The organism is Roseovarius sp. PS-C2 (genome assembly GCF_018862045.1).
Classification (GTDB): domain Bacteria; phylum Pseudomonadota; class Alphaproteobacteria; order Rhodobacterales; family Rhodobacteraceae; genus Roseovarius.
The window spans coordinates 1-41,482 of the sequence record NZ_JAHKSQ010000014.1 but is presented as its reverse complement, the minus strand read 5'-3'; the positions used below and the strand labels follow the sequence as shown (position 1 = coordinate 41,482).

General features: G+C 62.7%; 37 protein-coding genes, 1 tRNA gene and 1 pseudogene. 14 read left to right on the top strand and 25 right to left on the bottom strand.

Translation table 11 applies throughout. The features are described 5' to 3' along the window. Positions 1-399 precede the first annotated feature (399 nt). Together KPG71_RS18395 and KPG71_RS18390 are read left to right on the top strand one after the other, a co-directional pair. Complete coding sequence (locus tag KPG71_RS18395) at positions 400-1,107, top strand: Crp/Fnr family transcriptional regulator (RefSeq protein WP_367397391.1); 708 nt, start codon at positions 400-402, stop codon at positions 1,105-1,107. Continuing rightward, positions 1,104-1,664 carry a DUF4202 domain-containing protein gene (locus KPG71_RS18390; protein ID WP_216340049.1) on the top strand — a complete coding sequence of 187 codons (561 nt, stop codon included), beginning with the start codon at positions 1,104-1,106 and terminating at the stop codon, positions 1,662-1,664. Before KPG71_RS18395 ends, KPG71_RS18390 begins: the two co-directional genes overlap by 4 nt. Before the next feature lie 203 nt (positions 1,665-1,867). Here KPG71_RS18390 and KPG71_RS18385 read toward each other — a convergent pair whose 3' ends face one another. The 8 genes from KPG71_RS18385 to KPG71_RS18350 all read right to left on the bottom strand — a co-directional run bounded on the left by KPG71_RS18385 (position 1,868) and on the right by KPG71_RS18350 (position 10,634). Further along, complete coding sequence (locus KPG71_RS18385) at positions 1,868-2,137, bottom strand: nitric oxide reductase F protein (RefSeq protein WP_253196370.1); 270 nt, start codon at positions 2,135-2,137, stop codon at positions 1,868-1,870. 5 nt (positions 2,138-2,142) lie between these two features. Further along, on the bottom strand, positions 2,143-2,691 hold the full coding sequence (locus KPG71_RS18380) for a cytochrome c oxidase subunit 3 (protein WP_216340039.1): 549 nt from the start codon (positions 2,689-2,691) through the stop codon (positions 2,143-2,145). Continuing rightward, positions 2,688-4,625 carry a nitric oxide reductase activation protein NorD gene (locus tag KPG71_RS18375; protein ID WP_216340037.1) on the bottom strand — a complete coding sequence of 646 codons (1,938 nt, stop codon included), beginning with the start codon at positions 4,623-4,625 and terminating at the stop codon, positions 2,688-2,690. The genes KPG71_RS18380 and KPG71_RS18375 overlap by 4 nt, the downstream gene beginning before the upstream one ends. 9 nt (positions 4,626-4,634) lie before the next feature. Beyond that, entirely contained in the window at positions 4,635-5,447 is an 813-nt protein-coding gene (locus KPG71_RS18370; protein ID WP_216340035.1) for a CbbQ/NirQ/NorQ/GpvN family protein, read from the bottom strand. Between the two features lie 5 nt (positions 5,448-5,452). Further along, positions 5,453-6,817, bottom strand: coding sequence for a cbb3-type cytochrome c oxidase subunit I (locus KPG71_RS18365; protein ID WP_216340033.1), 1,365 nt, complete (start codon positions 6,815-6,817; stop codon positions 5,453-5,455). Positions 6,818-6,832: 15 nt separating this feature from the next. After that, positions 6,833-7,285: a cytochrome c gene (locus KPG71_RS18360; RefSeq protein WP_216340032.1), complete on the bottom strand. Its 453-nt coding sequence runs from the start codon at positions 7,283-7,285 to the stop codon at positions 6,833-6,835. A 93-nt stretch (positions 7,286-7,378) separates the two neighbouring features. Next, entirely contained in the window at positions 7,379-8,578 is a 1,200-nt protein-coding gene (locus KPG71_RS18355; protein WP_216340030.1) for an NnrS family protein, read from the bottom strand. Positions 8,579-8,582: 4 nt separating this feature from the next. Further along, on the bottom strand, positions 8,583-10,634 hold the full coding sequence (locus KPG71_RS18350; RefSeq protein WP_253196369.1) for a NosR/NirI family protein: 2,052 nt from the start codon (positions 10,632-10,634) through the stop codon (positions 8,583-8,585). Between the two features lie 124 nt (positions 10,635-10,758). Between KPG71_RS18350 and KPG71_RS18345 the strand changes: the two genes are divergently transcribed. From KPG71_RS18345 to KPG71_RS18295, 11 genes are all read left to right on the top strand, one after another. Further along, positions 10,759-12,516, top strand: a complete 1,758-nt coding sequence (locus KPG71_RS18345; protein ID WP_216340026.1) for a nitrite reductase — start codon at positions 10,759-10,761, stop codon at positions 12,514-12,516. 84 nt (positions 12,517-12,600) lie between these two features. Continuing rightward, entirely contained in the window at positions 12,601-13,386 is a 786-nt protein-coding gene (gene cobA, locus KPG71_RS18340) for a uroporphyrinogen-III C-methyltransferase (protein ID WP_216340024.1), read from the top strand. Continuing rightward, positions 13,379-13,681: a cytochrome c gene (locus KPG71_RS18335; RefSeq protein ID WP_367397390.1), complete on the top strand. Its 303-nt coding sequence runs from the start codon at positions 13,379-13,381 to the stop codon at positions 13,679-13,681. The genes cobA and KPG71_RS18335 overlap by 8 nt, the downstream gene beginning before the upstream one ends. 128 nt (positions 13,682-13,809) lie before the next feature. Then, positions 13,810-14,925, top strand: coding sequence for a cytochrome D1 domain-containing protein (locus KPG71_RS18330; protein ID WP_253196371.1), 1,116 nt, complete (start codon positions 13,810-13,812; stop codon positions 14,923-14,925). A 3-nt stretch (positions 14,926-14,928) separates the two neighbouring features. After that, entirely contained in the window at positions 14,929-15,918 is a 990-nt protein-coding gene (locus KPG71_RS18325) for an Lrp/AsnC family transcriptional regulator (protein ID WP_216340021.1), read from the top strand. Then, positions 15,915-16,364 (top strand): Lrp/AsnC family transcriptional regulator, encoded by a 450-nt coding sequence (locus tag KPG71_RS18320; protein ID WP_216340018.1) that lies wholly within the window; start codon positions 15,915-15,917, stop codon positions 16,362-16,364. The genes KPG71_RS18325 and KPG71_RS18320 overlap by 4 nt, the downstream gene beginning before the upstream one ends. Next, positions 16,361-16,849 (top strand): Lrp/AsnC family transcriptional regulator, encoded by a 489-nt coding sequence (locus KPG71_RS18315; RefSeq protein ID WP_216340016.1) that lies wholly within the window; start codon positions 16,361-16,363, stop codon positions 16,847-16,849. The genes KPG71_RS18320 and KPG71_RS18315 overlap by 4 nt, the downstream gene beginning before the upstream one ends. A 1-nt stretch (position 16,850) precedes the next feature. Continuing rightward, positions 16,851-18,068, top strand: coding sequence for a heme d1 biosynthesis radical SAM protein NirJ (nirJ, locus tag KPG71_RS18310; RefSeq protein WP_216340015.1), 1,218 nt, complete (start codon positions 16,851-16,853; stop codon positions 18,066-18,068). After that, a complete protein-coding gene (locus tag KPG71_RS18305; protein WP_216340013.1) occupies positions 18,043-19,590 on the top strand; it encodes a nitrite reductase in 1,548 nt (515 codons plus the stop codon). The genes nirJ and KPG71_RS18305 overlap by 26 nt, the downstream gene beginning before the upstream one ends. Beyond that, complete coding sequence (locus tag KPG71_RS18300; RefSeq protein ID WP_216340011.1) at positions 19,547-20,287, top strand: CbiX/SirB N-terminal domain-containing protein; 741 nt, start codon at positions 19,547-19,549, stop codon at positions 20,285-20,287. The genes KPG71_RS18305 and KPG71_RS18300 overlap by 44 nt, the downstream gene beginning before the upstream one ends. Next, positions 20,284-20,517, top strand: a complete 234-nt coding sequence (locus tag KPG71_RS18295; RefSeq protein ID WP_216340009.1) for a hypothetical protein — start codon at positions 20,284-20,286, stop codon at positions 20,515-20,517. The genes KPG71_RS18300 and KPG71_RS18295 overlap by 4 nt, the downstream gene beginning before the upstream one ends. 19 nt (positions 20,518-20,536) lie before the next feature. Here the strand turns inward: KPG71_RS18295 and KPG71_RS18290 are convergent, their stop codons facing one another. Then, positions 20,537-21,433, bottom strand: coding sequence for an FAD:protein FMN transferase (locus KPG71_RS18290; RefSeq protein ID WP_216340006.1), 897 nt, complete (start codon positions 21,431-21,433; stop codon positions 20,537-20,539). 158 nt (positions 21,434-21,591) lie between these two features. Between KPG71_RS18290 and KPG71_RS18285 the strand changes: the two genes are divergently transcribed. After that, positions 21,592-22,260, top strand: coding sequence for an NnrU family protein (locus tag KPG71_RS18285; RefSeq protein ID WP_216340004.1), 669 nt, complete (start codon positions 21,592-21,594; stop codon positions 22,258-22,260). Positions 22,261-22,265: 5 nt separating this feature from the next. Here the strand turns inward: KPG71_RS18285 and KPG71_RS18280 are convergent, their stop codons facing one another. From KPG71_RS18280 to tuf, 16 genes and pseudogenes are all read right to left on the bottom strand, one after another. Further along, positions 22,266-23,666 (bottom strand): TRAP transporter large permease, encoded by a 1,401-nt coding sequence (locus tag KPG71_RS18280; RefSeq protein WP_216340002.1) that lies wholly within the window; start codon positions 23,664-23,666, stop codon positions 22,266-22,268. Continuing rightward, positions 23,666-24,313, bottom strand: a complete 648-nt coding sequence (locus tag KPG71_RS18275) for a TRAP transporter small permease subunit (protein ID WP_216340000.1) — start codon at positions 24,311-24,313, stop codon at positions 23,666-23,668. Before KPG71_RS18275 ends, KPG71_RS18280 begins: the two co-directional genes overlap by 1 nt. An 89-nt stretch (positions 24,314-24,402) precedes the next feature. Next, entirely contained in the window at positions 24,403-25,419 is a 1,017-nt protein-coding gene (locus KPG71_RS18270) for a C4-dicarboxylate TRAP transporter substrate-binding protein (protein WP_216339998.1), read from the bottom strand. 155 nt (positions 25,420-25,574) lie between these two features. Beyond that, positions 25,575-29,819 (bottom strand): DNA-directed RNA polymerase subunit beta', encoded by a 4,245-nt coding sequence (gene rpoC, locus KPG71_RS18265; RefSeq protein WP_216339996.1) that lies wholly within the window; start codon positions 29,817-29,819, stop codon positions 25,575-25,577. 80 nt (positions 29,820-29,899) lie between these two features. Beyond that, positions 29,900-34,042 carry a DNA-directed RNA polymerase subunit beta gene (gene rpoB, locus KPG71_RS18260; protein ID WP_216339995.1) on the bottom strand — a complete coding sequence of 1,381 codons (4,143 nt, stop codon included), beginning with the start codon at positions 34,040-34,042 and terminating at the stop codon, positions 29,900-29,902. Between the two features lie 240 nt (positions 34,043-34,282). After that, positions 34,283-34,663, bottom strand: a complete 381-nt coding sequence (gene rplL / locus KPG71_RS18255; protein ID WP_073037737.1) for a 50S ribosomal protein L7/L12 — start codon at positions 34,661-34,663, stop codon at positions 34,283-34,285. 75 nt (positions 34,664-34,738) lie between these two features. Next, entirely contained in the window at positions 34,739-35,257 is a 519-nt protein-coding gene (gene rplJ / locus KPG71_RS18250; RefSeq protein ID WP_073037734.1) for a 50S ribosomal protein L10, read from the bottom strand. A 245-nt stretch (positions 35,258-35,502) separates the two neighbouring features. Continuing rightward, on the bottom strand, positions 35,503-36,201 hold the full coding sequence (gene rplA / locus KPG71_RS18245) for a 50S ribosomal protein L1 (RefSeq protein ID WP_216339993.1): 699 nt from the start codon (positions 36,199-36,201) through the stop codon (positions 35,503-35,505). Position 36,202: 1 nt separating this feature from the next. Continuing rightward, complete coding sequence (gene rplK, locus KPG71_RS18240; protein ID WP_216339991.1) at positions 36,203-36,628, bottom strand: 50S ribosomal protein L11; 426 nt, start codon at positions 36,626-36,628, stop codon at positions 36,203-36,205. 106 nt (positions 36,629-36,734) lie between these two features. Continuing rightward, positions 36,735-37,268 carry a transcription termination/antitermination protein NusG gene (gene nusG, locus KPG71_RS18235; RefSeq protein ID WP_073037728.1) on the bottom strand — a complete coding sequence of 178 codons (534 nt, stop codon included), beginning with the start codon at positions 37,266-37,268 and terminating at the stop codon, positions 36,735-36,737. A gap of 193 nt (positions 37,269-37,461) precedes the next feature. Then, positions 37,462-37,659, bottom strand: coding sequence for a preprotein translocase subunit SecE (gene secE / locus KPG71_RS18230; protein ID WP_073037726.1), 198 nt, complete (start codon positions 37,657-37,659; stop codon positions 37,462-37,464). A gap of 117 nt (positions 37,660-37,776) precedes the next feature. After that, complete coding sequence (locus KPG71_RS18225) at positions 37,777-38,514, bottom strand: hypothetical protein (RefSeq protein WP_216339989.1); 738 nt, start codon at positions 38,512-38,514, stop codon at positions 37,777-37,779. 225 nt (positions 38,515-38,739) lie between these two features. Next, positions 38,740-38,815, bottom strand: a tRNA-Trp gene (locus KPG71_RS18220). A 97-nt stretch (positions 38,816-38,912) separates the two neighbouring features. Further along, positions 38,913-40,151, bottom strand: a complete 1,239-nt coding sequence (locus KPG71_RS18215; RefSeq protein ID WP_216339987.1) for a CoA transferase — start codon at positions 40,149-40,151, stop codon at positions 38,913-38,915. After that, positions 40,148-41,008, bottom strand: a complete 861-nt coding sequence (locus KPG71_RS18210; protein WP_253196368.1) for a MaoC family dehydratase N-terminal domain-containing protein — start codon at positions 41,006-41,008, stop codon at positions 40,148-40,150. The genes KPG71_RS18215 and KPG71_RS18210 overlap by 4 nt, the downstream gene beginning before the upstream one ends. Before the next feature lie 343 nt (positions 41,009-41,351). Then, positions 41,352-41,482: pseudogene (tuf, locus tag KPG71_RS18205) on the bottom strand (elongation factor Tu); the annotation flags it as partial.

Below are 41,482 nucleotides of genomic sequence, written 5' to 3'. Positions count from 1 at the left end.
GCGTCTGGCGGTTGTTCCCCCCCGCCACACCCGGCCCGATCTGCGCCATCTCCATCAGGCTGTCCCACAGCCTGTCTCCGTTCACTCGAAGATTCTCACCCGCTGACGACATCTCATTCTCTCCCTGATGAAAGTTTATTGCATTACGTCATAGCATGCGCATATCCGAGGAAAGGACAACAGATTGCGACGATACTGATCATTCCCGACATTCCGGCAGATGCTTTGCCCTGCATTTCATGCTGTTGACGGGCAAAGCCGGACGCAAGGCACGTTGCCCGAACGCCTTCACGCTTCCGAAAATCCGAACCAGCCATTGAGAAGATGCGCGTTTGCAGGTATTCGAATGCTATTGGATCGAGGTCATTTCCGCCTACCAAAGCACGCAGGAGGCATGCCGTGGCGCATCTTCAGAATATCGACGCGGCCCACGACTCCCTGTTGCTGCGCAACCTGCCAGCGCCGATCGTCGAAACCCTTCTGTCCGACGCGATCAAGCGCAATTACGGACGCGGCGAAACGCTTTTTCTTCAGGGGGAAACCGCCCAATCGATTCATGTGGTTCTGAACGGCTGGGTAAAGCTGTACCGCGTGGGGCCGAACGGAAACGAGGCCGTGGTCAACGTATTTACCCGCGGTCACAGCTTTGGCGAGGCGATTGCCTTTCGCGGCGGGGATTACCCGGTGTCGGCCGAGGCGGTGACGGATTGCACCATGCTGCTGATCTCGGCCCGCAGCTTCATTTCGACCATGCGAAAAGAGCCAGACGTGGCGCTTGCGGTTCTGGCGTCGACCTTTCAGCACCTGCACGAACTGGTCAGCCAGGTCGAGCAGATCAAGGCGCAGACGGGGGCGCAGCGGGTGGCGGAATTTCTGTTGAAACTCTGCGAGTGCACCGAAGGGGAATGCATCGTCACGCTGCCGTATGACAAGGTTCTGATCGCCGGGCGGCTGGGGATGAAACCCGAGAGCCTGTCGCGGGCCTTTGCCAAGCTCAAACCGGTCGGGGTCACGATTTCGCGCAACCACGCCGCGATCAAGGATATCGGGGCGCTGCGCGACTATGCCGAGGAAGATCCCGCAGCCGCATGGAACAAGGCGACATGAACCGGCTGGAACAGGCCTTTGCCATGATCGACGCGGCCAATGCCGCCGATCCGACGCAGGAAGACGGGCAGCCTGCCGCGCAGCTATACGGGCAGCGCATGAGTGCCGAGATGGAGCGGCTGTTTCCCAATGCCTCAGCCCCCCTGAAAATCGCGGCACGGGGCCAACATATCGAGCGTTGGACATTGAAAAGAAAGGATTTTCCAGAAGGCCGCGCCGGATACCTGACATGGCGCAGCGAGCTGGCAAAGCACCATGCCCGGCGGGTGGGCGGGATCATGCAAGAGGCGGGATATTCAGAGGATGACGCCGCTGCCGCGGGCAGGATGATCCGCAAGGAAGGGATCAAACGCGATGCGGATGTGCAGGCGTTGGAGGACGTGATCTGTTTCGTCTTCCTGAAATGGTATTTCTCCCCGTTCGCAGGCACTCAAGACCCCGACAAGCTGGACAGGATCGTCGCCAAGACGGCACGCAAGATGTCGGCAGAGGGTCGGGCGCGGGTGCTGGACGAGTTCGACTTGCCCGAGGCGTTCGCCGAGAAATTCCGCGTCTGACGGGTGCCCTGGCCGAATCACGGTTAACAGGCTGAAATACCGAAACAATCCAGATCGGCATTGCATCGGTATCACGTCGGTATTGCGTCGGTGGGAAGATCGGTTTCGGCCCCGGGTAACAAGGCGTGCGGTGGCTTTCATGCGGGTTGGGCAAAGGTTTCGTTAAGATTCGCCCGGACACGCAAACACGACATTCACGCGCCTTACACGGCCAGCGGTGCAAGGTAGAGGCCCAAAAGCAGCAGGCAGAACAACGCCAGAGAAATCTCGAACCCGCGCCGCCAGAACGGCGCGGCGGACAGGCCGAGATAGCGGGCAAGGATCACCCGCGCCTTGAGCCATGCCAGAACGAGGATCACCGCCCCTGCCAGCGCCGCGAAGGATTGCGGCCAGTGCCAGAGCGATACGGCGGTCGAGCCGAGGCTGAGGCCGATCAGCCACAGCCACGCGCGCAACAGGGGATCGGCCGGCATCGCGATTACCTCAGCAAATAGATGACGGGGAAGAGCAGCACCCAGACCAGATCGACCATGTGCCAGAAGGCGGCTCCGGCCTCGATATTGCGCGGCGCATCCTTCCACGCGACCAGCAACAGCACCAGAACACCGGCCACCACATGCGCGGCGTGAAACCCCGTGAGAAGGTAGTAGAAGGTATAGAACGGGTGCGTATCCCAGCCAATGCCATGCGCGGTCTTGGCGGCGTATTCCGCGCCCTTGACCCACAGGAACACAACCCCCAACAGGGCCGCCGCGATCAGTGCCAAACGGGCCGCGCCCCGGCGCGCGCCTTCGCGCAGGCGCAAGGCCCATGCGGCCAGCGCCCCGCTGGTGACCAGCACAACGGTATTGATCCCGGCCCCGGTGCGATGCAATGCGTCCTGCGCTTCGGCGAAGCCTGACGGATCGGTGATGCGCACCGCCAGAAACGCCGCCAGCCCCGCCCCGAACACCAGCAGTTCACTGACGATCAGAACCCAGATCATCAGATCGCCGGGCAGCTCGTCCAGAACACTGTCGTCCGTCATGCCCCCACCAGTTCGCGGTAGATCATCGGCAAGGCTTCGGTCAGGCGTTCGGGATGCGGGATGACGTGAAAACCGCCGCGCCCGAACATGCGGGCGAACCAGCTTTTGGCCTGTTTGTCCACGGTCACGCCGAACACCGAATGCCCCGCGCGGCGGGCCTCGCGCACGGCCATGACGGTGTCTTCGATGCCGTGGCGGCCTTCGTAATGGTCGAGGTCGTTGGGCTTGCCATCGGTGATCACCAGCAACAGCCGCCGTTTGCGCGCCTGCGCGGACAGGTCCGCCGAACAATGCCGCACCGCCGCGCCAAGCCGGGTGTAGAAACCGGGGCGCAGCGCGCCGATCCGGCGTTCCACACTGGCGTTCATCGGCTGACCGAAGCCTTTGCATTCCTGCATGTAGACGCGGTCGCGCTTGAGCGAGGAAAAGGCATGGATCGCGAAATCGTCGCCGCAAGCGTCGAGACCCCAGGCGAGTGCGGCCAGGGCCTCGCGTTCGATGTCAATCACGGCGCGGTCACCCACGGCGCTTTCGGTCGAGCGCGAAACGTCCAGCAGGATCGACACGGCCAGATCGCGGGCGACCGGGCGCGATTGGCGCCAGATGCGGTTGGAGCCCGCACCGTTGGCCAGAATATCAACCCGCGCACGCACCGCCGCTTCCATATCCAGCTCATCGCCGTCCAACTGGCCGGGAATGGAGATGCGGCCGGGACGGAGGGCTTCGAACTGGCGCTTGACCTGATGGATGCGGCGCGCGGCGCGCGGGTCTTCGCGGAACGACGGGAGGCTATCGTCGTCGTCCGCTAAACTGGTCAGGACGCGCACATGATCGGGCAGGTATTGCCCGCTGCGTACGTCCCATTCGGGATAGGTCAGGACGCCGGACAGGCGTTCACGGTCGACGTCCTCGGGGGCGAGATCGAGATGCAGTTTCAGGCGCGTTGCCGGGGCTTTGGAAATCTGGCCCAGGCCGATCTCGTCCTGATCGTCAGCGGCCTTTTTCGCGCTGTCGGGATCGTCGTCGTCGACACGGCGGTTGAGGTTGAGGAACTCCGCCCAACTGAGGATCGCCTCGAACTTGTGCAGGATCAGGCTGTCGCTGCGCTCGGCCTGATCGGCGTTGCGGCGGCGGGCGCGATGCGTGCCCTGCCCGGCCTCTTCGGGAGGGCCGTCGGTGTCGCGGCTTTCCACTTCGGTTCCGGCGCTGAAGGCCAGTTCGCGCAGGTCGGGCCAGAGCGGCACCGGCAGGAAGGGGCGATAGCCGCGCGGGGCAGCGGATGCCCCCGGATCGCCCGAAATCACGGTGTCGAACAGGGTTTGCGCCTGTGGCGACAGAGGCGCCGGATCGCCCAGAAGTTGGCGGATCGTGTCCTCGACCGCCTGTTCGGTGCGCGGCAGGGGTTGGCGGCTGCGCTGTGCAAGGGTGGCGGCACAAAGCGATGCATAAAGATCGCGCAGCCCCGGTGCGGCGTCGAGCGCATCTGCGGCCATGATATGCGCCGCGGCAAGGGCGCGCAGATCGGCGCGCAACGGATCGGTTTCGGGCTGGAACGCCGGCGCATGGGCGACGGCGGCCACCAGCCACAGGTAGAGTGCGCCATTGGCCTCGCGGTCGGGGAAAACGGCCAGCGTGTCGGGCAGGCGCAGCGCCTCGCCGTCGAAACTGGCGCGCGGCGTGATCTCGGCCTCGGTGCCGAGGCGGCGCAGGAGGCCCAGACGGTGGCGCGAAACCTCGGGCGAGACCGGCCTGATCTCGACCGAATGCGCCCCGCCGAGGCCCCGGAATAGGACTGCCAGCCGCCCGCTGACCTCGGAGAGGTCAACCGCGGCTCCGTGATGCACCTGGGGCGCATCGAGACGGCTGGCAAAAGCGTGCCACAGTTTCCCGACGGTTTCTTCGGGTTCCCATGGCTCGATTTCAATCCTGGTCATGACCATACCTCACCCAAAGATGGCCGTCACAAGATCGAGGAGCCCGCGTTTGGTATCCGCGTCATCTGTCAGCGGTTCGATCATCGCCGCCTCGACCGCTCGTTCCACGGGCATGCCGCGGGCGATCAGGGTGGCCGCATAGATGACGAGGCGGGTCGAAACCCCTTCTTCCAGATCCTGCCCCTTGAGCGCGCGCAGCTTGCCGGCAAGGCGCACCAGTGCGGCGGCGCGGTCTTCGGACAGGCCGCTTTCCTGCGTGACGATCCGGGTTTCCAGATCGGGGGCGGGGAAGTCGAACTCCATCGCGACGAAGCGCTGCCGGGTGGAGGGTTTCAGGGTCTTGAGGATATTCTGGTAGCCGGGGTTGTAGGAGGCCACCAGCATGAAGCCGGGGGCGGCTTCGATTTCCTCGCCGGTGCGGTCGATCGGCAGGATGCGGCGATCGTCGGTCAGCGGGTGCAGAACGACGGTGACGTCCTTGCGCGCCTCGACCACCTCGTCGAGGTAACAGATCGCGCCCTCGCGCACCGCGCGGGTCAGGGGGCCGTCGACCCACACGGTTTCCCCGCCCTTGAGCAGGTAGCGCCCGATCAGGTCCGCCGCCGACAGGTCGTCATGGCAGGCCACGGTATAGAGCGGGCGGCCAAGTTGCGCGGCCATATGCGCCACGAACCGGGTCTTGCCGCAGCCTGTCGGCCCTTTCAGGAGGACCGGCAGATCGTTTTCGCTGGCCGCGTGAAACAGCGCGCATTCGTCGCCCTGGGCCAGGTAGAAGGGGGCGTCGGCCGCCCCCTTCTGTTGGAGGTCGATATGTCCGTCCATGGGGTTCACTCCGCTGCGACCGATGCGTCGGTGGTGATGACTTCCTTACGGGGCAGGGCCAGCGAGTAGATCAGCAGGAGAACCCCGATGAACACCACCACGCCCGAACCGAAGCGCATCCAGTAGAACAGGCCGAGCTGGTCCTGAACGTCCATGTAATAGTCGCCCATCACCCGTTGCAGGTGGGTCTGGATCGTGCCCGCGAAGGTCAGGGTGAAGGTCATGAAGACCATCCCGCCCGACATCAGCCAGAACGCGGCCATGTTCAGCACCTGGTTATAGGGATCGCGGTTGCGCAGGATCGGCAGCGCATAGGTGAAGATCGCGATGTTCAGGCAGACATAGGCGCCGTAGAAGGCAAGGTGCCCGTGCGCGGCGGTGATCTGCGTGCCGTGGGTATAGTAGTTGACCCCGTGCAGCGTGTGCAGGAAGCCCCATACGCCCGCGCCGAAGAAGGCCAGCGTGGCACAGCCGAGCGACCACAGGAGCGCCGCCTTGTTCGGGTGATCGCGGCGGCCCTTCCAGACCATCACGAAGGCAAAGGCCATCATCGCGAAGAACGGGATCACTTCGAGGCTGGAGAAGATCGAGCCGATCCACTGCCAGTAACCCGGCGTCCCGATCCAGTAATAGTGGTGTCCGGTCCCGAGGATGCCCGAGAACAGCGCGGCGGCGACGATGACATAAAGCCACTTTTCCACCACCTCGCGGTCCACGCCCGTCAGCTTGAGCATCAGGAAGGCCAGGATCGACGCCATGATCAGTTCCCACACGCCTTCGACCCAGAGGTGAACGATGTACCACCAATACTGTTTGTCCACGGCAAGGTTATGCGGATTGTAGAAGGCAAAAAGGAACAACAGCGCCAGCCCCCACAGCCCGAGGATCAGGATGTTGGAGATCGCGGTTTTCCGCCCCTGCAGGATGGTCATGGTGACGTTGTAGAGGAAGATCAGGGCCGCCACGACGATGCCGATCTTGACCCAGACGGGTTGCTCGATGAACTCGCGCCCTTCCTTGCCCAGAAGCCAGTGCCCCTCGAACAGGTTGAACAGGTAGGTCACGACCACGCCAAGCGTGCCCAGCACCAGAATGCCAAGCTGGATATAGGCCAGTTTGGTCGAATGGATCTCACGCTCGGCCTCTTCCGGGATCAGGAAATAGGCCGCACCGAAGAAGCCCAGCAACAGCCAGACGATCAGCGAGTTGGTATGCAGCATCCGAAGCGTGCTGAAGGGCACGAGTTCGGACAGGAAGTTGGGGCTGACATAGACCCAGCCGACCAGAAGGCCGCCAATGATCTGGATGGCGAACAGCCCGAGCGCCACACCGAAATAGGCAAGCGCGATTTTTTGTGATTCGTATTTCATGGGTCCGGTCCTTTCTCAGCCCGCGTCGTTCGGGGGCCAGTCCTGCGCGTCGATATCGTCGACCCAGAGCAGGAAATCGGCCAGTGCGCGTGTTTCCTCTTCGCTCAGGTCGAAGAACGGCATCTGGCGGCGGCCTTCGATGCCGCTGGGTTGCGATTTCATCCAACCGTCAAGCATCTCATAAGCGGCTTCGGGATCGTCCGTGGCGCCCCAACGGGTCATCACATTGGCCAGTTCCGGCGCGAAATACGCACCTTCACCGAGGATCGAGTGGCAGTTGATGCAGGTTTTGTCCTCCCAGACCTTTTTGCCCAGCACGACACTTTCGGTCAGCGTTTCGGCATTGGTCGAGGTGGTCACGATATAGCGGTGCGAATGCACCGACAGTCCGATGAAGATGATGATGAAGAACAGTGACCCGCCATAAAATATGTTCCGGGCCATGCTCTTGGTCATGACTTCGCGCATGATGCTCTCCTTTGCGCGTGAGTTCCGATGGGGACAGCATCGGCGCGCGCGGTGTCCATCTCCTTGACCAAAGTCAACGGTGCGACCACCGGGTCATTTTTCCTCGCGCAGGCGGGGGCCGGTGAAGGCGGGCCAGAGTGCCACGAGATAGAGCGTGAAGGCCGCGATCCACATTGCACCGGCGACCAGCATCATCGGGAAATACAGATCCATCGACAGGCTGGATGCAGTCCAGCGCAGCCCGGCGGCCACCGCGACAAGGCCATAGGCCAGCGCCACCGCCCCCGGCGCAACCAGCGCGCGGCCCGTGTGGCCAAGGATTGCCCGGCTCATCACCGCCAGCGTCATACCGCCCACCGCGCCGATCCCCAGAACGTGCAGCGCGGCAACCTCGCTGCCTTGGCCGAACGCACTGAGGCCCCAGAGGACAAGACCCGCGCCAAGCATCCCCATCCCCAGATGCAGCGCCCAGAGGATGGGCTGCCGCAATGTCCAAAGCGATCCCCAGAATGCGATTCGCAGAATTTGCGCGACCCCGCCCGCGATGGCGAACGACGCGGTCAGGACATCCGGCGCACCGACAAGCAACGCCAGCGTTGTCAGCGAGATCAGGGCGATGGCGGCGATATCCAGGGGCTTGCGGCTGCGCGGCAGGTCGGAGTCGGCCACACCGGCGCGTTTCATGGCGTTGCGGGTAAAGCCCGGCGTCACCCGCCCGCCCAGCACGGCGATCATCAGGCACAATGAAAACAGCCCCACGCGCAGCCCGGTATACAGCGTATCGTCCGTAAGGCCGATCCATTCCAGATGCACCAAAAGGTTGCCCAGCCAGATAAGCGAGAGAAACGCCAGGAACGCGACATTCTGCGGTTTGGGCCGTTTGACCAGCATCAGCGCGATCTTGACCCCCAGCATCGGCAGGAAGGCCAGGTCGACCACAGCCACCAACACGGGCGGCAAGCCCCCCGACACCCAGACTGCGGCGCGCCCGGCCAGCCAGACCAGCGCCGCCAGTGTGACGAATATCTGCGCCGCCGCGCGCGATCCTGTCCAGTTGGGCACCGCCGTCAGGAAAAAGCCGCCCAATACGGCGCCAGCGTAGCCAAAGATCATTTCATGGGCATGCCACAGATGCGGCGCGGCGGCGAACGGCATGTCGTTGACCATCCCTCCGGCGGTATGCACCCCCAGCCAGATTTCCCAGACCAGAAGGGCACAGACGGCATAAAGACCGGCCGCCATGAAGAACACGCGATAGGGCTCGCCCAGGACTCGTTTCAGTGTCGCGATCATCGGATCAGTCTCCGGCAGGGGCGGCTTTGCGCGCGCGGCGCTTGAGAACAGGGCAGGTGGCGGGATCGTTCATCACCACCTGGCAGCGCAGGCAAAGTACGCATTCATTGGGATTGATGCGCCCGATCGGGTCGATCGCCCCGACGGTGCATTTGGTCTCACACAAACGGCATTCGCGCCCGCATTGCGGACGGCGGTGCAACCAGTCGAAAATCCTGAGCTTGGCCGGAATCGCCAGTGCGGCCCCCAGCGGGCACAGGTAGCGGCAATAGAATCGCTCGATGAACAGACCCGCCACCAGAAGCACCAGCACGAAGGCCACGAAGGGCCATGCGCGCAGCATCCGCATGGAAATGGCGGTTTTGAACGGTTCGGCCTCGGCCAGGATCAGGGCATGTTTCATCGAATAGAAGGACAGCGCGAGGATCGCCACGAAAAGCGTGTACTTGATGATCCAGAGCCGTTCATGCAGGGCGTGCGGCACGGCGATTTGCGCAATGCCAAGGCGGCGCGCGGCGGCGTTCATCAGCTCCTGCAACGCGCCGAAGGGGCACAACCAGCCGCAGAACACCCCCCGCCCCCAGAACAGCAGGCCCAGCGCCACACCGGCCCAGAGGGTGAAGATCACCGGCTCGATCAGGAAGGTTTCCCAGTTGAACCCCGACAGCAGGGATTGCACGAAGGCCACCACCTGCACGACCGACAACTGCCCGTTTAGCCCCCAGCCCAGCCAGAACAGCGTCAGCGCGAGGAAGCTCAGGCGGAGGCGCAGCCACAGTTTCGGGCGGCGCACCAGCGTTTCCTGAAACAGCATGATCAGGGTCAGCGCCCCCATCATCGCCGCGACGCTGGCCACCTGGAACCGCTTGTTCTGCCATTGCGCCTGCCAAAGCGGGGCGGGGCCTGCGGGCGGTTCGGTGATATAGGCACCGGGCAACTGGTAGGGGATCGAAAGGGTGAATTGCACCTCGCCGCCATCTGTGGCGGGGCGGGTGGCCGTCAGCTCCACGGTAAAAGGCTGCGTGGCGTCGAACCCTTCGCCCGGCAGACGGAACAGGCTGCGTTCTTTCATATCCGGGGCATCCGGCGCGGCAAGCGCGTCGATCCGGGTATAGCCCGGTTTGACCACGGCGATACGCGCCTCGCCCTGAATGACGGTAATGCGGTCGAACACCCCGCTGCGCCGCCAGTCCACACCACGATGCGAATAGACCCCGCGCGAGGCCACGAACAACACGGTCTCACCGGGGGCCAGCGCCCCCACGGCGCGCGTATATTGCTGCTGGCCCAGAATGTTGCGTCCGATCGAAGGCGGATCGGCCAGTGCAACGTACAGGTCGATGAACGGTGCGTCGCCCTCGGGGATCGCCACCTTGGCCCCTTCGAGGCGTGCACGGGCCTCGCTCAGTGTCACCATACCGCTCGCAATGGCCCCCTGCCCCATCAGGTCCGCCCAGCTGCGCGAGACAAACCCGACGCGGTCGATTCCACCGCCCGGCAGAATACCGCGTGCGATGGCCAGCGTGCGGGCGGTGCGCAGGATCGAATCGCGGATCACGCCCGTTGACACCGTCGCGCGCGAGATGATGTCGGGCATGTCCGGCCCGTCCCCCGCGCCTTCGGGCGCGGCCAGATCGGTGCCAGCGAAGCCGCCGACGAAACTGGAAATGTCCTCGTCGGACAGGCCCAGCGTCAGAATCGGCTCGGAATGGCGCATCAGTCGCGCCCCGGCGATACGAGCGCTGTTGTCCACGGCGACCAACACATCCAGAGGCCGCCCCGAATACCCGACCGAGCGCGCGATTTCCCATGTCGAGGCGATATAGCCGACCGGTCCGTCAAGATCGCTGACCTGCCAGCCCGCAACCGGCCCCTCCTGTCGCAGGATCGTGGGCAAGGTGGCCAACCCGAACAGGGTTTGCGCCAGAGCGCGATCAGGCGCGGCGGCGCGCGCAGCCTCTTCCGAGGAAGGGCGTGCCACGCCCTGTGCCATCGCCGCACGCGGGCCTGACGCGATGCTCGCACCAAGCAGCAGAATAGCCAGGCAAAGGGTCATGATCCGGGTCATGACGCAACAGTCGCGCCGGAGCGCCCAACAAGCGTTGACTTTAGTCAAGGAGCATTCCGCCCACGAGGCGCACCATTGGCGGGCCTCACCAGCGGAATTGGAGACGACCCAAATGAAACCGAAGATTTCCAAATGGCGCACGACGCTCCTGTCGAGTGCTGCCATAGCCATGGGGCTTGCCGTATCGGCTGCCAATGCGCAGGAAGAAAAGCCAAAGGACCATGCCGACGGCCCCGCCGCCGCGTATGAGCCCAGCATGACGACACTGGGCCAGCTCCAGGTCGAGATTCCCGGTCGCAAGCCGGGTGACCCGGTGATGACGCCCAGCGAATACCAAAAGGCCAACACGATCTATTTCGAGCGTTGCGCCGGTTGCCACGGTGTGCTGCGCAAAGGTGCGACGGGTAAGGCCCTGACCACCGATATCACGCGTGAAAACGGATTCGAGTACCTGCGCGACTTCATCACCTACGGTTCGCCTGCAGGTATGCCGAACTGGGGCACCTCGGGCGACCTGACCGAAGAAGAAGTCGACATGATGGCCCGCTACATCCTGCTGGACCCGGCCGAGCCGCCGGAATTCGGCATGCCCGAGATGAAGGCCACATGGAAAGTCCATATTGCGCCTGAAGACCGGCCCACCGAGAAGATGAACGATATCGACATCGACAACCTGTTCTCGGTCACGCTGCGCGATGCGGGCCAGATCGCCCTGATCGACGGCTCCAGCTATGAGATCAAGTCGATCATCAACACCGGGTATGCCGTTCACATCAGCCGTATCTCGGCCTCGGGCCGGTATCTGTTCGTGATTGGCCGCGACGCCAAGGTGAACATGATCGACCTGTGGATGGAAGAGCCCGCCACCGTGGCCGAAATCAAGATCGGTTCCGAGGCGCGGTCGATCGAAACGTCGAAGATGGAAGGCTGGGAAGACAAATACGCCATCGGCGGGTCCTACTGGCCACCGCAATACGTGATCATGGACGGCGACACGCTGGAGCCGCTCAAGATCAAGTCGACCCGCGGCATGATCTATGACGAGCAGACCTATCACCCCGAACCGCGTGTGGCGGCGATCCTGAGCTCGCACTACAACCCCGAGTTCATCGTCAACATCAAGGAAACCGGCAAGATTCACCTCGTGGATTATTCGGACATCAAGAGCCTGAAGATCACCGAGGTCGAGGCCGAACGCTTCCTGCATGACGGCGGTCTGGACAGTTCCAAGCGCTACTTCCTGACGGCGGCCAACGCCCGCAACAAGGTGGTGGTGATGGACACCAAGGAAGGTGACGTCGAAGCGGTGATCGACACCGAAGGCCTGACTCCGCACCCCGGTCGCGGCGCCAACATCAACCACCCGACCTACGGCCCCGTATGGGTGACCTCGCACCTCGGCGACGACACCGTGGCCATGATCGGCACCGACCCGGAAGGTCATCCCGACCATGCCTGGAAAATGGTGCAGCAGGTGTATGCAATGGGCGGCGGGTCTCTGTTCGTCAAGACGCACCCGAAATCGGAGCACCTCTATGTCGATGCGCCGCTGAACCCGGATGCCGAAGTCTCCGGCTCGGTGGCGGTCTTCAAGATTGCCGACCTCGCGCAGGAAGAGCCCGAGTTCACCGTTCTGCCGCTGGTGGAATGGGCCGGTATCGCCGATGGCCAACCCCGCGTCGTGCAGGGCGAGTTCAACAAGGCCGGCAACGAGATCTGGTTCTCGCTGTGGAACGCCAAGGACAAGGAATCGGCCATTGTCGTGGTCGATGACAAGACGCTGGAGCTCAAGACGGTGATCAAGGACGAACGCCTGATCACACCGACGGGCAAGTTCAACGTCTACAACACACGCGCCGACGTTTACTGACGCGCTCCGCCGGGGGCTGTCACGGCCCCCGGCACACTCCAACCAAGTTTATTCATGAAAGCCCGCGCAACAGGAGCCAGCAACATGACAGGGACAGGCAAAGTATATCTTATCGGGGCCGGACCCGGCGCTGTCGATCTGATGACCCTGCGTGCGGTCAGGATGCTGAAAGAGGCCGAAGCGGTTGTGTACGACCGGCTGGTTTCATCCGAAATTCTCGATCTTGCCCCGGCCGCCGCGCAAATGGTGCCGGTGGGCAAGGCCCCGAAATGCCATACCGTTCCACAGGAACGGATCAACGAAATTCTTGTCGAACTGGCCGAAAGCGGCCTGACCGTCGCGCGGCTGAAGGGGGGCGATCCGCTGATCTTCGGGCGCGGCTCGGAAGAGGCCGCGCATCTGGAGGCCTGCGGCATCGCGGTGGAATACGCACCGGGGATCACCGCCGCGCAGGGCATGGCCGCCTGGACCGGCGTGCCGCTGACCCATCGCGGACTGGCCACCGGGGTGCGCTATGTCACCGGGCACAGGGCCAGGGATGCGCGTCTGGATCTGGACTGGAAAAGCCTTGCCAGCGAGGACACGACGCTGGTCGTCTACATGGGCGCGGCCAATATCGCCGAAATCGCCCTGCGCCTGATGGGCGAGGGAATGCCCGGCGCGCTGCCGGTGCTGGCGATCTCGAATGCCACGACCCCGCGCGAGGCGCGGCTTGTATCGCGACTGGACCGGATCGGTCTGGACATCGCCGAGACGCCGATGCGCGCGCCGGTCCTGTTTGTCATCGGGCATGTGGTGTCTCTTTACCGTGATCTGCCCATCCCGGCGGCGGAACCTGTCGCCGAAGCGACGGTCATGGCCGGTGAGTAGGCTTGCGATCATACTGGCGCTGATCGCAACGCCCGCTCTGGCCGAAGGGCCGGACGCGCAGGCGCTGGAGCGTCTGGTGCGGCAGGATTGCGGATCGTGCCACGGGCTGACGCTCAGGGGCGGGCTGGGCCCGGACATTCGCCCCGAGGCCCTGTCGCATTATGAACCCGAGGTGCTGCAAGGCGTGATCATGGATGGCATCCCCGGCACCCCGATGCCCCCCTGGCGTCCACTTCTGACCGAGGCCGAGGCCGCCTGGATCGCGGATTACCTTCTGAACGGAGCAACGCAATGACTGCACTGCAACGTATATTCGGGGGCGCTGCCCCCGTCGCCCGTCGGGCGACTCCCCCGGAGTATTTCCAGAACGGTGAAAGACGCGGTTTGGCGATGCGCGGCGCGATAACGGCGGTGGCGCTGGCGATGTGCGCGACCGGTCTTGCCGCCCAGGATATCCGGGCGACCGGCGATCTGGGGCTGGTGGTGGAACGCGCCACCGGATCTCTGGTGGTGGTGGATCAGTCCGAGCGGGCCCGGATCGGGCGGATCGAAGGGCTTGGCGATCTGTCGCATGCGTCGCTGGTCTATTCGCCGGATGAACGGTTTGCCTATGTCTTTGGCCGCGACGGCGGTCTGACCAAGGTCGATATCGTCGAACAATCCGTCGTGGGGCGCGTCATGCAGGCGGGGAATTCCATCGGCGGCGCGATTTCGGACGACGGACAATACGTTGCCGTATCGAACTACGAACCGGGCGGTGTGCGTATCTTTGACGCCGACACGCTGGACCTGGTCGCCGACATCCCGACCGGGGGCAAAACCATCGGGCTGGTGGACATCCCCGGAGGACGCTTCGTGTTTTCGCTGTGGGATCAGGGCGAGACATGGATCGCCGACCTGTCCTCGGGCGAGACCCGGATCACGAAAATCGAGGGCATGGGGACCAACCCCTATGACGCCCTAGTCACCGGCGACGGGCGCACCTATATCGCCGGGCTGTTCGGAGAAGACCACCTGACGGCGCTGGACCTCTGGCAAGACATCCCCCGGCCACAGAAGATCCTTCCCGGCTATGCCGAGGGCCGCGAGGGTCTGCCCGTCTACAAGATGCCGCATCTGGAGGGCTGGGCGCTGGCGGGGCATGAATTCGTGCTGCCCGCCATGGGCCAGCATGAAGTGCTGTGGGTGGACGCCCGCAGCCTGCAGGAAACCGGACGCACCGCCACTCACGGACAGCCGGTATTTGCCATGGCCCGCCCGGACGGGCGGCAGGTCTGGGTGAACTTCGCACATCCGAAGAACGACACGATCCAGGTGATCGACACGATCACGAAGGACGTCATCCATCAGTTCAAACCCGGCCCCGGTGTATTGCACATGGAATTCACGCCGCGCGGGCATGAGGTATGGCTGTCGGTGCGCGATGCCGGGAAGATCATGGTTTACGACACGCAGACATTCGAGAAACTGCGCGAGATCGACGCCGAAAGCCCGTCGGGCATCTTTTTCACCGCCCGCGCGCACCGCACGGGACTGTGACAGATGGAGGGCGTGCATCATCCCATCGACCGGGCGCTGCTGGATGACTGGCAGCGCGATTTCCCGGTGACCACGCGGCCCTTTCTGACCCTGGCCGAACATCTGGGCACCAGCGAAAGCGATGTCATCACCCGGCTGCGCACCAAGATCGAGCACGGACAGATCACCCGTGTCGGCGCCACCTGCGCCCCCAACACGATCTCGGCCAGCACGCTGGCCGCCGTGGCCGCCCCCGAAGACCGGATCGAAGAGGTCGCCCGCATTATCGGCGCTGAACAGGGCGTCAACCATTCGTACCTGCGCGAACATGACTGGAACCTCTGGTTCGTGGCGACCGGCCCGGACAGGGCGCATGTCGATGCGGCCCTTGAACGCATTGGCAAGAACAGCGGGCTGCGTGTACTCGATTTGCGTCTCGTCCGGCCATTCAAACTGGATCTCGGCTTCAGTTTGCGGCGTGGAGAACGGCGCGACCACGTCACAACCAGCCCGGACATCTCGGCCCTGCAACCCGGAGACCGGGATATCGTGCAGTCCCTGATGCGCGGACTGCCGATCGTTCCGCATCCCTACCAAGAAATCGCGAACCGCCTGAACCGCAGCGAAACCGAGGTCATGACCCGGATCAAAGCACTGAGCGATGCGCGTATCATCTCGCGGCTCGGGGTAATCGTGCGGCATCGTGCATTGGGCTGGCGTTCGAACGCGATGGTCGTCTGGCATTTGCCGCATGAAGCGATCACAACCGCCGGGCCGGCATTGGCCGCGCAGCCGGGCGTGACACTGTGCTATGAACGAACCCCGGTCGAGGGCGTCTGGCCCTATCGCCTGTATTCCATGTTCCATGCGCGCAGCCGGGCCGAGGCGCTGGAACGACTGACCGCCGCCGCATCTCTGCCCGAATTGCGCGACGTGCCGCACAGGGCATTGTTTTCCAGCCGGTGTTTCAAACAGACCGGCGCGATGGTCGGCCCCGAAAGGACGCCCGCATGACACCCGACGACACAGACCGTGCGATTCTCAATCGCCTGCAGGACGGGATGCCGATTGCCCCGGCCCCGTTCGATGCGATCGCCAAAGAACTGGGGATCACCACAGAGAACCTCTTGGAACGGCTGGAACGGATGAAAGAGGCACGCATTATCACGCGTTTCGGCCCGTTTTACGACGCCGCCGCCATGGGCGGGGCCTTTTGCCTGTGCGCGATGGAAGTGCCCGAAGATCAATTCGAGACCGTCGTGACAAAAGTCAATTCCTTCGCCGAGGTGGCGCATAATTATGAGCGCAGTCACCGGCTCAACATGTGGTTCGTTCTGGCCACAGAAACCGAAGAGGATATCGAGACGGTGGCTATGTCCCTGGAACGGGAAACGGGGCTGCGCGTGCTCCGTTTCCCGAAACTCAGGGAGTTCTTCATCGGCTTCAGGGTAGCGGCATGAGCATCGATTCGACAGACAGGGCCATCATCGCGGCGACACAGGCGGGCCTTCCGCTTGTCCCGCATCCCTATGCCAGTGTCGCCGCCGATCTGAGCCTGTCCGAAGCCGCCCTGATCGAGCGCATGCAAGACATGCAGGAGCGCGGGATCATCCGGCGCATTGCGGTCGCACCCAATCACTATGCCCTCGGCATGACTGCGAATGGCATGTCGGTGTGGGATGTCGAAGATCCCCGCATTGCCGATCTGGGCCCGCAAGTGGGCGCGTTGGAGTTCGTCAGCCATTGCTATGAACGCCCCCGGTCTCTGCCCGACTGGCCCTACAACCTGTTCGCCATGATCCACGGCGTGTCCCGTGACGAGGTGGAGGAGAAACGCATCGCAATCGCCGCCCTTCTGGGACAGGCCTGCCGGAGCAGCGACATTCTTTATTCTTCGCGCATTTTGAAAAAGACCGGGCTGCGGCTGCGGTCGAAGGAGGGCTGAGATGTTTCGCCTCTCGGAATACATGCACCAATTGGTCACCCCCACCCCCGTTCGCCAAAGACGCGGCAGCGGGCCGGTCAAACCGGTGGTGATCTGGAATCTGACACGGCGCTGCAACCTGCGCTGCCGGCATTGCTATACCGTCTCGGCAAATGTGGATTTTCCCGGCGAGTTGACCCACGAGCAAGCGATGGACACGCTGGACGATCTGGGGCATTTCGGCATCCCCGCGCTGATCCTGTCGGGTGGGGAACCTCTGGATCGCTTCGATTTCTTCGATATCGCCAAAGCGGCGCGCCCCAAGGTGCGAATGCTGGCGCTGTCGACCAACGGGACCAAGATTCACGGTGAAAATGCCGACCGCGTGGCCGAGATCGGGTTCGACTATGTCGGCATCTCGATTGACGGAATCGGCAAGACGAATGACTGGTTTCGCGGTGTCGACGGGGCGTTCGACGAGGCTTTGCGCGGCGTGCGCGAATGCAAGAAACGGGGCATCAAGGTCGGGCTGCGGTTCACCCTGACGCGTGACAATGCCGGGCAATTGTCTGACCTGTTGCAGCTTTGCGATGACGAAGGCGTGGACAAGTTTTACCTGTCGCATCTGGTCTATGCGGGCCGGGGCGACAAGAACCGGGGCGAAGACGCCGTACACGACCATACCCGCGCTGCGCTCGATCAGTTGATCGACCGGGCCTGGGTGGCGGCAGCCGAAGACATGCCCCTGGACATCGTGACCGGCAACAACGATGCCGACGCGGTCTATCTGATGCGATGGGCCGAGCGCCATTTCGACGATGCCCGCCTTGCCAACCTGCGCGACCATCTCGAAGCCTGGGGCGGCAATTCCTCGGGGCTGGGGGTGGCCAATATCGACACTCTGGGGCGTGTCCATCCCGATACCTACTGGTCGGATTACACCATCGGCAATGTCAAGACACAGGCCTTTTCCGATCTCTGGACGGGCGACGATCCGATGCTGGCGCAGTTGCGCCGCCGCCCACGCCCGCTCAAGGGGCGCTGTGGAGCCTGCGCCTTCAAATCGGTTTGCGGCGGCAACACCCGTATCCGCGCCTTGCAACTGACCGGCGACCCGTGGGCCGAAGACCCGGCCTGCTACCTGAGCAACGACGAGATCGGCGTCGAAACCCACGCCGAGCGCCTGACCGTCACCCCCTTCCGAGGCAAGAGACATGACCCGGCTCATCGCTTTAACTAGTGTGCTCGCCCTTGCGGCGATGGCAGCCCATGCCGATCCGGCACAAACCTATGCGGACGAATGCGCAGTCTGTCATGGCGATCACCGCCTTGGCGGCACCGGCCCTGCCCTGATCCCGCAGACATTGGGGCGGATGCGTGGGCCAAACCTTGAAAAGGTGATTGCCCATGGCCGCGCCGCCACCCAGATGCCCGCCTTTGAAGATATCCTTGAGCCACAGGACATCGCGGCGCTGGCCGAATACCTGCAAACCCCGCTCGACACCGATCCGGAATGGCAGACCGAGGATATCGCGGAAACCCTGTGGCTCGATCCCGACTATACGCCGGCGAATGCTCCGGTGTTCGATGCCGATCCGCTGAACATCACGCTGGTCGTGGAAACGGGCGATCATCATGTCAGCGTCCTGGATGGGGACACGTTCGAGGTGCTGGACCGTTTCGAGACCCCCTTTGCCGTGCATGGCGGGCCCAAGTTCAGCCCCGAGGGCCGGTATGTGTTCATCATGTCGCGCGATGGCTGGGTGCAGAAATACGACATATGGTCATTGCATCAGGTGGGCCGAGTCCGGGCGGGCCTGAACAGCCGCAACATCGCCATCAGTTCCGATGGCAAGCATCTGGCGGTGGCGAACTATCTGCCGATGACACTGACGATCCTGTCCACCGAAGACCTCGGTGTTGAAATGGTCATGCCGGTGGTGGGCAAGGACGGGCGCAAGAGCCGCGTGTCGGCTGTGTATCAGGCCCCGCAGCGGCGCAGCTTCATACTGGCGCTCAAGGACACGCCGGAAATCTGGGAGGTCGCGACCGATCCGGATGCCGACGCCGTCTATGAAGGCTTCGTTCACTCGCGCGAGAAAGGCATGATCGAGGGGCTGCCCTCCTCCGAAGGATTGTTCGCCCGCCGCCGGATCATGTTGAGCGCGCCGCTGGACGATTTCTTTTTCACCGACGATTACCGCAACCTGATCGGCGCGGCGCGCACCACCGGCAAGGGCGTCGTCGTCAACCTGAATGTCGGGCGCGAGATCGCCGAACTGCCCCTGCCCGGCATGCCGCATCTGGGCTCGGGCATTTCATGGGACAAGGATGGCCGCCGGGTGATGGCCACCCCACACCTGGAAGAGGGAGTGCTTTCGATCATCGACACCCAGGACTGGAGCGTTACCGACACCATCGAAACCGCCGGGCCGGGGTTCTTCCTGCGCAGTCACGAAAACAGCCCCTATTTCTGGGCCGACGTGTTCTTCGGGCCCAACCGCGATCTGATGCACGTGATCGACAAGCAGACGCTGGACATCGTCAAGACGCTGCAACCCGTGCCGGGGGCCACTGTGGCCCATGTGGAATTCACCCGCGACGGACAATACGCGCTCGTCTCGGTTTGGGAGGATGACGGCGAGGTGCTGGTCTATGACGCGGAAACCCTGGAGATCGTGAAACGCCTGCCCATGCGCAAACCATCGGGAAAATACAATGTGTTCAACAAGATCACCTTCTCGGAGGGCACCAGCCATTAAGGACCGTGCGATCATCGTCAGCCACGGGCAACCGTCCGATCCGGCCCCCGCCGAAGCGGCCCTTGCAGGGTTCGCCGCACAGGTGGCGCGCGCCCTGCCCGGCTGGCAGATCGAAAGCGCGACACTGGCCAACCCCGGCGCGCTGGACCGTGCTTTTCAGGCCACCGGGCCCGGCGCGGCGATCTATCCGCTGTTCATGACCGGCGGGTGGTTCACCAGCGACGCGTTGCAACAACGTATCGCTGCACGCTCCGCCCATGTCTTACCGCCCTTCGGACAGGACAGCGGCCTGCCGGAAATGGCCGCTCGGATGTTGCAGGACGTTTTGGCCGAACATGGCTGGCAGGCTGCCGATACGCGGCTGTTCATCGCCGCGCATGGGTCCGGGCGCAGCGATCGTTCGGCACGCGACACACAGGATTTTGCCCGTGCGCTGGCCCGTCACCTCGCCTTTGCCGAGATGCGCGTGGGCTTCGTGGAAGAATCGCCCTATCTGGCCGATATGGCCTTGAGTCTGGGGGAAAAATCCATCTGCCTGCCGTTCTTTGCGGCGGCTGGCGGGCATGTGCAGGAGGACATCCCAGAGGCGTTGGCGCTGACCGATTTCAAGGGCGTTTGCCTTGCCCCCATCGGCTGCGCTCCGCAGGCTCCGGCCCTTGTCGCGCAGGCCCTGACCCGCGAAACGGTGACAGCATGACCGGCACACCCCCCCGCTTTGGACGGCTTTACCTGCTGCTTTACCCATTCACCGCTTTGGCGGTGGCGATCAACCTGTTCATGCTGGGGCTGATGTGGCAGGCCATCGGCTGGCCCGCCCTGTCACCTGTTACGGCGCTGATCCTATGCGTGCCTTTGGGAATACCGATCAACTGGGCCACCACCCGCTGGGTACAAGGTCTGATCGACGAGGCTGAAGGGCGGAAATGACCCGCGAGGGACGATCCCCCTAGCCCATGAATTCGATCCGCGCGCCGTTGAAACACGCCACGGCCTGTCGGGCCTCTCGCCGGGACAGCAGGCACAGCGCGGTCGACAGCCCATCCGCCACGGCGGCACTCGGCGCCGAGACAGAGGCCGTATCATGAACCGGCCCGCCATTGCCGCGCGGATCGAGGATATGCCCCTGACGCCCCGAAGCATCCAGAACCGTTCCCATGGGTGACGAGGTGGCCAGCGCGCGATCCTTCAGCGTAACGCGCCGGACGATCTCACCATCGGCTTTGCCTATTCCCGCCTGCCATGCCCCGCCTTCGGGGGACCGTCCGAACCCGGCCACTTCGCCCATATCCACCAGGATATCGCGATATCCCCGCGCGCGCAGCAGCGCCGCGATCCGGTCGGTCACATATCCTTGTGCAATGCCGTTCAGCGTCAGCGCCATGCCCGGTTCGCTCAGCCTCAGCCCGGTCCCTTCGTGTTGAACCCGATGCCAGCCGATACGCGCGCGGGCCTCGGCGACATTCCCGTGCCGGGCAAGGGCCTCCCACATGGGTTGCACCGTCGGATCGAACGCGCCACCCGTCGCATCATGCAGCGCCCCGCAAATCCGCAGAACTTCGCGCAGATCGGATGGCACGGCCTGCAACCGGCCAGTCCGGTTCAGCCGGACAAGCGCACTGTCCGACCGATAGAGGCTGAAGATACGCTCCAGCCGGTCCAGTTCGGTCTCGATAGTGGCAAAGACAGGACGCGCCTCCAAAGCGCTCACACCTGACAGGGTCATCCGCGCACGCGCCCCCATCGCATGCCCGTTCCATTGCGCGTCCCCGCCTGACAGGGTCACCGAAGGCACAGCCACAGCCGCTGCCGTGATCGTCAGGAACCGTCGGCGTGTCCATGTCATGCGTGCCTTACCTTTCGATTGGTCGGGGATGGGCTGACCTTTCCGAAAACGCTAGAAGACGGCACAGTTCAGGTGTTTGACTTTCGTCAATGCTATACACGCGTGAACACGATCATTTGCACAATGGGGGTGATGCCCCGGATAATCGAGGCACGGACATGGGGTGGAGCGAATTCATACTGGCCTTTGTGGTCTTTTTCCTCAGCCATTCGATTCCGGTACGCCCCCCGGTGCGGCCGTGGTTGGTACGGCGTCTGGGGCAAACCGGATTTACCGCAGTATATTCCGCCTTGTCCGTGGCCATACTGGGTTGGATCATCGCGGCGGCGGGGCGCGCGCCCTATGTGGCCCTGTGGGACCGCGCAGCGTGGCAAACCCACGTGCCCTTGACGGTCATGGGCGTTGTCTGCCTGATCGTTGCGCTGTCGCTTGGCCGCCCCAACCCGTTTTCCTTTGGCGGCGCACATAACGACAGGTTCGACCCCGCACATCCCGGCATCGTCCGCTACCTGCGCCATCCCTTGCTGGCGGCACTGGCGATCTGGGCGCTGGCGCATATGGTCCCGAACGGGGATCTGGCGCATGTGATCGTGTTCGGCATCTTCGCGCTGTTTGCCCTGTTGGGCCAGCTCTTGATCACCCGGCGGCGCAAGCGTGAGTTGGGCCCCCGCTGGCAACAACTGGACCACTCCGTTCGGGCCGGCCCCCTCCTGCCTGCGCCCACCTCGGTGTCCGGGGCGGTGCTACGCATCGCTCTTGGCGTCGCGCTCTACATCGGGCTAATCGCGCTGCATCCCTGGCTGTTCGGGGTCAGCCCCCTGCCCTGAACGGATCAGGCCAGGCCCGGCAGCCACAGCACGATCATCGGGAACGCCACCAGCAGGCCGATCGTGATCGCATCCGCGATAAAGAACGGCATCACCCCCCGGAACACGTCCTGAACGCTCAGATCCGGGCGCACCCCGGCCACGACAAAGCAGTTCAGCCCGATGGGCGGCGTGATCAGGCAGAACTCGGCCATCTTGACCACGAGGATGCCGAACCAGATCGCGCACATCTGCCCCGACATGCCAAAGGCGCTGTCAGCGGCGCTTACGAATTCGCCCCCGTTCAGGGCCATGACCGCCGGGTAAACCACCGGCAGCGTCAACAGCAGCATGCCGATGGCATCCATGAACATCCCCAGCACCGCATAGGCCAGCAGGATGCAGATCAGGATCAGCATGGGCGACAGGGTCAGCGACGTGATCCAGTCGGCAAACGCCCCCGGAAGATCGGCGAACCCCAGAAAGCGCACATAGATCAGCACGCCCCAGATGATGGTAAAGATCATCACGCTCAGCTTGGCGGTTTCCAGCAAGGCGTCTTTCAGCTCGGTCCAGCGCATGCCCCGCCAGACCGCCATGAGGAACACGATGAAGGCCCCGATGGCGCCGCCTTCGGTGGGCGTGCCCCAGGCATCGCCGCCAAACGGGTTGTAAACGAAAAAGATGATCGTCACGACGACCAGAACGATGGGCAGCGCCGGCGGCAGCGACACCAGCCGTTCGCGCCACGTAAACCCGCCCACCGGCGGGCCGAAGCCCTTGATCGTCAAGGCCAGCCCGACGATCAGCAGCCCATAGATCAACGCCGAAAAGGCGCCGGGGATGAACCCGGCCAGCAACAGCTTGCCAACATCCTGCTCCACGATGATCGCATAGATCACCAAAATCGCCGAGGGTGGGATGAGGCTGGCCAGTGTCCCGCCCGCGGCCACGACCCCTGCGGCGAACCGCTTGTCATAGCCGATCTTCAGCATCTCGGGGATGGCGATACGCGCGAAAACCGCTGACGTGGCCACGCTCGCCCCCGATACGGCCGCGAACCCGGCCGTGGCAAAGACGGTGGACACAGCCAATCCCCCCGGCACCCACGCGATCCAGCGCTTGGCGGCCTCGAACAGCGCGCGGGTCAGCCCGGCGTAATAGGCCAGATACCCGATCAGGATGAAGGTGGGAATCAGGCTCAGCGCTTGCGAACTGACCTTGGAATGTGGCACCTGACCGGCGGTCTTGACCGCCACGGTCAGCGCCCAGCCGAAATCATCGGGCGCATAGCCCTTCTTGGACCAGAATATCCAGATCAGCCCGACCAGCCCGGCCAAACCCGCAGCAAAGGCCACGCGCATCCCAAGCACCACGAGAACAAGCAATCCGCCGGTAACGGCAAGTCCGATGTCGATCGTATCCATCAGACCTCTCCCTCGCCGTCTTCACGGGTACTGACATGTTCGGCCTCCTGCGCGGCCTGCGTCGCCACATCCAGAACCAGAGGCACGGCAACGGGCTGCGCCTCACCGCGCCAAAAGGCGCGGCCAAAGCCCCAGAGCTGCAGGACCAGACGCAGGCACAGCACCGAAAACGCCACCGGCGCCAGCAATTTGGCCGGCCAGATCGGCAAGGCGATATCCATCGAACTGTCCCGGCTCCAGAGCGGCGCGTTCCAATCGAAGCTGCGCTCGAAATGCGCCCAGCTGCCCCAGACCAGCAGCACCATCAAGATCAGAATGGCGAGCGTCGTGACGATCTCGGCCAGATACAGCCACCGCCCCCTGAGCGCGCCCACAACGATATCCATGCGGATATGTCCGCCGTCGCGCTGCGTATAGGCGACCCCCATGAAGGCGATCAACGGCATCGCCTGTTCGATCCAGTCGACATAGCCGGGCAAGGGCTGATTGAAGAAATTACGCCCCGCGACCGAGACCACCGCGAGGATCATCAACGCGAATACCGCCAGACCGCTCAACAGCGCGAGGAAACGCTCCAGTTTATAGAGCGTCTGGTCAATCCGGCTGAGGCGGCTGTCATCTGACAGCACAGATGCGGCACCTGCCATCCCGGCCCCCTTTGTTTTTGATTATGGCATAACCCGATGGGCCGCGCCCGGACACAACCGGACGCGGCCACAGGCATCAGATCCGGCGATCACTCGCCCTTCAGTTCGGCCAGTTTCGCAGTGGCGAAATCGTAAAGCTCCTGCGCGGGCAGGCCACGGGCGCTCATGTCTGCGATCCATGCCTCGGCGGCAGGGCCTGCCACCTTGTCGCGGAACGCGGCCAGTGCATCGGCATCATAGCTGATCCGCTCGATCCCGCGCTCATCCAGCGCCGGACCCCAGGCATTCATCGTGTTGTTGGTGTAATTGTCCACGTAATAGTCCAACGCTTCGTCAACCGAGCTGAGCAGCGCCTCGCGATGCTCATCGGACAGCCCCTCCAAGGCATCGGTATTCACCACCACCGGGCAGTTCACTGTGCCGGGGTTCAGATTGGTGGTCCACCACTTGGCATTCTCGATCGTGCCGAACGACATATGCGCATGCGGCGCAAACGCTGCCGCCGTGATCACGCCGCTATCCAGAGACTGCCGCACCTCGGTGGCCGACATCGAGGTCGGCACGGCGCCCACCGCTTCCATCGCCGCGCCGATCCCGCCGGTGGCGCGCACGCTCAGGCCCGCAAAATCCTCAAGCGTCCGCGGCGCATCGCCAAGGCCGACAAGGTTATATTGCGGCATCGGCGACGGCATCAGCAGGGTCGCGTTCCAGCGGGCCAGATCCTCCTTGACGGCGGGTTGCTCATAGAGCGCCATCGACAATTCACGTTCCTGTTCCAGCGTCTCGACACCGAGGAACGGCAACTCCAGAACCGTGATCGTCGGGTTCTTGTCGCGGTGGTAGCCTGCGCAGAACTGCGCCATTTCGAATGCACCGATGCTGATACCGTCAAGGTTTTCACGGTTCTTGGACAGGCCACCATAGCTGATATTCAGGGTGAACTCGCCATTCGTCTTCTCGGCGACCAGTTCGGCCAGCTTTTCGGTGTTTTCAGTAAACGCACGGCGTTTGCCCCACAGCGAGACATTCCATTCGGTTGCCATCGCTTCGGTGGCAAAGGCCAGCGTCAGCGCCGCAATCGCGGTTTTTCCAAGCAGTTTGCGCATCAGTGTTCTCCCTTATTTGTATTTTGACCGGGCTATAGCCCGTTACAGGGAGATTGCCCGCCCCCGCGGCACTTGTAAACCGTCAGCCGTAGCAAGAAAAAACCCCGCCGGAACAACCGGCGGGGCCAGATTTTCTGAACCGTCCCGATCCGGGATCAGTCTTCGCGGCTTTCCGGCGTATTCACCAGGTTGTCGAAATCGTCGCCACCGATGATATCGTCTTCGACCGGTGCCGCCAGGGCCGCTGCGGCCTCAGCCTCTTCACGGCGGGCTTCGATCACGACGTTATCGCGGCTTTGCGCGATGTGACGGACCTTCTGGGTCGCGCCACCCGTACCAGCCGGAATCAGACGGCCCACGATGACGTTCTCCTTGAGACCCACCAGTTTGTCGCGCTTGCCCTGAACCGAGGCTTCGGTCAGCACGCGGGTGGTTTCCTGGAACGATGCCGCCGAGATGAACGAGCGCGTCTGCAGCGATGCCTTGGTGATACCCAGCAGGATCGGTTCGCCCTGTGCCGGACGACCGCCCTTGGCAATCGACTTTTCGTTCGCCGCGTCGAACTCGGCCTTGTCCACATGCTCGCCTTTCAGAAGCGTGGTATCCCCGCTGTCGAGAATCTCCCACTTCTGCAGCATCTGGCGCACGACAACCTCGATGTGCTTGTCGTTGATCTTCACGCCCTGCAAGCGATAGACGTCCTGCACCTCGTCGATCATGTAATCGGCAAGGGCCTCGACCCCCATGATGGACAGGATGTCATGCGGCGCCGGGTTGCCGTCCATGATGTAATCGCCCTTCTGGACAAAATCCCCTTCCTGAACGGGGATGTGCTTGCCCTTGGGCACCATGTACTCGACCGGCTCCATCGATTCGTCGGCGGGTTCGATGCTGATACGGCGCTTGTTCTTGTAGTCGCGCCCGTACCGCACATACCCGTCGATTTCCGCGATGATCGCGTGATCCTTGGGACGGCGTGCCTCGAACAGTTCGGCCACACGCGGCAGACCGCCGGTGATGTCCTTGGTCTTGGCGCCTTCGCGCGGGATACGCGCGACCACGTCGCCGGCCTCGATCTTCTGGCCGTCTTCGATCGACAGGATCGCGTCCACCGACATCGGATAGGTCACCGGATTGCCCGCATCGTTGCGGACCGGCTCGCCATCGTCACCCAGGACAAGCACCTCGGGCTTGAGTTCGTTGCCCTTGGGCGCTGCGCGCCAGTCGGTCACGATCTTCTGGGTCATGCCGGTGGCATCGTCGGTCACGTCGCGCACCGATACACCGCTGGTCAGATCCACGAACTTGGCGGTACCCGCCTTCTCGGCCAGGATCGGCAGGGTGTACGGATCCCATTCGAACAGCTTGTCACCACGTTCGATCTTGTCGCCGTCCTTGACGAACAGCTTGGTCCCGTAGCCCACCTTGTGGCTGGCCAGTTCGGCGTCGTTTTCGCCCATGATCCGCAGCTTCATGTTGCGGCCCATGACCAGCGTTTCACCCGACGCGTTTTCCAGCGTCTGCGCATTTTCGAACACGATCGTGCCCGATTGGCTGGCTTCCTGGAAGGACTGCTGACCACCCTGCGCGACGCCGCCGATGTGGAAGGTCCGCATCGTCAGCTGCGTACCGGGTTCACCGATCGACTGCGCCGCGATGATGCCCACGGCCTCGCCGGTGTTCACCATCGTGCCGCGCGCCAGGTCACGGCCATAGCACATCGCGCAAACGCCATCCTCGGCCTCACAGGTCAGCGGGCTGCGGATACGCGCCGTTTGCACGGCGGCAGCCTCGATGGCATCGGCGGTACGTTCGTCGATCAGCTCGCCTTCCTTGACGATCACCTCTTCGGTCGTCGGGTTCACGATATCTTCTGCCGCGACACGGCCCAGAACACGTTCGCCCAGCGTCGCGACGACTTCGCCGTCGTTGACAGCCGCTTCAGCGGTAATCGCGCGGTCGGTCCCGCAATCGTGCTCGCGCACGATGCAGTCCTGCGCCACATCGACCAGACGGCGGGTCAGATAGCCCGAGTTCGCAGTCTTCAGGGCGGTATCCGACAGACCCTTACGGGCACCGTGGGTGGAGTTGAAATACTCCAGAACGGTCAGACCTTCCTTGAAGTTCGAGATGATCGGCGTCTCAATGATGTCGCCGTTCGGCTTGGCCATCAGGCCGCGCATACCGCCGAGCTGCTTCATCTGCGTGACCGACCCCCGCGCGCCCGAGTGGGCCATCATGTAAACGCTGTTGGGTTCTTTCACCGCGCCATTTTCGTCACGCACCTCGGCCGAAATGGTGTTCATCATCGCGTCGGTGACCTGATCGTTACACTTCGACCAGGCATCGACCACCTTGTTGTACTTTTCGCCCTGAGTGATCAGGCCGTCCATGTACTGCTGTTCAAAGCCTTTCACCTGCTCACGGGTGTCTTCGACGATCGTCCATTTCTGGTCGGGGATCACCATGTCGTCCTTGCCAAAGCTGATCCCGGCGCGGAACGCCTCCTTGAAGCCCATCGACATGATCTGATCGCAGAAAATGACCGACTCTTTCTGCCCGCAATAACGGTACACGGTGTCAATCGTCTGCTGCACTTCCTTCTTGCGCAGCAGCTTGTTGACAAGGCTGAACGGCGCCTTGGCATTGAGCGGCAGAAGCGCGCCGATGCGCACACGGCCCGGCGTGGTTTCGAACCGCTGCATGACCTCGTTGCCTTCCTCGTCGATCTGAGGAACGCGCGCCGTGATCTTGGCGTGCATGTGCACTTCACCGGCGTCCAGCGCGTGCTGCACCTCTTCGATCGAGGCAAAGGCCATGCCTTCGCCCTTCATGCCTTCGCGCATGATCGAGGTATAGTAGAGGCCCAGAACCATATCCTGCGACGGAACGATGATCGGTGCGCCGTTGGCGGGCGACAGAACGTTGTTCGTCGACATCATCAGCACACGCGCTTCCAGCTGCGCCTCGAGGCTCAGCGGAACGTGCACGGCCATCTGGTCGCCGTCGAAGTCGGCGTTGAAGGCCGAGCAGACCAGCGGGTGCAACTGAATGGCCTTGCCTTCGATCAGCACCGGCTCGAACGCCTGAATGCCCAGACGGTGCAGCGTCGGCGCACGGTTCAGCAGCACGGGATGTTCGCGGATCACCTCGTCAAGGATATCCCAGACTTCGGGGCGTTCCTTTTCCACCAGCTTCTTGGCCTGCTTCACGGTCGAGGACATGCCCTTGGCTTCCAGCCGCGAGTAGATGAACGGCTTGAACAGTTCCAGCGCCATCTTCTTGGGCAGGCCGCACTGATGCAGCTTCAGTTCCGGGCCGGTCACGATGACCGAACGGCCCGAAAAGTCGACCCGTTTCCCCAGAAGGTTCTGACGGAACCGGCCCTGCTTGCCCTTGAGCATGTCCGAGAGCGATTTCAGCGGACGACGATTGGCGCCGGTGATGACACGGCCACGGCGACCGTTGTCAAACAGCGCATCCACGGATTCCTGCAGCATCCGCTTTTCGTTGCGCACGATGATATCGGGCGCGCGCAGTTCGATCAGGCGCTTGAGGCGGTTGTTCCGGTTGATCACGCGGCGATACAGATCGTTCAGGTCCGACGTGGCGAAACGGCCACCGTCCAGCGGCACCAGCGGGCGCAGTTCGGGCGGGATGACCGGGATCACCGTCATCACCATCCATTCCGGGCGGTTGCCGGATTCGATGAAGGATTCCACGACCTTGAGGCGCTTGATGATCTTCTTGGGCTTCAGCTCACCCGTGGCTTCGGCCAGATCGGCGCGCAGTTGCTCGGCCTCGGCTTCGAGGTCGATGTTCTGCAACATCTCGCGGATCGCCTCGGCACCGATATTGGCGGTAAAGGCGTCCATGCCATAGGCATCCTGGGCGTCCATGTATTCTTCTTCCGACAGCATCTGGCCATAGGTCAGATCCGTCAGGCCGGGTTCGATCACCACGTAGTTTTCGAAATACAGGACGCGTTCCAGATCACGCAGGGTCATGTCCAGCATCAGGCCGATGCGCGACGGCAGCGACTTGAGGAACCAGATATGCGCACAGGGCGCGGCCAGTTCGATATGGCCCATGCGTTCGCGGCGAACCTTTTGCAGCGTCACCTCGACACCGCATTTTTCGCAGACGACGCCGCGGTATTTCATCCGCTTGTATTTGCCGCACAGGCATTCGTAGTCCTTGATCGGGCCGAAAATGCGCGCACAGAACAGACCGTCGCGCTCGGGCTTGAACGTGCGGTAGTTGATCGTTTCGGGTTTCTTGATCTCGCCGTAGGACCAGCTGAGGATACGCTCGGGGCTGGCAAGGCTGACCTTGATCTCGTCGAACACCTTGGCCGGGGCGGCCGGGTTGAACGGGTTGTTTGTGAGTTCCTGGTTCATTTCATGTCCTCAATTCTGAGAGGGTGCGGTGGAGAAGGGGTGGCGTAGGGTGTGCATTCACTGCACACCCCTGGAAAACGTCACTCCGCGTCTTCCTCCTCCGCATCCAGGAGTTCCATGTTGAGGCCGAGGCCGCGCACTTCCTTGACCAGGACGTTGAACGATTCCGGCACGCCGGCTTCGAAATTGTCCTCGCCCTTGACGATCGACTCGTAGACCTTGGTCCGGCCTGCCACGTCGTCCGATTTCACCGTCAGCATTTCCTGCAAGGTGTAAGCGGCGCCATAAGCTTCCAGTGCCCAGACCTCCATCTCACCGAAACGCTGGCCGCCGAACTGGGCCTTACCGCCCAGGGGCTGCTGCGTGACAAGGCTGTACGGCCCGGTCGAACGTGCGTGGATCTTGTCGTCGACCAGGTGGTGCAGTTTCAGCAGGTATTTGACACCCACAGTCACCGGACGGCTGAACTGTTCGCCCGTGCGCCCGTCATACAGAACGGACTGGCCCGATTCATCGAACCCGGCACGCTTGAGCGCGTCGTTCACGTCGGCCTCTTTCGCACCGTCGAAGACCGGCGTTGCGATCGGCACACCGCGCGTCACGTTGCCCGCCGCTTCGACAAGCTGGCCTTCGTCCATGCCGGCGATGCCTTCGTCATAGACATCCTCGCCATAGGCCAGTTTCATCGCTTCGCGTACCGGGGTCAGATCGCCCGACCGGCGGTATTCCTGCAATGCCTCGTCCACCTTGATGCCAAGGCCGCGCGCGGCCCAGCCCATGTGGGTTTCGAGGATCTGACCGACGTTCATCCGCGACGGAACACCCAGCGGGTTGAGGCAGAAATCGACCGGCGTCCCGTCCTGAAGGAACGGCATGTCCTCCATCGGCACGACCTTGGAAATCACACCCTTGTTCCCGTGACGCCCGGCCATCTTGTCGCCCGGCTGCAGCTTGCGCTTCACGGCGATGAAGACCTTGACCATCTTCATCACACCCGGCGGCAGGTCGTCGCCACGGCGGACTTTCTCGACCTTGTCCTCAAAGCGGGCTTCGAGCGTGCGTTTCTGCTGCTCGTACTGCTCGTTCAGGGCTTCGACGATCTGGGCGTCCTTTTCATCCTTCAGGGCCAGCTGCCACCACTGACCCTTGGTCAGCGTTTCCAGCAACTCTTCGGTGATGTCGGAATTCGCCTTGACGCCTTTCGGCCCCTTGACGGCAACCTTGCCCAGGATCAGCGACTTGAGACGCGCATAGATGTTGCGATCGAGGATCGCCAGTTCGTCGTCCCGGTCGCGGGCCAGACGCTCGACTTCCTCGCGCTCGATCTGAAGCGCACGTTCGTCTTTTTCGACGCCGTGGCGGTTGAACACACGCACCTCGACCACGGTGCCATAATCCCCCGGCTTCACGCGCAGCGACGTGTCGCGCACATCGCTGGCCTTTTCACCGAAGATGGCGCGCAGCAGCTTTTCTTCCGGCGTCATCGGGCTTTCGCCCTTGGGGGTGATCTTGCCCACCAGAATATCGCCCGGCTCCACGTCGGCACCGATATAGACGATACCCGCCTCGTCGAGGTTGCGCAGCGCTTCCTCGCCCACGTTCGGGATATCGCGGGTGATCTCTTCCGGCCCCAGCTTGGTGTCGCGCGCGGCCACTTCGAATTCCTCGATATGGACGCTGGTGAACACGTCATCCTGCGCGATCCGCTCCGAGATCAGGATCGAGTCCTCGTAGTTGTAGCCGTTCCAAGGCATGAAGGCGACGACGACGTTCTTGCCAAGCGCCAGTTCCCCCATATCGGTGGACGGACCATCGGCGATCACCTCACCTTTCTGCACCTTGTCACCCACTTTCACCAGCGGGCGCTGGTTGATGCAGGTGTTCTGGTTCGAACGCTGGAATTTGCGCATCCGGTAGATATCGACACCCGGATCGCCGATTTCCAGATCCTCGGTGGCGCGCACAACGATACGGGCCGCATCGACCTGGTCGATGACACCGGCACGTTTCGCCATGATCGACGCGCCCGAGTCACGGGCCACGACACCCTCGATCCCGGTGCCGACCAGCGGCGCCTCCGAGCGCAGCGTCGGCACGGCCTGACGTTGCATGTTCGACCCCATCAGCGCGCGGTTGGCGTCGTCGTTTTCCAGGAACGGAATAAGCGACGCGGCAACCGAGACCAGCTGCTTGGGCGACACGTCGATCAGATCGACAGACTCGTTCGGCGCCAGCATGTATTCGCCCGACTGACGGGTCGAAACCAGATCGTTCACGAACCTGGCGTCTTCGTCCAGCTTGGCGTTGGCCTGCGCGACGGTGTGGCGCATTTCCTCGGTCGCGGACATATAGACCACGTCGTCGGTGACTTTACCGTTGTCGACCTTGCGATAGGGCGTTTCGATAAAGCCGTACTTGTTCACGCGCGCAAACGTCGCCAGCGAGTTGATCAGGCCGATGTTCGGCCCTTCCGGCGTTTCAATCGGGCACATCCGGCCATAGTGCGTCGGGTGCACGTCGCGCACCTCGAAGCCCGCGCGCTCACGCGTCAGACCACCCGGCCCAAGCGCCGACAGGCGGCGTTTGTGGGTAACTTCCGACAGCGGGTTGGTCTGGTCCATGAACTGCGACAGCTGCGACGAGCCGAAGAATTCACGCACCGCGGCGGCTGCGGGTTTCGCGTTGATCAGATCCTGCGGCATGACAGTGTCAATCTCGACGCTGCTCATGCGTTCCTTGATGGCGCGCTCCATGCGCAGCAGGCCGACGCGGTACTGGTTTTCCATCAGCTCGCCGACCGACCGCACACGACGGTTGCCGAGGTGGTCGATATCGTCGATATCGCCCTTGCCGTCACGCAGGTCCACCAGCGCCTTGATGCAGGCGACGATGTCTTCGCGGTCCAGCGTGCGTTGCGTATCCGGCTTGTCCAGCGCAAGGCGCATGTTCATCTTCACACGGCCCACGGCACTCAGATCATAGCGCTCGGAATCGAAGAACAGCGTGTCGAACAGGGCCGAAGCGGCCTCTTCCGTCGGCGGCTCACCGGGGCGCATGACGCGGTAGATATCCATGAGCGCGGTTTCGCGGTTCATGTTCTTGTCCGCAGCCATGGTGTTGCGGATGTAGGGGCCGACATTGATGTTGTCGATGTCCAGAACCGGAATGTCGGTGATGCCCGCATCCAGCAGTTCCTTGACCGTGCCACCGATGATATCGCCATCCTTGTCACGCTCGATCGTCAGCTCGTCACCGGCCTCGACATAGATCGCGCCGGTTTCCTCGTTGATGATGTCGCGCGCCACGAACTTGCCCGCGATCAACTCGAACGGCAGCAGCAATTCGGTCACTTCGCCATCGTCGATCAGCTTCTTGACCGCGCGCGGCGTCACTTTCTTGGTAGCTTCGGCGATCACTTCGCCCGACTTGGCATCGACCAGATCGTAGGTCGGGCGCGTGCCGCGCACACGCTCGGGGAAGAACTTGGTGACCCAGCCCTTGTTCTTCTTCAGCTTGTAATCGACCGTGTCGTAATAGGCATCCATGATGCTTTCCTGATCCAGCCCGAGGGCATAGAGCAGGGTCGTCACCGGCAGTTTGCGGCGACGGTCGATCCGGGCGAACACGATATCCTTGGCGTCGAATTCGAAGTCCAGCCACGATCCGCGATAGGGAATGATCCGGCAGGCGAACAGCAGTTTGCCCGAGCTGTGGGTCTTGCCCTTGTCATGGTCGAAGAACACGCCGGGGCTGCGGTGCATCTGGCTGACGATCACGCGTTCGGTGCCGTTCACGATGAACGTGCCGTTCGGCGTCATCAGGGGCATGTCGCCCATGAACACGTCCTGTTCCTTGATGTCTTTCACCGACTTGGCGCCGGTATCCTCGTCGACATCGAACACGATCAGGCGCAGCGTCACCTTCAGCGGGGCGCTGTAGGTCATGTCGCGCTGCATGCATTCTTCGACATCGTATTTCGGACGTTCCAGATCGTAATTCACGAACTCCAGCACGCTGGTTTCGTTGAAATCCTTGATCGGGAAGACCGACTGGAAAACACCTTTGATCCCCTCGCCGTCCTGCGGCTCGGGCTGGTCGCCGGATTTCAGGAAAAGATCATACGAGGATTTCTGAACCTCGATCAGGTTCGGCATATCCAGCACTTCGCGGATTTTGCCGAAATATTTGCGCAAACGTTTCTGGCCAAGGAAGGTCTGAGCCATGTGTCTGGTCACCTTTCGTTTCTCACTGGCTGCGCGCGCTGTCGGGCCCCAGCAGCGCAACCATCCGAGATGGCGGGTGCGATCCATTCCCGGCCCCTGTCCCACCAGGGGCCTCCCGATCGCGTGAACCTCGCCTTAGAAAACCCCTGTTCCGTCAGGGCCTTTCTGAGACAGGTTCGGCTGGGCCCGGAAATCCGGACCCAGCCTGACAAATCGCTCCGGGTTGCCCCGGAAAGCCGATTATTTGAGCTCGACTTCTGCGCCGGCTGCTTCCAGCTTCGACTTGATGTCTTCGGCTTCTTCTTTCGAAGCGCCTTCCTTGACGGCCTTGCCACCGGCTTCGACCAGCTCTTTGGCTTCTTTCAGGCCCAGGCCGGTGATGCCGCGGACTTCCTTGATCACGTTGATCTTGGAGGCGCCGGCCGACTTCAGGATGACGTCGAACTCGGTTTGCTCTTCAGCGGCTGCGCCGCCTGCGTCGCCTGCCGGACCCGCCATCATGACAGCGCCGCCTGCTGCGGGCTCGATGCCGTACTCGTCCTTCAGGATGGTTTTCAGTTCTTGTGCTTCGAGAAGCGTCAGACCAACGATCTCTTCAGCCAGTTTTTTCAGATCAGCCATTTTTCAGCTCTTTCCGTATTAAGATGTGTTCCAACGTCGGGCAATAACCCATACGCAGATATTCCAGTTGCTCGCTTACGCAGCTTCCGCCTTCTCTTCGATGGTCGAAAGGATGCTCGCGATGTTCGAAGCAGGGGCGCCAATTGCACCGGCGATGTTCGAAGCGGGCGCACCCAGCATACCGGCGATCTGAGCAAGCAGCTCTTCGCGCGACGGCATGTCGGACACGGCTTTGACACCGGCACGGTCCAGAGCGTCCGAACCCATTGCACCGCCGAGGATCTCGAATTTCGAGTTGTCCTTGGCGAACCCTTCGGCGACCTTGGCGGCCGACACGGGGTCTTCGGAATAGGTCAGAACGGTCATACCCGAGAGGTATTGGCCAATGCTTTCGCACGGCTTGCCCTCAAGGGCGATCTTGGCGAGCCTGTTCTTGGCGACGCGAACGGAGGCTTCGGCGTCGCGGGCGCGCGCACGAAGATCCTGCATCTCGGCAACTGTCAGACCCGCGTAGTGGGCAACCACTACGACGCCAGAGCTTTCGAAGATCTGGCCGAGTTCCTCGACCACTTTCTCTTTCTGGGCTCTATCCACAGTTTCACTCCAGTTTTGGGGGTCTCCCCCCGGCTCAAGTTTGGCGGGTCGCCCCGCCGTTCGGGTCCAATTTCAGGGTCCCGAGCCCAAGATCACCCGAAGGCGGCAGCCTTCGCTGAATCTCATCTCGTTCCCCATCTCAGGAAGGAATTATTGGACGTTCGCCCAACCCTCCATCTCGGACAGGACGGGGCCGGTTCGCGGCCCCGCCATTCACACCGGCCCGTCAGGACCGGCGCAAATTCTTATTCAGACGCGGCGTTGGACACGTCAATGCTGACACCCGGACCCATGGTCGAGGTCAGCGAGATCTTCTTCATATAGGTGCCCTTGGCGCCGGTCGGCTTGGCCTTGGAAACGGCGGCCACGAAAGCGCGCACGTTTTCGACCAGCTTGCCCTCGTCGAAGGACGCCTTGCCGACACCGGCGTGAACCACACCGGCCTTTTCGGCCTTGAACTGCACTTCACCGCCCTTGGCGTTCTTGACGGCATCCGCCACGTCCATGGTCACCGTGCCCACCTTGGGGTTCGGCATCAGGTTACGCGGGCCCAGCACCTTGCCCAGACGGCCGACGATCGGCATCATGTCCGGGGTTGCGATGCAGCGGTCGAATTCGATCGTGCCGCCCTGAACGGTTTCCATCAGGTCTTCGGCACCGACGATATCGGCACCGGCGGCCTGGGCTTCTTCGGCCTTCGGGCCACGGGCGAACACGGCAACGCGCACGTCCTTGCCGGTGCCGTTCGGCAGGCCGACGACACCACGGACCATCTGATCGGCGTGACGCGGATCGACACCCAGATTCATCGAAATCTCGATGGTTTCGTCGAACTTGGCGTTTGCATTGGCCTTGACCAGGGCAACGGCGTCTTCGACGCTCAGGTTTTCCTTGCCAGCAAAGGCTTCACGGGCGGCGCGGGTACGTTTTCCAAGCTTTGCCATCTTACTTCACCTCGATGCCCATGGAACGCGCGCTGCCGAGGATGATCTTCATCGCGGCTTCGACGTCGTTTGCGTTCAGGTCTTTCCACTTCGCTTCGGCGATTTCACGCACCTGCTTGGTGGTCACCGATCCAACGGTCGCACGACCCGGAGTGTTCGCCCCGGATTTCAGCTTGGCGGCCTTCTTCAGGTAGTAAGACGCGGGGGGCGTCTTGATGTCCATGTCAAAGGACTTGTCCTGATAATACGTGATCACGGTCGGGCACGGCGCACCGGGCTCCATTTCCTGCGTCTTGGCGTTGAACGCCTTGCAGAATTCCATGATGTTGATCCCACGCTGACCAAGCGCCGGGCCCACGGGCGGGGACGGGTTCGCCTGACCTGCGGGCACCTGCAACTTCATCGTGCCTGCGAGTTTCTTGGCCATCTGGCCTCTCCTTCTTTCCAACTCCCGTCAGGGCGCGCCCTTCGGGGTCTCAGTTGTGTGGTGCGGTCCGGGCGCCGCGGCGCCCTCGCCTCCCACGGCTCACACATCAGGCCTGTTTGGTGACCTGAGTGAATTCCAGTTCCACCGGGGTTTCCCGGCCAAAGATCGACACCGTCACCTTGAGGCGCTGGTTGTCTTCGTCCACTTCCTCGACCATGCCGTCGAAATCCTCGAACGGGCCATCGTTGACCTTGACCTTTTCGCCCACGTCGAAATGGATCAGGGTCCGCGGCGCCTCTTCGCCTTCCTGAACGCGGTTCAGGATCGCGTTCACCTCGGCATCGCGCATCGGCATCGGGCGGCCCTGCGGGCCAAGAAACCCGGTCACCCGGTTGATCGAGTTGATCAGGTGATACCCCTGATCCGACATTTCCATGTGCACCAGTACGTAACCGGGCATGAAACGACGCTCGGTCGTCACCTTCTTGCCGCGACGCACCTCGATCACTTCTTCAGTGGGGACCAGAACTTCGTCGATCTGATCTTCGAGGCTTTGCTCGGCAACGGATTGTCTGATCTGCTCGGCGATTTTCTTCTCGAAGTTCGAGAGAACACTGACCGAGTACCACCGTTTTGCCATGTCCGACCCATGCCCTTGTCGTTACCGGCCACAAGACCGAAAATTCCAGAATTCGCAGGGGAGTTTCACCCCGTGTCTCCGAAACAAAAAGCGGCGCGCAACCCGAATCGCCGCGCGCCATGTCCCGAAGTGTGCAGCCAATTACCGCCCATCGCCCCTGATTTCAAGGTCCAAGGCCGGATTTTCTGCCCGATCAGCCAAACAGCGCCAGAATCCCCTGCAATCCGCTGCGAATGCCAAGATCGACGAGGGCAAAGAACACAGCCGTCAGCGCGGCCATGATAAAGACCATCACCGTGGTCAACAGCACTTCGCGGCGGGTCGGCCAGACAACCTTGGCCACTTCCGAGCGAACCTGCTGAATGAATTGAAGCGGATTGGTGCGTGCCATGGGCGCTGTCTTCTTTCTCATACGGGTTGACGGGGCACATACGCGGGCCAGCGCACAAATTCAAGGGCCAAGGGTCGCCCCCTGGCCATATCCGTATATCCCGATGCTGACGGCGTTTCAGCCTTGATGTCGTTCAGCGGCCAGACGGTCGAACGGATCGGGCGCATCGTCCAGTTTCATTTGATCCGCTCCGGCATCGGAGAAATCCGGCAAGGCCAGGCGCCCGGCCCATTTTTCCGGCAGCCGGTCCAGAATCGCATCCCAGCGCAATGCCAGCCCATCAGCCCGCCGCCTGAATCCTTCGGCCATTGCCGGGCGGCGCGCGGCAAAGCGCGTCCAGCGCGCCGACAGGATTTCAAAAAACCGGTCATGCCCAAGGGTCAGATAGGCAATCGCCGTGACCAGAACAAAGATGAGCACAAGCGACGGAATCAGCAAGGGCCGCCAGATCATGATCGCGGCAAGCCCGCACAATACCAGCGTCCGGCGGCTCGGGCGGTAGGCTTTCACTCTGGTCAGGATACCCGGCAAGCGCGATGGGGTCGCCGCATCCGGTTCGGCATCTCCATGATCGAAAATCCCCTCGGCCACCTGCTTGGAAACCTTCCGGCTGTGCCGCACCGTCCCGGTCTCCGGGGCAGGCGCAGAGTCGGGTTCGCTCGGCGCGATCTCGGGCAGGCTCTTGCGATTCATCTCGCGCTTCTGGTCCAGCATCATGCGCTGGATCAGACGATCCGCGGTTTCCTCCGCCACCTCGGGCGAACACGCGTCTTCCGGGGTTGTCCCCTGCAATTCCTCGCCGTCATGCGGCAGGTATGACACCCTGCGCTCACTGGACGCCGGCACATCGGTCATGGCAGCACTCATTCAAATCAACACCCCCAACGCGGCAATATCCGGAAATACAGACACCTGCCGCGACCCAGTCGATTCACGGTATTAGTGGGGCCGAAATCTGGCAAAATCATGGCAGATACGGGCCGCAATTGCGGCACAGTTTCCAAGGCGCGCACAATCCCCGGAAAACCGCGGAACCGGGCGACCCGGCGCAACAAACAACATCAATTCGGCTGGAGATTTTGGCAGGGGCAGCAGGGTTCGAACCCGCGACCTACGGTTTTGGAGACCGTCGCTCTACCAGCTGAGCTATACCCCTGTACCTCGCGCCGAATTAAGGCACATGCGCACGGGAATCAAGCCGCCTTTCAGGACTTTGTCGCGGCTTTTCCGAAAATATCCCCCTTTCGCGCGGCTCAGGCGGCAGACCGCGCCGTATAACGGGGGCTTTCCACCACGCCCTTGTCGAACAATTGCGATATCTCGGTGTCGCTCAGCCGTGCCACATCGCCCAGGATTTCCTCGGTATGCTCGCCCAGTTCCGGGGCCGGGGCAGGCTTGGTGCGCGCCCGCGCCGAAAACTCCGCCGGGCAGCCCGGCACCGGAAACCGGCCCAGCCCCGGCTGATCCAGCATGGAAAACATCGGATTGGCCTCGCCCAGATCGGGATCGTGCCTAACCGCCTCTTTCACGCTGCGGAAAATCGACCACGTAACACCCGCCTTGTCGAACGAGTCGGCAAAATCCCCGACCCGTCGCGCAGCGAACCACGGGGCCAGAATATCCGTGATCTCATGGCGCAACGCCCACCGCACACCCTCATCGCGCAGATCGCGGCCCGAGCGTTTCGCCAGCATCTCCATCTGCTGGCCGGTCCCGGTGATCTTGACCAACCCCGACCATTGCCGCGCGGTCAGGCCGATGACCATCACGCGCTGGCCGCAGGCACAAATGAAATCCTGCCCATAGGCGCCATACAGCGAATTACCCGCCTTGCCGCGCTCCTCGTCGTTCAGAACCGCATCGCCGATCATGCCCAGATGGCCGATGGTCGCCGCCGCCACGTCCTTGAGCGCGATCTCCACCTCCTGCCCCGCGCCGTGGCGCAAACGGTGCCGTTCGGCGGCCAAAAGCGAAGACACCACCATGTTCCCCGCGATCAGATCCCATGCCGGCAGCGCACTGGCCACAGGCGCGTCATGATCCTCGGGGCCGGTCATGTCGGGAATGCCGAGCGCCGGGTTCACCGTGTAATCCACCTGCGGGCGGCCATGCCTGTCCCCCATCAGCGTCACCATGACCAGATCGCGGCGATACTGGCTGAGCGTCTCGTAATCCATCCAGCCGCGCACCCGCAGGTTGGTCAGGAACAGCCCCGCATCCTCGCCCGGCGCGGTCACGATCCGCGTGATCAGCTCCTGCCCCTCGGGGCTGCGCATGTTGACGGCAATGGATTTCTTGCCCTTGTTCAGCCCCGCCCAGAACAGGCTGCGCCCCGATGGCACCAGCGGCCAGCGCCCCGCGTCCAGCCCGCCCTCGATACGGTCGAACCGGATCACCTCGGCCCCCATCTGCGCCAGTTGCATCCCCGCAAGCGGCACCGCGACAAAAGCCGATCCCTCGACCACACGCATCCCTTTCAATATCCGGGTCATACGGTTTCCTCCCACATCGCGGTGGCCTGCATCCCCTGATGCCCACCCTGCCCCGTGCACAGCAAAAGCGCGCCGGTTTCATCCTCGCTCGCCATGATATCCAGCTCACGGCTGTCCCCCGGCGTCAGGAACACCGGATGCACCGCCCGGAAATCGAAATGGCGCGGGCGGCGGCCCTTGTGGCGGCACGCGGCCTGAATCAGCCATGTCGCCTGCATAGGGCCATGCACCACAAGGCCGGGATAATGCTCGACCTCCTGCGCATAAGGCAGGTCGTAATGGATGCGATGCGCATTGAAGGTCAGCGCCGAATAGCGAAACAGCAAGGCCTCGCTGATCGACTGCCGTCTGTGCAGAACCGGATCGGACGGCAAGGGCCGCTCGGCGGGCGGGCGGAACCTGTCGGGGATGTCCAAGTAAACGATGTCCTGGCGTTCCTCGATGGCCAGCCCCCGTTCGCCATAAATCCTGTGATCGACCGAAACCAGCACCATCGGCCCGGTCTTGCCCTCCTTCTCGGCCACGGAGCGGATAAAGGATCGCCTGCTCAGCCTCTCGCCCACACGCAGCGGCGCGCCAAAACTCAGCGCCCCGCTGGCCCACATCCGCCGTTCCAGCCGGACGGGCGGCAGGAAATCCCCAAGCGCCGGGTGCCCGTCGCGCGCCAGTTCATTCAGCGGAACCGACGGGTTGAACGCACACCAGTGCCACAGCGGGCCCATTTCCTCCCCCTCTCGCGGGGCCGGTCCGTGCCCTGCGCCCAGCGTCGCATGGATTTCCGCGGCCCGCCGCTCGGAAATGCAGCCCTCCTCGTGATCGGTCCGCCCCTCCCAGGCCTTGACGTTCAACTGATCCATAAGCCTCTCCTCCGCTGCTCCCTAAAGCCTGCGGGAAGTTGGAAAAAAATCAAGTTTTCAATAGCTTAGATGAATACCACGGTATGCATTGCGCGATACTGCAGACGCAGAAAATTTGCAGCCGCGTTGTTTTACATCGGAAAAACCCGATCTGTTCCGACGGGACCGCAGCAGGAAAACCGGCTGTTTCTGCACCTGAAAACCCGGTGATCCACCGACCGCACGTTGCGGCGGATTGACCCAGCTTTGCCCGAAACCCGTCAAACCGCGCCGGTAACCATACCCCGGAAAAAGAAAAGGGCGCCCGAACGGGCGCCCCTTCCAAACCGATATGATCGTCGACTTATTCGATGATTTTGGAGACGACGCCGGCGCCGACGGTGCGGCCGCCTTCGCGGATGGCGAAGCGCAGGCCGTCTTCCATGGCGATCGGGGCGATCAGTTCGACTTCGAACTTCAGGTTGTCGCCCGGCA

Coding starts and splice junctions, on each gene's coding strand:
- KPG71_RS18295 (WP_216340009.1), top strand. CDS start 20,284: ATGACCGGCACACCCCCCCGCTTTGGACGGCTTTACCTGCTGCTTTAC.
- KPG71_RS18270 (WP_216339998.1), bottom strand. CDS start 25,419: ATGCGCAAACTGCTTGGAAAAACCGCGATTGCGGCGCTGACGCTGGCC.
- KPG71_RS18315 (WP_216340016.1), top strand. CDS start 16,361: ATGAGCATCGATTCGACAGACAGGGCCATCATCGCGGCGACACAGGCG.
- KPG71_RS18290 (WP_216340006.1), bottom strand. CDS start 21,433: ATGACATGGACACGCCGACGGTTCCTGACGATCACGGCAGCGGCTGTG.
- KPG71_RS18370 (WP_216340035.1), bottom strand. CDS start 5,447: ATGGACGGACATATCGACCTCCAACAGAAGGGGGCGGCCGACGCCCCC.
- KPG71_RS18225 (WP_216339989.1), bottom strand. CDS start 38,514: ATGACCGATGTGCCGGCGTCCAGTGAGCGCAGGGTGTCATACCTGCCG.
- KPG71_RS18360 (WP_216340032.1), bottom strand. CDS start 7,285: ATGCGCGAAGTCATGACCAAGAGCATGGCCCGGAACATATTTTATGGC.
- KPG71_RS18355 (WP_216340030.1), bottom strand. CDS start 8,578: ATGATCGCGACACTGAAACGAGTCCTGGGCGAGCCCTATCGCGTGTTC.
- KPG71_RS18390 (WP_216340049.1), top strand. CDS start 1,104: ATGAACCGGCTGGAACAGGCCTTTGCCATGATCGACGCGGCCAATGCC.
- KPG71_RS18300 (WP_216340011.1), top strand. CDS start 19,547: ATGTGTTCAACAAGATCACCTTCTCGGAGGGCACCAGCCATTAAGGAC.
- rpoC (WP_216339996.1), bottom strand. CDS start 29,819: ATGAACCAGGAACTCACAAACAACCCGTTCAACCCGGCCGCCCCGGCC.
- KPG71_RS18275 (WP_216340000.1), bottom strand. CDS start 24,313: ATGGCAGGTGCCGCATCTGTGCTGTCAGATGACAGCCGCCTCAGCCGG.
- KPG71_RS18215 (WP_216339987.1), bottom strand. CDS start 40,151: ATGACCCGGATATTGAAAGGGATGCGTGTGGTCGAGGGATCGGCTTTT.
- KPG71_RS18280 (WP_216340002.1), bottom strand. CDS start 23,666: ATGGATACGATCGACATCGGACTTGCCGTTACCGGCGGATTGCTTGTT.
- KPG71_RS18305 (WP_216340013.1), top strand. CDS start 18,043: ATGACCCGGCTCATCGCTTTAACTAGTGTGCTCGCCCTTGCGGCGATG.
- rplL (WP_073037737.1), bottom strand. CDS start 34,663: ATGGCTGATCTGAAAAAACTGGCTGAAGAGATCGTTGGTCTGACGCTT.
- rplA (WP_216339993.1), bottom strand. CDS start 36,201: ATGGCAAAGCTTGGAAAACGTACCCGCGCCGCCCGTGAAGCCTTTGCT.
- KPG71_RS18385 (WP_253196370.1), bottom strand. CDS start 2,137: ATGCCGGCCGATCCCCTGTTGCGCGCGTGGCTGTGGCTGATCGGCCTC.
- KPG71_RS18325 (WP_216340021.1), top strand. CDS start 14,929: ATGGAGGGCGTGCATCATCCCATCGACCGGGCGCTGCTGGATGACTGG.
- nusG (WP_073037728.1), bottom strand. CDS start 37,268: ATGGCAAAACGGTGGTACTCGGTCAGTGTTCTCTCGAACTTCGAGAAG.
- KPG71_RS18285 (WP_216340004.1), top strand. CDS start 21,592: ATGGGGTGGAGCGAATTCATACTGGCCTTTGTGGTCTTTTTCCTCAGC.
- KPG71_RS18365 (WP_216340033.1), bottom strand. CDS start 6,817: ATGAAATACGAATCACAAAAAATCGCGCTTGCCTATTTCGGTGTGGCG.
- KPG71_RS18380 (WP_216340039.1), bottom strand. CDS start 2,691: ATGACGGACGACAGTGTTCTGGACGAGCTGCCCGGCGATCTGATGATC.
- secE (WP_073037726.1), bottom strand. CDS start 37,659: ATGGCACGCACCAATCCGCTTCAATTCATTCAGCAGGTTCGCTCGGAA.
- rpoB (WP_216339995.1), bottom strand. CDS start 34,042: ATGGCTCAGACCTTCCTTGGCCAGAAACGTTTGCGCAAATATTTCGGC.
- KPG71_RS18345 (WP_216340026.1), top strand. CDS start 10,759: ATGAAACCGAAGATTTCCAAATGGCGCACGACGCTCCTGTCGAGTGCT.
- KPG71_RS18210 (WP_253196368.1), bottom strand. CDS start 41,008: ATGGATCAGTTGAACGTCAAGGCCTGGGAGGGGCGGACCGATCACGAG.
- KPG71_RS18320 (WP_216340018.1), top strand. CDS start 15,915: ATGACACCCGACGACACAGACCGTGCGATTCTCAATCGCCTGCAGGAC.
- KPG71_RS18350 (WP_253196369.1), bottom strand. CDS start 10,634: ATGACCCTTTGCCTGGCTATTCTGCTGCTTGGTGCGAGCATCGCGTCA.
- nirJ (WP_216340015.1), top strand. CDS start 16,851: ATGTTTCGCCTCTCGGAATACATGCACCAATTGGTCACCCCCACCCCC.
- cobA (WP_216340024.1), top strand. CDS start 12,601: ATGACAGGGACAGGCAAAGTATATCTTATCGGGGCCGGACCCGGCGCT.
- rplK (WP_216339991.1), bottom strand. CDS start 36,628: ATGGCCAAGAAACTCGCAGGCACGATGAAGTTGCAGGTGCCCGCAGGT.
- KPG71_RS18330 (WP_253196371.1), top strand. CDS start 13,810: ATGTGCGCGACCGGTCTTGCCGCCCAGGATATCCGGGCGACCGGCGAT.
- KPG71_RS18375 (WP_216340037.1), bottom strand. CDS start 4,625: ATGACCAGGATTGAAATCGAGCCATGGGAACCCGAAGAAACCGTCGGG.